At 35.4% G+C, this 57,671-nt stretch carries 56 protein-coding genes, 1 tRNA gene, 2 riboswitches and 1 other annotated feature (2 of these 60 running past the window's edge); of the genes, 11 read left to right on the top strand and 46 right to left on the bottom strand.

The genetic code is table 11. From position 1 onward, the window contains the following. Nucleotides 1-748, top strand: partial view of a metallophosphoesterase gene (locus tag BCR23_RS05225; protein WP_069634424.1) — the 3' portion only. The gene continues 62 nt to the left of window position 1, outside the view; 748 of the gene's 810 nt are visible here — the last part of the coding sequence; the start codon falls outside the window, past its left edge; it ends in the stop codon at nucleotides 746-748. A gap of 149 nt (nucleotides 749-897) precedes the next feature. Here BCR23_RS05225 and BCR23_RS14715 read toward each other — a convergent pair whose 3' ends face one another. The 5 genes from BCR23_RS14715 to BCR23_RS05205 form a co-directional block, all read right to left on the bottom strand. Further along, nucleotides 898-1,041 carry a hypothetical protein gene (locus tag BCR23_RS14715; protein ID WP_167352152.1) on the bottom strand — a complete coding sequence of 48 codons (144 nt, stop codon included), beginning with the start codon at nucleotides 1,039-1,041 and terminating at the stop codon, nucleotides 898-900. Between the two features lie 232 nt (nucleotides 1,042-1,273). Further along, nucleotides 1,274-1,678 carry a pyridoxamine 5'-phosphate oxidase family protein gene (locus BCR23_RS05220; protein WP_069634423.1) on the bottom strand — a complete coding sequence of 135 codons (405 nt, stop codon included), beginning with the start codon at nucleotides 1,676-1,678 and terminating at the stop codon, nucleotides 1,274-1,276. A gap of 156 nt (nucleotides 1,679-1,834) precedes the next feature. Further along, nucleotides 1,835-2,311, bottom strand: a complete 477-nt coding sequence (locus BCR23_RS05215; protein ID WP_069634422.1) for a DUF2798 domain-containing protein — start codon at nucleotides 2,309-2,311, stop codon at nucleotides 1,835-1,837. Between the two features lie 279 nt (nucleotides 2,312-2,590). Continuing rightward, nucleotides 2,591-3,355 carry a nucleotidyltransferase domain-containing protein gene (locus BCR23_RS05210; protein WP_069634421.1) on the bottom strand — a complete coding sequence of 255 codons (765 nt, stop codon included), beginning with the start codon at nucleotides 3,353-3,355 and terminating at the stop codon, nucleotides 2,591-2,593. 57 nt (nucleotides 3,356-3,412) lie between these two features. Next, complete coding sequence (locus tag BCR23_RS05205) at nucleotides 3,413-3,844, bottom strand: hypothetical protein (protein ID WP_069634420.1); 432 nt, start codon at nucleotides 3,842-3,844, stop codon at nucleotides 3,413-3,415. A 289-nt stretch (nucleotides 3,845-4,133) separates the two neighbouring features. On the opposite strand from BCR23_RS05205, the gene BCR23_RS05200 reads away from it, so the two are divergent. Beyond that, nucleotides 4,134-4,649: a hypothetical protein gene (locus tag BCR23_RS05200; RefSeq protein WP_069634419.1), complete on the top strand. Its 516-nt coding sequence runs from the start codon at nucleotides 4,134-4,136 to the stop codon at nucleotides 4,647-4,649. Between the two features lie 166 nt (nucleotides 4,650-4,815). On the opposite strand, the gene rpmA is transcribed toward BCR23_RS05200, so the two are convergent. Genes rpmA through rplU form a run of 3 tightly spaced genes read right to left on the bottom strand, consistent with a single transcriptional unit; the run spans nucleotide 4,816 to nucleotide 5,806 of the window. After that, nucleotides 4,816-5,106: a 50S ribosomal protein L27 gene (rpmA, locus tag BCR23_RS05195; RefSeq protein WP_069634418.1), complete on the bottom strand. Its 291-nt coding sequence runs from the start codon at nucleotides 5,104-5,106 to the stop codon at nucleotides 4,816-4,818. Nucleotides 5,107-5,118: 12 nt separating this feature from the next. Continuing rightward, nucleotides 5,119-5,463 carry a ribosomal-processing cysteine protease Prp gene (locus BCR23_RS05190; RefSeq protein ID WP_069634417.1) on the bottom strand — a complete coding sequence of 115 codons (345 nt, stop codon included), beginning with the start codon at nucleotides 5,461-5,463 and terminating at the stop codon, nucleotides 5,119-5,121. A gap of 34 nt (nucleotides 5,464-5,497) precedes the next feature. Further along, nucleotides 5,498-5,806, bottom strand: a complete 309-nt coding sequence (rplU, locus tag BCR23_RS05185; protein ID WP_069634416.1) for a 50S ribosomal protein L21 — start codon at nucleotides 5,804-5,806, stop codon at nucleotides 5,498-5,500. A gap of 19 nt (nucleotides 5,807-5,825) precedes the next feature. Continuing rightward, nucleotides 5,826-5,904: a sequence feature (ribosomal protein L21 leader region), on the bottom strand. A 172-nt stretch (nucleotides 5,905-6,076) separates the two neighbouring features. Here rplU and BCR23_RS05180 point away from each other — a divergent pair. Beyond that, nucleotides 6,077-6,150 (top strand) — tRNA-Arg (locus BCR23_RS05180). Between the two features lie 253 nt (nucleotides 6,151-6,403). Here the strand turns inward: BCR23_RS05180 and BCR23_RS05175 are convergent. The 11 genes from BCR23_RS05175 to BCR23_RS05125 all read right to left on the bottom strand — a co-directional run bounded on the left by BCR23_RS05175 (nucleotide 6,404) and on the right by BCR23_RS05125 (nucleotide 15,477). Then, complete coding sequence (locus BCR23_RS05175) at nucleotides 6,404-6,970, bottom strand: hypothetical protein (protein WP_069634415.1); 567 nt, start codon at nucleotides 6,968-6,970, stop codon at nucleotides 6,404-6,406. Then, on the bottom strand, nucleotides 6,970-7,263 hold the full coding sequence (locus BCR23_RS05170) for a collagen-like protein (RefSeq protein ID WP_069634414.1): 294 nt from the start codon (nucleotides 7,261-7,263) through the stop codon (nucleotides 6,970-6,972). The genes BCR23_RS05175 and BCR23_RS05170 overlap by 1 nt, the downstream gene beginning before the upstream one ends. Then, entirely contained in the window at nucleotides 7,260-7,490 is a 231-nt protein-coding gene (locus BCR23_RS05165) for a hypothetical protein (RefSeq protein WP_069634413.1), read from the bottom strand. Before BCR23_RS05165 ends, BCR23_RS05170 begins: the two co-directional genes overlap by 4 nt. Next, on the bottom strand, nucleotides 7,490-8,365 hold the full coding sequence (locus BCR23_RS05160) for a phage baseplate upper protein (RefSeq protein ID WP_069634412.1): 876 nt from the start codon (nucleotides 8,363-8,365) through the stop codon (nucleotides 7,490-7,492). The genes BCR23_RS05165 and BCR23_RS05160 overlap by 1 nt, the downstream gene beginning before the upstream one ends. A 25-nt stretch (nucleotides 8,366-8,390) precedes the next feature. After that, nucleotides 8,391-11,195: a phage tail spike protein gene (locus tag BCR23_RS05155; RefSeq protein ID WP_069634411.1), complete on the bottom strand. Its 2,805-nt coding sequence runs from the start codon at nucleotides 11,193-11,195 to the stop codon at nucleotides 8,391-8,393. Then, a complete protein-coding gene (locus BCR23_RS05150; RefSeq protein WP_069634410.1) occupies nucleotides 11,192-11,959 on the bottom strand; it encodes a distal tail protein Dit in 768 nt (255 codons plus the stop codon). Before BCR23_RS05150 ends, BCR23_RS05155 begins: the two co-directional genes overlap by 4 nt. A gap of 13 nt (nucleotides 11,960-11,972) precedes the next feature. After that, on the bottom strand, nucleotides 11,973-13,979 hold the full coding sequence (locus tag BCR23_RS05145; protein WP_069634409.1) for a phage tail protein: 2,007 nt from the start codon (nucleotides 13,977-13,979) through the stop codon (nucleotides 11,973-11,975). A gap of 15 nt (nucleotides 13,980-13,994) precedes the next feature. Next, nucleotides 13,995-14,297: a hypothetical protein gene (locus BCR23_RS05140; RefSeq protein ID WP_240482528.1), complete on the bottom strand. Its 303-nt coding sequence runs from the start codon at nucleotides 14,295-14,297 to the stop codon at nucleotides 13,995-13,997. A gap of 38 nt (nucleotides 14,298-14,335) precedes the next feature. Further along, the gene (locus BCR23_RS05135) at nucleotides 14,336-14,677 is read right to left on the bottom strand and encodes a tail assembly chaperone (protein ID WP_069634408.1); all 342 of its coding nucleotides are present in this window, start codon (nucleotides 14,675-14,677) and stop codon (nucleotides 14,336-14,338) included. 68 nt (nucleotides 14,678-14,745) lie between these two features. After that, the gene (locus tag BCR23_RS05130) at nucleotides 14,746-15,258 is read right to left on the bottom strand and encodes a phage major tail protein, TP901-1 family (protein WP_069634407.1); all 513 of its coding nucleotides are present in this window, start codon (nucleotides 15,256-15,258) and stop codon (nucleotides 14,746-14,748) included. A gap of 15 nt (nucleotides 15,259-15,273) precedes the next feature. Continuing rightward, nucleotides 15,274-15,477 (bottom strand): hypothetical protein, encoded by a 204-nt coding sequence (locus BCR23_RS05125; RefSeq protein WP_083241892.1) that lies wholly within the window; start codon nucleotides 15,475-15,477, stop codon nucleotides 15,274-15,276. Between the two features lie 270 nt (nucleotides 15,478-15,747). Between BCR23_RS05125 and BCR23_RS14900 the strand changes: the two genes are divergently transcribed. Both BCR23_RS14900 and BCR23_RS05110 read left to right on the top strand, forming a co-directional pair. Then, nucleotides 15,748-16,752 (top strand): GNAT family N-acetyltransferase, encoded by a 1,005-nt coding sequence (locus BCR23_RS14900; protein WP_240482527.1) that lies wholly within the window; start codon nucleotides 15,748-15,750, stop codon nucleotides 16,750-16,752. Between the two features lie 17 nt (nucleotides 16,753-16,769). Further along, nucleotides 16,770-17,516 (top strand): MurR/RpiR family transcriptional regulator, encoded by a 747-nt coding sequence (locus tag BCR23_RS05110; protein ID WP_069634405.1) that lies wholly within the window; start codon nucleotides 16,770-16,772, stop codon nucleotides 17,514-17,516. Between the two features lie 109 nt (nucleotides 17,517-17,625). On the opposite strand, the gene BCR23_RS14710 is transcribed toward BCR23_RS05110, so the two are convergent. The 10 genes from BCR23_RS14710 to BCR23_RS05060 all read right to left on the bottom strand — a co-directional run bounded on the left by BCR23_RS14710 (nucleotide 17,626) and on the right by BCR23_RS05060 (nucleotide 30,306). Continuing rightward, the gene (locus BCR23_RS14710; RefSeq protein WP_167352151.1) at nucleotides 17,626-17,796 is read right to left on the bottom strand and encodes a hypothetical protein; all 171 of its coding nucleotides are present in this window, start codon (nucleotides 17,794-17,796) and stop codon (nucleotides 17,626-17,628) included. A 91-nt stretch (nucleotides 17,797-17,887) separates the two neighbouring features. After that, nucleotides 17,888-19,687 carry an immunoglobulin-like domain-containing protein gene (locus BCR23_RS05105; RefSeq protein ID WP_069634404.1) on the bottom strand — a complete coding sequence of 600 codons (1,800 nt, stop codon included), beginning with the start codon at nucleotides 19,685-19,687 and terminating at the stop codon, nucleotides 17,888-17,890. Between the two features lie 187 nt (nucleotides 19,688-19,874). Further along, nucleotides 19,875-21,194, bottom strand: coding sequence for a 6-phospho-beta-glucosidase (locus BCR23_RS05100; protein ID WP_069634403.1), 1,320 nt, complete (start codon nucleotides 21,192-21,194; stop codon nucleotides 19,875-19,877). Between the two features lie 167 nt (nucleotides 21,195-21,361). After that, nucleotides 21,362-22,711, bottom strand: coding sequence for a MucBP domain-containing protein (locus tag BCR23_RS05095; protein WP_069634402.1), 1,350 nt, complete (start codon nucleotides 22,709-22,711; stop codon nucleotides 21,362-21,364). Between the two features lie 152 nt (nucleotides 22,712-22,863). Continuing rightward, nucleotides 22,864-24,477, bottom strand: a complete 1,614-nt coding sequence (locus BCR23_RS05090) for an Ig-like domain-containing protein (protein ID WP_069634401.1) — start codon at nucleotides 24,475-24,477, stop codon at nucleotides 22,864-22,866. A 24-nt stretch (nucleotides 24,478-24,501) separates the two neighbouring features. Then, entirely contained in the window at nucleotides 24,502-26,259 is a 1,758-nt protein-coding gene (locus BCR23_RS05085; RefSeq protein ID WP_069634400.1) for an Ig-like domain-containing protein, read from the bottom strand. Nucleotides 26,260-27,369: 1,110 nt separating this feature from the next. Beyond that, nucleotides 27,370-27,894, bottom strand: coding sequence for a GNAT family N-acetyltransferase (locus BCR23_RS05075; RefSeq protein ID WP_069634398.1), 525 nt, complete (start codon nucleotides 27,892-27,894; stop codon nucleotides 27,370-27,372). Then, a complete protein-coding gene (tsaE, locus tag BCR23_RS05070) occupies nucleotides 27,891-28,364 on the bottom strand; it encodes a tRNA (adenosine(37)-N6)-threonylcarbamoyltransferase complex ATPase subunit type 1 TsaE (protein ID WP_069634397.1) in 474 nt (157 codons plus the stop codon). Before tsaE ends, BCR23_RS05075 begins: the two co-directional genes overlap by 4 nt. A 125-nt stretch (nucleotides 28,365-28,489) precedes the next feature. Next, complete coding sequence (gene pta, locus BCR23_RS05065; RefSeq protein ID WP_069634396.1) at nucleotides 28,490-29,470, bottom strand: phosphate acetyltransferase; 981 nt, start codon at nucleotides 29,468-29,470, stop codon at nucleotides 28,490-28,492. Nucleotides 29,471-29,622: 152 nt separating this feature from the next. After that, nucleotides 29,623-30,306: a uracil-DNA glycosylase gene (locus tag BCR23_RS05060; protein WP_069634395.1), complete on the bottom strand. Its 684-nt coding sequence runs from the start codon at nucleotides 30,304-30,306 to the stop codon at nucleotides 29,623-29,625. 189 nt (nucleotides 30,307-30,495) lie between these two features. Here BCR23_RS05060 and BCR23_RS05055 point away from each other — a divergent pair, with 189 nt between their 5' ends. Both BCR23_RS05055 and BCR23_RS05050 read left to right on the top strand, forming a co-directional pair. Next, complete coding sequence (locus BCR23_RS05055) at nucleotides 30,496-31,365, top strand: Cof-type HAD-IIB family hydrolase (protein WP_069634394.1); 870 nt, start codon at nucleotides 30,496-30,498, stop codon at nucleotides 31,363-31,365. Nucleotides 31,366-31,407: 42 nt separating this feature from the next. Then, entirely contained in the window at nucleotides 31,408-31,914 is a 507-nt protein-coding gene (locus tag BCR23_RS05050) for an LURP-one-related/scramblase family protein (protein WP_069634638.1), read from the top strand. A 28-nt stretch (nucleotides 31,915-31,942) separates the two neighbouring features. On the opposite strand, the gene BCR23_RS05045 is transcribed toward BCR23_RS05050, so the two are convergent. The 3 genes from BCR23_RS05045 to BCR23_RS05035 form a co-directional block, all read right to left on the bottom strand. Next, nucleotides 31,943-32,512 (bottom strand): GNAT family N-acetyltransferase, encoded by a 570-nt coding sequence (locus BCR23_RS05045; RefSeq protein ID WP_069634393.1) that lies wholly within the window; start codon nucleotides 32,510-32,512, stop codon nucleotides 31,943-31,945. 200 nt (nucleotides 32,513-32,712) lie between these two features. After that, complete coding sequence (locus BCR23_RS05040) at nucleotides 32,713-33,873, bottom strand: 3D domain-containing protein (RefSeq protein WP_083241889.1); 1,161 nt, start codon at nucleotides 33,871-33,873, stop codon at nucleotides 32,713-32,715. Nucleotides 33,874-34,101: 228 nt separating this feature from the next. Further along, complete coding sequence (locus BCR23_RS05035) at nucleotides 34,102-34,947, bottom strand: putative ABC transporter permease (RefSeq protein WP_069634391.1); 846 nt, start codon at nucleotides 34,945-34,947, stop codon at nucleotides 34,102-34,104. A gap of 195 nt (nucleotides 34,948-35,142) precedes the next feature. Here BCR23_RS05035 and BCR23_RS05030 point away from each other — a divergent pair, with 195 nt between their 5' ends. Continuing rightward, nucleotides 35,143-36,861 carry an ABC transporter ATP-binding protein gene (locus BCR23_RS05030; RefSeq protein ID WP_069634390.1) on the top strand — a complete coding sequence of 573 codons (1,719 nt, stop codon included), beginning with the start codon at nucleotides 35,143-35,145 and terminating at the stop codon, nucleotides 36,859-36,861. A 2-nt stretch (nucleotides 36,862-36,863) separates the two neighbouring features. Beyond that, on the top strand, nucleotides 36,864-38,627 hold the full coding sequence (locus tag BCR23_RS05025) for an ABC transporter ATP-binding protein (RefSeq protein WP_069634389.1): 1,764 nt from the start codon (nucleotides 36,864-36,866) through the stop codon (nucleotides 38,625-38,627). 55 nt (nucleotides 38,628-38,682) lie between these two features. On the opposite strand, the gene BCR23_RS05020 is transcribed toward BCR23_RS05025, so the two are convergent. Both BCR23_RS05020 and mgsA read right to left on the bottom strand, forming a co-directional pair. Then, nucleotides 38,683-39,219, bottom strand: a complete 537-nt coding sequence (locus tag BCR23_RS05020) for a folate family ECF transporter S component (RefSeq protein ID WP_083241888.1) — start codon at nucleotides 39,217-39,219, stop codon at nucleotides 38,683-38,685. Between the two features lie 295 nt (nucleotides 39,220-39,514). Then, nucleotides 39,515-39,603: riboswitch (THF riboswitch) on the bottom strand. A gap of 73 nt (nucleotides 39,604-39,676) precedes the next feature. Further along, nucleotides 39,677-40,099 (bottom strand): methylglyoxal synthase, encoded by a 423-nt coding sequence (gene mgsA / locus BCR23_RS05015; RefSeq protein ID WP_069634387.1) that lies wholly within the window; start codon nucleotides 40,097-40,099, stop codon nucleotides 39,677-39,679. A 186-nt stretch (nucleotides 40,100-40,285) separates the two neighbouring features. On the opposite strand from mgsA, the gene BCR23_RS05010 reads away from it, so the two are divergent. Then, nucleotides 40,286-41,395, top strand: coding sequence for an ABC transporter ATP-binding protein (locus tag BCR23_RS05010; RefSeq protein WP_069634386.1), 1,110 nt, complete (start codon nucleotides 40,286-40,288; stop codon nucleotides 41,393-41,395). A gap of 44 nt (nucleotides 41,396-41,439) precedes the next feature. Here BCR23_RS05010 and BCR23_RS05005 read toward each other — a convergent pair whose 3' ends face one another. The 11 genes from BCR23_RS05005 to BCR23_RS04955 form a co-directional block, all read right to left on the bottom strand. Beyond that, nucleotides 41,440-42,072: a hypothetical protein gene (locus tag BCR23_RS05005; protein WP_069634385.1), complete on the bottom strand. Its 633-nt coding sequence runs from the start codon at nucleotides 42,070-42,072 to the stop codon at nucleotides 41,440-41,442. Between the two features lie 165 nt (nucleotides 42,073-42,237). Then, nucleotides 42,238-43,902, bottom strand: coding sequence for a formate--tetrahydrofolate ligase (locus BCR23_RS05000; RefSeq protein WP_069634384.1), 1,665 nt, complete (start codon nucleotides 43,900-43,902; stop codon nucleotides 42,238-42,240). A 44-nt stretch (nucleotides 43,903-43,946) separates the two neighbouring features. Next, entirely contained in the window at nucleotides 43,947-45,134 is a 1,188-nt protein-coding gene (locus BCR23_RS04995; RefSeq protein ID WP_069634383.1) for a M20 metallopeptidase family protein, read from the bottom strand. Nucleotides 45,135-45,283: 149 nt separating this feature from the next. Next, nucleotides 45,284-46,669 (bottom strand): dihydrolipoyl dehydrogenase, encoded by a 1,386-nt coding sequence (gene lpdA, locus BCR23_RS04990; protein ID WP_069634382.1) that lies wholly within the window; start codon nucleotides 46,667-46,669, stop codon nucleotides 45,284-45,286. A gap of 116 nt (nucleotides 46,670-46,785) precedes the next feature. Continuing rightward, nucleotides 46,786-48,231, bottom strand: coding sequence for an aminomethyl-transferring glycine dehydrogenase subunit GcvPB (gene gcvPB / locus BCR23_RS04985; protein ID WP_069634381.1), 1,446 nt, complete (start codon nucleotides 48,229-48,231; stop codon nucleotides 46,786-46,788). Then, nucleotides 48,228-49,544: an aminomethyl-transferring glycine dehydrogenase subunit GcvPA gene (gene gcvPA / locus BCR23_RS04980; RefSeq protein WP_069634380.1), complete on the bottom strand. Its 1,317-nt coding sequence runs from the start codon at nucleotides 49,542-49,544 to the stop codon at nucleotides 48,228-48,230. Before gcvPA ends, gcvPB begins: the two co-directional genes overlap by 4 nt. Before the next feature lie 3 nt (nucleotides 49,545-49,547). Beyond that, nucleotides 49,548-49,931, bottom strand: coding sequence for a glycine cleavage system protein GcvH (gene gcvH, locus BCR23_RS04975; protein ID WP_069634379.1), 384 nt, complete (start codon nucleotides 49,929-49,931; stop codon nucleotides 49,548-49,550). A gap of 23 nt (nucleotides 49,932-49,954) precedes the next feature. Continuing rightward, nucleotides 49,955-51,040 carry a glycine cleavage system aminomethyltransferase GcvT gene (gene gcvT, locus BCR23_RS04970; RefSeq protein WP_069634378.1) on the bottom strand — a complete coding sequence of 362 codons (1,086 nt, stop codon included), beginning with the start codon at nucleotides 51,038-51,040 and terminating at the stop codon, nucleotides 49,955-49,957. Nucleotides 51,041-51,236: 196 nt separating this feature from the next. Further along, nucleotides 51,237-51,341: riboswitch (glycine riboswitch) on the bottom strand. A gap of 357 nt (nucleotides 51,342-51,698) precedes the next feature. Then, nucleotides 51,699-52,580 (bottom strand): 16S rRNA (adenine(1518)-N(6)/adenine(1519)-N(6))-dimethyltransferase RsmA, encoded by an 882-nt coding sequence (rsmA, locus tag BCR23_RS04965; RefSeq protein ID WP_069634377.1) that lies wholly within the window; start codon nucleotides 52,578-52,580, stop codon nucleotides 51,699-51,701. Next, entirely contained in the window at nucleotides 52,577-53,173 is a 597-nt protein-coding gene (rnmV, locus tag BCR23_RS04960) for a ribonuclease M5 (protein ID WP_069634376.1), read from the bottom strand. Before rnmV ends, rsmA begins: the two co-directional genes overlap by 4 nt. Further along, entirely contained in the window at nucleotides 53,173-53,940 is a 768-nt protein-coding gene (locus BCR23_RS04955; protein ID WP_069634375.1) for a TatD family hydrolase, read from the bottom strand. The genes rnmV and BCR23_RS04955 overlap by 1 nt, the downstream gene beginning before the upstream one ends. Before the next feature lie 369 nt (nucleotides 53,941-54,309). Between BCR23_RS04955 and BCR23_RS04950 the strand changes: the two genes are divergently transcribed. Further along, entirely contained in the window at nucleotides 54,310-56,493 is a 2,184-nt protein-coding gene (locus BCR23_RS04950; RefSeq protein WP_069634374.1) for a HelD family protein, read from the top strand. Between the two features lie 159 nt (nucleotides 56,494-56,652). On the opposite strand, the gene BCR23_RS04945 is transcribed toward BCR23_RS04950, so the two are convergent. After that, a protein-coding gene (locus tag BCR23_RS04945; protein WP_083241887.1) for a DGQHR domain-containing protein crosses the window boundary here: on the bottom strand, nucleotides 56,653-57,671 show its 3' end. It continues 1,249 nt past the right edge of the window; 1,019 of the gene's 2,268 nt are visible here — the last part of the coding sequence; its start codon lies off the right edge, out of view; its stop codon occupies nucleotides 56,653-56,655.

Genomic DNA, 57,671 nt, shown 5'->3' with positions numbered 1-57,671 from the left:
CTTCTTTATAGAGCCAAAAAGAATTGTCACACATAACTACACTATTGGAAATAACGAGGGACAAAAACCAGTCAAAGTCGTTCAACTTTCAGACATTCATATCCAAGAAAAATACCCTGTAGCTCAATTAGAAAAAATCGTGACGAAAGTAAATAAGGAAAAACCAGATATTATCTTGTTTACAGGCGATTTATTTGATAATTATGCTGAATACGGGCCTGCAGAAGAAGTAACTGCTGCTTTAAGTCGTTTAACTGCACCATTAGGAAAATATGCGGTGTGGGGCAATCATGATTATGGTGGAGCTGCTATTCGTGTGTATCCAGAAATACTAGCTGCTGCAGATTTCCAATTACTGGAAAATTCTGGCAACAACGTTTCTTTACCTAATGGAAAATCAATTTATATAGCAGGTTTAGATGATTCTTTACTAGGAAATTCTTCTGTCACTGATACATTAGCCAATCGCCAAAGCGACTACACTATTTTACTAAGCCATGAACCTGACGAAGCTGATGCAGCACTGGATCAAAACGTTCAACTAATTTTATCCGGTCATAGTCATGGCGGACAAGTCAAAATACCATTTTTTACAATTAAAAATACTATGGCAGAAAAATACTTTGAAGGTTTTTATACGTTAGCTAATGATACAATTTTATACGTCAATACAGGTTTAGGTACAACAAAAATTCAGGCACGATTTAGAGTCCCACCTGAAATTGCGGTTTTTGATATTTATGTTTAGATTTCTATTACAAGAGGTTGAGAAAGAAGCGTCTAACTCCGAGATATAAAGGGAGTTGCTTCTGCTCCCACCGTTTATTCAGATTCCTTGAGGCTAAGGTATAACTCTACGAGTTATACCTTAGCCTTTCCTGTTAGTTTATTAATTTATCAAATTTTTTTGACTCGGCCGCCAATTTTATCAGCGAATTTTTCTGCATAATTTTTGCTTAGAAAGATTAAAACACGCCTTTTATCCCTTGTACGTTGTCCGTCTTTACCAATATACCCGTGTAATACTTTTACAGCGTACATCGTCATTCCTCCTTTGCGTTAAGATAACCCCATCGGCTTACCTATCATTATTATCAAATTAGTGATGAGTTAACTATAGTCTAAAAAACTTAATTCAAACATAAAAATGTTTGAATTAATCATGAACTCTTATTAAGAAAAAAATAAATGCGTTGAGGTAATAGATCATCACCTCAACGCATTTATTGTAGACTGTTTTTGAATTCCTTCTGCTATTCAGTGTTTACCTTTTTCAAACAATAATATCCTTCGTTTTTTTGTCCATATGTATCCTTGCTGTCCAAGTTTCAAAAGTAACGATTACAGGCTCTTGGTGATCCAGTTCTTTTTGGTAGTCTGATAATTTAGACTCGATCATATCTAAAGATTCAATCGGCTCAATTGTAAATTTTCCTTTCAGAAGTAGGCTTTCATGTTTGATTTCCTCATAACAACAGACAGATCCATTAGGGTTACATTGAATATTTTTAACAGTTTCACCGTTTCCATCCAAATAAAACTGCAATTTTAATAAACCCTCTCTCCATAACGGTTCAGAAACAGCAATAACGGTTGGAAAATCACGCTTATCAATTGTTGAAATCAAAAATACCTTACTGGAGTTTAATAACCTGAGAATCCGATCGTGTATTTCCATTATCGAAGGCCTCCTTAATCAAGTTTTCGTTAATTATAACAATATTCTATCATTTTTGAAAATTTGCACCCTTTTTATATAATTTTTATGATACACAAAAAAAAAAGCGAGATGAACAAAACGATTATCCGCTTTCTCCATCTCATCTTAACTTGTTTAATCTTTTATTGAATTATCTTCTCTTAACAAACTGCTTTGTCGAGCCTTACTTAAAATCAGTCTACAAATTGGACCAACTAATAACAATTGTAGCGGCAATGCCATAATAAGATTTTTAATAAATCCATCCATGTAATACTTCAAAAAATTTTCTGTAAAACCAAATTGAACCAATACCCCATACATCGACATAAAAGCAACCATCCCTAAAACCATACAGCTAGAGACAGCTAAGATCATATGGATTCTTTTCTCTTTATTTAGTGGCAAAGCAAAAGCAATCTTTTTCGCTGTTGTTGCAACAACTAATATATCAAGTAAAAAAGCAACAATAAACCCCGGTACAAGCCCTCCTAATAAATTATTTAGTGAAAACTGCCCATGTAATAAGAGATTATAAGCACTCATGAAAAGCACCATAGAAAAACAGACAATCGTTGTAAAAAATAGACCTTCTTTTTTATTTTGCGACATACATACACTCCTCTTTCTTTTTTTATAACAGAGTTTATGCTATCACAAAAAATTTTTTCTCGTAAGTTATTTTTTTAATGCGACCTATCAAAAATTAATATACGCAAAAGGTTTCTTCCTTCTAAATAGATATCATATGTGGTACAGCTACAATCTAGTTTTATATTGTATATATAAAATAAAAAAAGCTCTATTCTTCAATTTACAAAGAATAGAGTCACTTGTTGAACTATGGGATATGCTAACTCAGGATCACACATGAGTAGTGGAATACTATATTTACTGGTCTTTACTTTCTATAAAAGATAAAAATAATTTATTCAAAGGTTCCCACGTATTGTCATTTTTTTCTGATGTATTTTTAGCTATAGCTTCTAATTCAATTAGTTCTTTTTCAATATAATTGTTCAAAACCTCAATTTTATCTATTGAATCAAGTTCTTTCGTACTTTTTTTCTGCTCTAACAAATCACTTACTATTGGTTTTAGGTTGTCTTCAAGTACGCCATCTGCTAATACTTCAAACTCGATCGGAGGAACGCTACTATATTTTAAAATCCATTTACTAGCTAAAATTGGTCTTAACACGTAAAAATATTTTTTTGCTTTTACCTTATCCGTTTTTAGATACTCTCTATAGTTTGTATTCGCCATATGCCAGTAATGAAATAACGATTTTTTTATAGAGAAGTAGCTACTTAATAATTCTTTAAACTCATCTGCTTCAGTCGTTTTTTTATAAACAATTGGCGAAGAACACCATTCAAACAATGTTGGATTTGATTTGTACAGCAACCGTAAAGCTTTTTGAATATCCCAACCATTAATATCAAGAACATCATCCAGTTGCCATTCAATCACATCTCTTACACCTTCCAACTTTAAATAACTATCTTCATCCCTTACATATAAAAATCGTACGTCATAATCACTATCTTTTGATTCAAATCCCCAAGCTCTACTCCCAGATTCTACAGCAAGAATGATCTTCACATTTTCTTTATTTTCGATTTCTTCTAATTTAGTTTGAATTATTTTATTCATATTTACACCTCTTTTAATCAATCATAGCACAGCTAGTTATATAAACATGGTTATTTATCAAAAATTTAATTTAGGCTTAAACGCTCCAATCGCTAAAGCTTCAGCGTATAATAATTCTTTAGACCCATATTCTTTTAATGGGATAACCCCCACTTGAAACTCTTGTATAATATTTTCCCAATTTTTTTGATGCTCTCTTTTAAAAATGTCCCATTTTATATCAACACTATCCCCTTCAATTTCCAAGACTTTACATTTAAAAAATTTTGATCCTTCATTACAGGGAGTATAATACTGATTTACTCTGAATTGAATATCTTTCGTCTTCGTACCACCAACACCGATATAAAGAATTTCATCTGTATTCTTTTTTCTGAATAGATACAATCCTTTACTGCAAATATGTTTTATTTCATTTTTATCCTCAAGCCAACATATCATGTTTTGAATATCAGTTTCTAAATTTGTAAGATCTAATGATAAAACCAAATTATTCACTCCTTTATATACCTTTTTCAATCATATCAATAGTAAGAATAAATATCTACTAGACAAAAAAAATACTTAGTTTTCCTACTAAACTACTTCATCATACTGTTAATTAATTTTTCGTCCAATTATTATATATAGGGAGAGTATATTTAACAGGTACAAGGTTTTTACTGGTTGATTGTGTACTTTTATTCGACACTTTGCTACATCCGATATAAACTCTTTATTTATTTATTCCAACCTATATGTTATATTTAAATTACTAAAATTAAAGGAGTGGTTTATTTTGAAAAAGAAATTGTTAGTAGGAAGTTGTTTGGTCGCATTCGGCTTAGTTGTAGCCCCTAAAGCAGTCAGCGCAACCGAAAGGGAAACATTGCCACCCACTGGAATAAGACCTAGAGTAAGTGTATTAAAACAAGAAATTACACTTAAGAGTGGTGACATACAACGCATTTATTTTGACGGCATTGTTGATAAAGAAAATTTTGCATCAAAATTGCTCGTAAAAATTAAACCTCAAAATCCTGAAAATGACTATTTTGGCGTTTCTCATTATGTTTACACTAATGATATATTATTAAATGATTTCGTCTCAAATACTAATTCCATATTTGAATATAAGTGGTCGCCAATGACAGATGAGTCATACAAAGATAAAGTAAAATATGGCGCTAGACAATACATTTCTATAAATAATTATTCATTAGTTCCTATAAAATTTACCATTGGGTACACGACAGGTATTCACATGAAATCCAACCCATGCCTAGATTATAGTGATATTAATTTCAATTTATAAACAAACAAGGAGACAGGTTAATCACTGTCTCCGTTTTTTGTGTTAGAGTAAGTAACTGTCTCAATATCTTTGATTTAGCTATCTCAAGGTTGCAAATGTCGGTTTATCCAAAATAAAAAAGCCCTACCCTTTACTACACAAAGGATAGAGCAAATCAATTCAAAAATTATTGAGCTACTGCCGGGTAAACAGACACTTGTTTTTTGTCACGGCCTTTACGTTCGAAACGTACTACGCCGTCTACTTTAGCAAATAAAGTGTCGTCGCCACCAATACCTACGTTAGCTCCTGGGTAAATTTTAGTTCCGCGTTGACGGTATAAAATTGATCCACCAGTTACAGTTTGTCCGTCAGCGCTTTTAGCACCTAGGCGTTTAGATTCAGAGTCACGGCCGTTAGATGTAGAACCGCCTCCCTTTTTGTGGGCGAATAATTGTAAATTCATGTTTAATAACATAGTCTGCACCTCCTATTTTTCATTTATGGTTTTGACTTGAATAAATTCAAGATTTTCTTGCTCGACTGCTTGTAAACCTAGTAAAAGATTTTCCAAGAGAATTTGGGCAATGTTGGTTTGTTCCTGATTGGCTTTAGAAATCATCTCAACATAAAGGAAACCACCTTCATCTTCGTTGGTTTCTACAATCGGTTCAAAGCCAGCTAACGCATCAATCCCATTGACCGTGCTAATCGTCAAAGCAGACACTGCTGCACAAACGATATCACTGCCATATGGACCCGCTTCAGCATGCCCCGAGACTTCAAAAGAAACGATTTGACCTGCGCCATTTCGTTTAAAGGAACTTTTAATCATTGATAGGCCTTCTTTCCTATGCAACTTAAAAGAATTATGCGTTGATTGCGTTGATTACAACTTTTGTATATGGTTGACGGTGACCTTGTTTGCGGTGAGTGTGTTTTTTAGGTTTGTATTTAAAAGTCACGACTTTCTTTTGTTTGCCGTGTTTTTCTACAGTTCCTTCAACAGTTGCACCTTTAACAGTTGGAGCACCTACTTTCGTAGATTCGCCACCCACTAAGATAACTTCGTCAAAAACAACTTTTTCGCCAGCTTCTACGTCTAATTTTTCAACGTAAATTGCTTGACCTACCTCAACTTTTACTTGTTTACCACCAGTTTTGATAATTGCGTACATGCTATACAGCACCTCCTTCTTCTAGACTTAGACTCGCCATCCCAAGTGATAACATGACGTCATGCTTAAAAACTTGTTCTGTGCGGTTGTAGCTGTGGAGTCCACAATTACAACATTAGTATCATACCAAAATAAGGAATAATAGTCAATAAAAACTTAGATTTTCAGGTGCGGAAAACAGTTTTTAAAAAAACTTTGTTGTTATTTCTAATTTATGATTGACTTTGTTTTCTATGTTCATTATAATAAATTTTGTTGCGTTAATAGTTTGCGCCAATAGCTCAGCTGGATAGAGCACTCGCCTTCTAAGCGAGCGGTCGGGAGTTCGAATCTCTCTTGGCGTATTATAATTAAAAAAAGTGAAGATAGAATACTGATTCTATTCAGAAAAAACAAGTCCGAATTTTGATACAATATCAAAATAGGACTTGTTTTTTCTTTGAAAAATACTACTACTTCGCACTATTGAATTTTTTTATCTAATATCAGTTAACGTAGAACATTAAACAGAGAAAATGGTCATTAACTTATATAACATCCTTACAAAAATATACAACTCGCATTTCTAAAAAGTCTTATACAGGTTTCATTCAACAATCATATGAATTTATCATCAATTGGATATGGATCATTTGTAATCCAAGTCGCTTCGACATAAGAATTTCCGGTTTTTACATCTCCTGTAAAAAATCGTAATCCACTATCCCCATGATTCCATTCAACAAGTCCCCAAAGTTTAGCACGACTAACGGCATTCCACATTACGCAACTGCATGGTGTAATATAGAAGTTTTTTCCATGTTCATCTATCATTTTATAGCCTTCAGGAAGTTTGTAAATCATTTGTCCCTCATTGTTACTATTTGTCAAATTAATTCTCAATTGTAATTTAACTAAATTGCCTACTCTATAAATATAGCCATAAAAGTTACTAAACGAAGCTGCATTACCTGTTCTATCAGTATTTGTAATTTCTTTAAAGTAAGTCTTATTAACTACATCACGACCATTTACCTTCAAACCATCTTTAAAATTCTTAATCCCAGTAATGGTTTCATTACCGGTCTTTTTCACCACTGCTTCATCAAAATTATCAATAGCACTTGTATGTGTCTTTGGATAAAGTAAATTCCCTTTTTCTTCTAATTGTACAATATCTGCCATTATACTGATCCCACCTTACTGAAAGTTATTGTTGGTAATGTATCTAATTTTTTCTTATCTACTGCACTCATTAGTCCGTTGACTGTTTGTGTTGCTGTAGCGGTAGTTGTTGCATTTGTTCCTGCTGGTCCTTGTGGGCCGGTTGCACCTGTTGCTCCAATTGCCCCCTGTGGGCCGGCTGGACCTGTATCTCCTTTTTCACCTTTGATTGTTGTTAATCCTTCTACTGCATTTACATGTGTTTTTGGATAAACAACAATGCCATCACTTTTTAATTCAACGATATCTGTCATACTGTTCCCACCTTATCTATTGTTATTCCTGTTCCTTGTACACCAAAATCTTTCGCTGTTAATGTAATATCACCTGTTTTTCCATTGATTGATGTCACCCCAGTTCCTACTGCCCCAGTTTTATCTAAACCAAGGATGGCACTGACATGCGTTTCTGGAAAAACTTGACGTTGAACGCCAGATTTATCGGTCTCCATTACTTTTTTGATTTCTACTTCATGTGTCATTAAACTGAACCTACCTTTCTCAGGAAGAAAGTATTTTGTTTTTCACTATCGATTTCAGCTACGACTAAAGCCGAAGCTTCTTTTTTATGAGTAACTTGTCCTAATTTAGTTACGCGATGATTCAAACTGAATTTATCATCACGAATCGTTCTAAGAATACCGGTTTCCCCACTTTTTAAAGTAAAGTGCGCTTGTTTTAATTCTTCGATCAAGCTCAAAAGATTCCCAGCCGCATTTTCGTTTAAAATTTCTTTGATTGCAGCAAACCATTTATCAAACGCTGATCTTTGAACTGCAGTCCATTGATCATATTGTTCTTGATTTGTTGTAATCCATCCTTGAAACTCTTTAATAATCCTCTGTAATTCTTCCTGTGCTTCTATATACCAATCATCATAAATCTCCTGAGAGGTCTTCACCCATTCAGTGAAATAACGCAAGATTTCTTCAAAAGTCCAAATATAGTTACTATCTTTGATTCCGTCCTCATAAATACTTTCTTTCACTTGATAAACAAAATCTCTCGTTGAAAATTGTTGCCGCCAATTTAGATCCTCCTGAAGTTCTCTAAAACTGAAATAAGCAGTATTTTCTCCAATATTTTGCATATCGTAATTCGTTAACGTATATTGAAACTTCCCTTTTTTTGCATCAATGATTTTACTGACTTTTTGCTCAGACAAGCCAAGTCCAGCATGATGTCCTTGTTTAACACAGAAAAATGGGGTTACATTTGAAATGTCTTTTGGCTTTCCATTTTCTGTTACCGTCACATCCAAGACTTGTGTTCCTTCATCAAATTGACGAATCATGATTGAAGGAATATTGTCATTTGGTTGTGTGGTTGATAAAAAAATTGGATAAATAATTGACATTTACTCACTCCTTTCTATAAATTGATTATTTGGGTGGAATAATAATTGAGCTTATTTCGCTTGATCCTACCCAAGTACGTTCGTACTTCTCTATAATTTGACCTTTACCGATGTTTTGTTCATACGTTTGGAAACCACCGGTTATTAGTCCTCTTATAACTCCTGTATGTCCATAAGTGTAATCAACATTAAAACCGCCAATATTTCCACCGCGTTTCCAGTTGATAATTGCTCCTGGCAGTAAATCCTTATATTCAGGTTGATAAATGACTTTCCAACCAACTGCCACCCAATCATAAGAACTACCAATATCTGCAGCTGCTTCTGTATTTCCGATTACATGACTTAATGGATAGCTTGTTTGTGCACCTAAACCGCAACCACCTAAAAAACCAGAATACTCTGCCGGTACAGCGTAACATTGACCATTTCCCCAATAACGACCGACTAACGTTTCTAAATGATCTAGTCCAAGTTTCCCTGTCCCTGTTGATGGTTTTAGCTCTTTAAATTTGTTATACCATTCTTTAGCATACCCTTGTCTTTCGGGATGCGCATTTTTAGGTCTTTCAAAATTCATTTCAAATGCGTAAGCCGCTATTTCCGGTTCTGAAATAGATTTAAATCCATTAACACTAGTTGGATTAACTGCCCCAATCCATTGACCGTTATACATACACCAATCAATCAGTTTAGCTTGAGCCAATGTTGACTTGTAGTCATTGTTGATGCCAGCTGCCGCAATCAGGCGTTTAACATACTCACGACCATCCCATGTTGGACTGCCTACAAGTGGATAACTTGATCCATCCCATTGGACTAAACCATACGCCGGACCGTCTATCTGATCTGTATCAGGATTCATCGTGCCGCCTGTTTCTTGCTGTACATTCCCTAAAACCCCGGCGGCAGAAGCTTTGCTGTAGCCATTAGAGAGAAGAAAGCTCCATAAATCCCAAGCAAATTTGTCAGCTTGACTCGTCACTTCAGGAGGATAGCCACCGCCAGTCCCTCCATTTCCACCACTGCCATTACCATTCCCTGTGATTTCTTTCCCATTAAGAAACAGCTTGCCGTTTATATTCAATTCACCATTCAAAGCTACTTTTCCATGAATTTTTAACTTAGGGTTATCCGCAGTGCTATCGGATGGAATACTAATAACATTTACATGATTTTTAGCATCTGTTGACTGTGTCGCTAAATTGATTGAATAGCCCGTTTTTTGAATAATCGTATACCCATCCAGTACTCCATTAGTAAAAGCTGGTGCAATAGCCCCAATTTCTTTGCCTGTAGAAGAATTTAAAAAGCGAATTTTCCCATCTACAATGTGAACTTTAAATCCACTACTGTCTGATTCAAATTGAGAACCGTAAATATTTACACCTTTTATATCAATCGCTCTTAAAGTACCTGTATTGATATAGTCAGCATTAAATTTCCCGTCAATCGTCCAAGCCGTTTTCGGTTTATTTGTAAAATCACCTTTCACAAACCCAATGCCGTCAGCATTCATTACTAAAAAACGATTACTGTTATCTAATGAATTCCCATTCATAAAAACTTGTTGATACGGCTCACGACTGTCAGACTTTCCTGTTTCAATCCCATTCATCAGTTTTATAGAACCACCTTTGGCTCCACGAATAATATCATCTTGCCATTTAGAAATTTCCTCAGAATCATAAAAAGTCATCTTTTTATCTTCTAAAGAATCCACATTCCCTTTAAGATCCGATGCTGCTTTAGAGATACTTCTCGTAATATTATCTCCTAAACCAGCTTCGACTTTTCCAGTAAGGCGATCGATTTTCACTTTAAAAATTCGTGTTTTATAATGATAATTACGGTCATGTCTATGAATGGTCACTGTATTGCCAATCGTATCGCCACCTAAAATCTCCGTTTTGAATTGAGTCAGCGGTCGAGAATATTCGATAAGAGAATCGTATGTGTGTTTTAATAAAGTTTCTGGCTCTTCATCTTCATCAAATACGATCACTTTTTCTCGTTTTCTCATGCCGCCATTTTTCAATGGGATACCATATTGCTTCGTCATTTCAGGAAATTCCAGCCAGTTTTGTCCTTTGGGTTTATTTAAAGGTTTACCACTTGTTTTTTTCCATTCTACATTCGTAAACTCAATACGTTTTCCTTTTCCATCGCCAACATCTTCTCCACGGCCACGACCAATCAAGCTTGTATACACTTGGTTACGATCCTGTTCTTTTACAATACTTAATGCTTTCTCACCATAAGTGAAACGTTGATTGCTCTGTTCACCAATTTCATGGTAAACTTCCAACCATTTTTCTGTAATACCGATGCCGTCGATTTTATATTTAAATAGAATTTCGCATCCCTGTGCTTGGATATTTTTTAATGCATCCCTCACAGAAAGAAAACTGAAATCCTCTGTGATTAAAGGTAAATTAGTGTCGACTTTTCCTAAACGCCATTCTGTTTCTGCTAATAATTTTTGCAATGTACTTTTGATTGATTCATTCTTCACTTGTACATTTTTGACCACATAAGAATCTAGCTCATCTGGTGCAAAACTAATACCCGTAAAGGATAAAAGGTTCTCTGAGTCACTGTCTAAAATAATTCTATATAGACTATATGACATTGAATTTTCTTTTACAGCCATGTACGCTGCTACTTTCAACTCTTCGTCATAAACAGTTGATACATTTAAAGTATCATTCATCAACTCAGCTTTATTTGATGTGATTTCTTTTTCTTGAACCACTTCTACTAATTCATCTTCTTTAACAATCCGAATTAAATGCTGACGTTCATCAAAGAAATAAACACTTTTGCTCACAACTGCACCTCCCGATAAGAAATAATCATCTGTCCATTGGTACAACGGATTGTTTGTCCTTCTTTGATCGTAAAATTCTCAAAATCACTTTCTAAATCAAGTAAGAAAGTCTGATCAATATCGTTTACATAGACCTTCCCTTTTAAAAAATCAAAAATAATTCGATCGCCAGCACTTAAATTATAGCTAGTAATTTTAATTGTTTTTTCGCCATTTACTATCATTAAAGGGCCGAATTTTACAATAGTTACTTCAATTTTTTCAGGTATCGTCTTATAGGGTAGATACGTCGTGACCTCTCCATCTGTTTTTAGTAAAACCGAATATTTTTTTGGATCGGTACAAAGAATTTCAAAACTTGAAATGATGCTATTCGTATCTCCCCGAACTTCGTCAGTTGATTTATATTGTCCGTAATAATGATAATCTAACTCATCTTTAAAGCGTATTTCGACATCCGATTCTTTGTACAGCAAACGCATCAATTGATGGTATTTTTTCTGCACGTCTTTTGCGTCTTTTCCAATCAGTTGATAGGTTACTTTGATTGTTCGAGATGGTAATTTTTGATTTAGTTTGATACTTCCCACTTGAGTCTCTTGGGTTTCGATATCAAGCGATAGCATTTCTCTGCCTGTTATTGCTAATGTACGATAGCCGTCAATCATTTTTTCTAGATAAACTCCGTCATACATCATGGCTGAGGAAGGAAGGATCAAATCATCTTTGTGGACTTTTTTTGTCGTGTCTTCAAAATAATACATTTTTCCCCTCCTTCTAAAATGCTAAGTTAATAGCAGAATCTTGTCCCATTGCTTCTGAAATATCTGAAACAAAGGCTTTGAATTGTTGATTGCCCAGTTTGATATTGAATGTTGCAGGTTGTTTTTCAACTTGCAGTGTTTGTGTACTGCTAGATTGAGTCGAAAATTTTTGGACACTATCCACCTGCTGATCAAGGCTATCTAAACTTGGTAAGAAGACTTTAGAAGCTAAATCATCCATTGGTTTGTCGACTACGTGGGCATTTCTTTCAATACCAATAGCTAAACCAGCTGGAAGCATTGCTCCGATTTCATCTCGCATCCAGCGAGATGGTGAATGAATTTTGAAAAGACCTTTGAAGGCATCACCAATACTTTTACCAATGTTCAAAACTGCGTCTAATGCCGCTTTAGCCATTCCCCCGATACCATCTATTAGCCCTTGAATTAGATTCTTTCCAGCTTCTTTTAAATCCGGAACGGCTTTTATCAATGTTTCCAAAAGTTTCACCATGATTTTGGCTCCTGCAGCTACGACTTTTGGTATACTTTCACCGATTCCTTTTACTATAGCTAAAATCAATTCAACAGCTGCTGCTAAAATTTGTGGTAAATTCGCAAGTAATCCTTCACAAAGTTTTCCTACAATCTCTACTGCTGCATCTAATAGCTTTGGTAGATTTTCCGAGAGTGTACGAACCAATGTTGTAATTGCTTGTAACGCTACCGGTATCAATGTTGGTAACATAGAAGCAATTCCTTCAGCAAGTTTTACAAGTATTTCAATCCCTTTATCAATGATTTTAGGTAGTTCATTCGTAATATTCGTAGTAAACGCTTCAATTATATTCGTAACAGTACCAATGATCTGATCTTTATTAGCTAAGATTCCATCAACTAAAGCAAGTAATAAATCTAATCCTGTCAATAACAGCTGGGGTGCTGCAGATAATAGGCTCGTAACAAGTGATTCAATCAACATCAACGCCGCTGGGATCAAGGTTGGTAAACTTTCAATTACTCCTTGAACTAGCGCTTTAATCAGGTCAACTGCACTTTGCATAATCACAGGTAGATTTACAGCGATTGCTTCTGCAAACCCAGCAAGCAATTGTGCACCTGAAGTCATTAAATCTGGTAATTTTGAAATGATTCCATCTATAAAACCTCGGATTACTTCAGGACCTTTTTCAATGGCAGTATTAATCATACCTCCAAGTTGATCGCCGAATTGACTATTTACTAACCCCAAACCAACAAGAGCAACACCCAAAATTGCCGCGGGCCCCAATGCCTGTAAAGCAATGCCAAAAACAGAAGTTAAGCCTTGAATCATGGTCGTCATAGCGGTTGTACCTACTCCAGCAGATTTTTGTATCCCTTGACCAATCCCACCAAATGCCTTTGTAATTAATGGTACTTCTCCAGCCATTTTTTTCGTTCCTAATGAAATAGATTCAAAGAAACCAGATACATTCAACGCGCCTGAACCCATTTTATCCATAGCTTTCCCCACGCCTGTTTCTAAGGACAACATTCCATATGCCATCTGAGGAGCTAAGCTTGTCACTGTTTTGGATAAATTTTGTGTAAAACCAGTCACTTTAGAGTCTAAAGAAATAAACGGATCTAACATTTTTGTAGGTAAATCTTTAAACGGTGATTGCATTTTACTAAAACTGGCTGCAACGGTTCCACCTATTCCCTGAGATTTTTTCCCCAATACATTAAACGCCTCTGCTGCTTTTCCCAACTGGCTAGTTGCCACTGAGCTAAAATTTGTAAACATTGATTCAATAGAAGGCAAACCGAAATTACTTAGAGTAGTTTCTAACTCTTTGAATGAGTCTTTTACATCATTAAAAGCTGTTTTTACTGAACTAGGATCTGAAACAGATGAAAATAAATGATTAATTTGTGTTTCTAATTTAGAGGTACTATCAGTTATTTGGGTTATTGAGCCATTTAAACCAGCATCTACAGCTGATAAAATAGCCTTTACATTAATATTATGTTCCACTTTCACCCTCCTTTCCTATGAATTAAAATTCGCTATCCAATTTTGAAATTTCTCCTTCTCAGGAGAAGTTTTTTTCTGTTTACCTAATATTTTCTCTTCTGCTTTTCGATAATCGAAAAATTTATCAAATGTCCTAAACACTGGTTTACCTTTTCGCGTTTGACCTGCCATGACTGTCGCCCAGGCCTGCATGTGAATTTCATATTGCCTGTCTAATTGTTTTAATTGGTAAGCTTTCATTCGCAGTTCATAGTCTGGAATCGTCAAACGATCGATTTCATTAAAATCATCAATTTTCAAAAAACGTAAACAGTTCAAACGAACTTGTTCATATATTTCATCGAAATCTATAGTCGTTACACTTGTGCTTGTTCCAGCATCTTGTTGGTCATCATTCCGGTATATTCCGACTTTTTTAGCTCATTGATCACTTCTTCAAATAGATCTTTTGTCCCCTTTTCCTCGACATATTCTTCTAAGAACTTAACTGTCATTCGAGGTTTTTCAGTAGTATTTGCAATCAGTAACGTTTCAAACAGTGTATCCACATCAGATAAAAGAAGATTTGAAACAATTGCTCCTACACCTAATTTCAGCTGCATTCCACCACGTTCCACTGAATAACGCTTGTTGATTTCTTTTAAAAATCCGTAACCAAATCTGCAGTCAAATGTTTTTTCATTCATTGATAATTCCATGTCTATTCCTCCTGATTTTAAAAGAGGTCAGTTATACTAACCTCTTATATTGTCCGTTCAAATATAATTTATTGTGGCGCTGCTTCTACTTTCACAGTGTCCTTAAATTCATAATCTCCACCCTCAGAAGTATCAAGTTCTAACGCTGCAAAACCGTTTTTACCAGCACCTTCAATTGCCCACTCCAAAGAGTACTCAACTTTATTTTCTGCTGAATCTGTTTCTTCAAACGAAGTGAAAAAACCTTCAAAATATTTTGCTTTATATTTCCCTTCATCTTTACCAGTACCAATTTCTTTGGTATTGATACGCCAAATTTGAACGCGCTTATTTTCATCCATCGCTGTTTCTAATTTATCGATTTGAGTTGAACCAATTTTATATAAAGTTGTTGCTGTCACAGTGGTTTCTGTTGCTCCTGGTGTGACCACGCTACCATCTTTTGTAACCGTTGATTCACTTTCTTTTGATTTTGAATAACCATTTTCTGTGCTGTAGGCTAATCCCCATGCATGTTCATTTCCTTCGTCTTCGGCTAAACGAAAACGCCAAACTACATCTACTCCGCTTAATGCTGTCATATTTTGTTTCCTCCTTTAATGTTTTACTACTTTTTTCAGTTCCTCTACTTGTTGAAACGTTCGCTGTAATTGAGATGCCAATTGATTTTTTCTTCGTTGTTCTTCTCTCACTCTTTTTTGCAGCTTTTTGATAACTTTCAATTGTTTTCTGATTGTCTTATCTTGCTGCTCAAAGGTTAAAGCCATGGTTTCGTTCAAAAAAACATCGCTCTTTTCCATCCTGACATCTCCTCTCATTTAAAGTCACGGGCGACTGCGATTATCGAAGTTCTAAAGCACTTATTACTTGATAAACCTAGTATACAAAGGAATATCGATCACAAACTCCTAGTTTTCTTTTAACATTGTTTCAAATTCCTTTTGCTCTTCTTTCACGAATTGATTTCTAGAAGCTTATTATTTTCCTTTAATCGGCTGATACTATGGTAAAATAATAAAAGTGATTCCTAGTAATGCAGGAAATTTCTTGTGAAGGGCTGTGCTCGGTTCATGTACTTACAAAAATATACCCCTGATTTTTCAAACATGATTGAACAATACCAATTAGATGAGAAACAGTTGTTGCATACAGGTACTCCTGAAATCCCTATCACTATTTCTCAGAAGAATCATTTTATCCATCCGATTTTAGCGATAGAAGAAAATCGACTAACCAATTTTTTTGTTTTAGATGAAAAAAAAGATGTTGCGCTATACACAACAAATAAACAGGCTATTTTATTAAGAACTTTTTCTACTGATACCCGTTACCAAGGACAGGGGCATGCGAAAGAAGTCCTAAGATTGTTGCCAAATTTCGTTCGTTTGCATTTTCCAAACATTAATGAAGTGATTCTTGCAGTGAATGAAAACAATATAGCCGCTCAAACCCTTTACCAAAAAAATGGTTTCAAATTATCAGAAAAAGTTACCCACGGAGAATTTGGTCGGTTATATGTTATGAATATGATGCTAAATCCTGAGAATAACGAAGGTACAAAAATAATCGAAAATGAACAACTCTATTTAAGAGAATTCACGTCCGATGATTTTGATGATTTATGTCAGATTTTAGAAGATAAAGAAACAATGTATGCGTATGAGGCTCCTTTTACAAAGGAGAAAGTGAAGGATTGGCTAACTTGGAACATGACTAGTTACAAAGAAAATGGTTTTGGTCTATGGGCAATTATTGATCAAACCAGCCATGCTTTTGTTGGTCAATGCGGCATTGTTTATTCTGATGTTGAAAGTGAATCATTACTAGAGATAGGCTATTTAGTCAACAAACGTTATTGGAATCGAGGGTACGCTTCTAGTGCCAGCCAATTATGTCTCACCTATGCAAAACACGAGCTACATGCAAAGAGAATTCATTCAATCATCCGAGATAACAATAGCGCGTCTCAAAAAGTAGCTGAAAAAAATGGCATGACTATCATTCATGAATTTGATAAAGATTATTCTGGTCAAGCTATTAGACATTTTGTTTATAGTATTGATTTAAATAAATAAAGAAAGTAGTGAATATCTTGTTATTTTTAGATCACAGTCCCGATTTAAGTCCGATTGATTTAGAAATTTATAAATATATTGCGTCTCACATTGATGAAGTTGTCTATATGAGGGTTCGAGAATTGGCAAAAGAAACTCACAGCAGTACTGCCAGCATTTTACGTTTTTGTCGAAAGTTCGGGTGTGAGGGTTTTTCTGAATTTAAAATCAAATTGAACTTCTATCGAAAATCTCTAGCTGAACCTGTTACCACACATGCAGTTGATGAAACATCATTCACTAATTTTATTCAACGATCTACAGAATCTTTTTACCAAGAACGAATCAAAGCTGCGGCAAAATTATTATCTGAAAAAGATCTTGTCTTGTTTATAGGAACAGGGTCATCAAATATTATTGCCGAATACGGAGCACTCTATTTTTCTTCTATTTTTAGTATGGCTTTTCATATTGAAGATCCCATCAATCATCCAGTAAACTTTTTTAACAAAAGTATGGCAAAAAATGTATGTGTCATTGCTCTTTCTGTGAGTGGTGAAAATGAGGCGATCATTAACTATTTAAATCACTTTATTACAAATGATAGTTCAATTATTTCGATTACTAATAGCGAAAAATCTCCGATTGCTGCACTTTCGGATGTGAATATTCCTTATTATATTTCGACGGAAAGAATTGGAGATAGTGACATTACCTCTCAGGTTCCCGCACTTTACACAGTAGAATATTTAGCAAAAGAAGTCCAAAATTTGCAATCAAACTAAAAATGAAGCTAAGAAAATTATCGTTTAATCATTTATAGGGAAGGTAGTAGAACTAGTGATTCGTTCTACTACCCTCCCTATAGGTTTTAATTTGTAGTCATTTCAAAAACTATCTAAAAATAACTAGTTTCGTTTCTACCATGCTAGATTCTTTCATTTCAACAGTTTTAGAGACAAAGACATTGGCTACACCAAAAACTTTCATTGCAGGATCAACACCTGTGTATGTGTCATAACAAATACCGTCTTTCCCATTTGCCATATGAAATTCATCAGCCAAAATATTAAACTCTGAATTTGCCTAATCCGCATTGAAATCCCCAGCCAAGGTATCCTTTACTAACTTCATGCATTTCTAACTCCCAATATACTTACTTTACAGGAATCGTATAATAAACACTTGTTTGGTTAGGAAATGGTTTCCCAAGTTGACTATTCAGAGAGCCAATAGAAGAAACATTCATCTTGACTTCACTGATATCACTTGGTAAGTTTTCCCACACAACTTTATTGCCTGTTTGAGTATAACCAGGTGTTGTTTGACTTCCATGTAATTCATCTAGTACAGTGAATGGTTTATTATCAATATCTAATCCTGGAATGGCAACTTCTAGACGACCATTAACAATAGACTGTGGTTCTAAAGTAACTTCTTGTCCTTGAGGTCTCCAAACAGATTCATGGTTGTTTGTTTGCACACCTTGCCACTCAATCCCACCCCAAAAGGATGTTTTTCTTAAATTAGAAAAGTCATCGATATGATTGACTGCCAACCCTAAACTTATTATATGTCTGAATTCTCTAGGATTATTTCTTAAAATATCCATCGCCTTATTATCTAATTGATTTTTAGTTAACAATAAGTGAGTCATTACAGTTGGGCTGTATTTTCCAAGCTCAATTAAAGGAGAGATGTCTTTAATGTTATTGTATTGAAGTTGAAGATTATCTGTATAGCGATTTGTCTTCATTCTAGCAAATGGTGTCAAATCTTCAATTTCATTTAAATAAAGGAAAATGATCTTTGGCTGTAGATATTCAATACCTGTTATATCCTTAATCCCTTTTTCTTGTGCATTTAAGGCATAGTTCTTTACAGCTAATTCATCTTCAGTTACAAAAGATTCAACAGTTCGACCACCACCTAAATAGCCGGCAACTACTTGAGCTAAGTTAGGATCTGGGAAAAATTCTTTGATTCTTTTATACTGTTTAAGCGTTACTGGATAAGAAGAAATTTCTCTGTCATATTTATCAAATACAGAGACAAATACTTCTTGTTCAGGAGAAACAATAATTCCCTTCACATCAAGAGAGAAAGAAAATCCATTGTCATGGTCGACTAGCGCTTCTATTGTTTTTTGAATTTTTCCACCTATTTTCAATTTTACTTTTTCAGCTTTCGCTGTACCTTTTCCTGATAAAGTCCCATCAATATATGAGTCTTTACCAATCGTATAGATTAAATTGCTAGATTCCAATTCAAATGGAACAACCGGGAGTTTTTCTCCTTTCTCAATTTTATCTAGTCCCTCATACACAAATAAAATAACTTCTGTATCCTCTGTAGGAATGTCATCTGGATCAATTTCAAAATCAAAGTTACCGTTTGTTACAGCACCATCTCCGATTTCATAATATTCTTCATTTCCATCCTCATCGACTTCTCTAATCATAGCTTCTACTTTAGTGGCAAATTTTAAATCAACTTTTCCCGAAATACGGTCATTATTAATTGTAAAGGGATCTACCTGCCAATTGATCTCAAGTGTCTTTAAAGGTACTTGAACAGCAGCAACTTCTTTACCACCTCTATTAGTACCTTTGACAATAACAGAATCAGCGCTAGTAATCGCTTCACCTTCCACGTCAAAATAATTGTCTCCCTTTACTGCCTTTTGAGGCTTACCAATTAACCGATCATTGATATAAAGTTCAAGATTCTTTATTGCTGACGGAGCTCCAGAAACATCCACACACTCAACAATAATCTCTTTATCCTTTCCAATAATAAAGGGTTCATTCACTTTCAAATCAGCTAAAAGGAATGGTTGAATAATAGGTTTACTTCCCTCTTTCGCTTGTTCTTCAGCATGTGCTTGGCTAACCCCAACCAAAAGACTACCCAATAATAATGTACTTAACAATCTTAATTTGCTCCCATTCCCCATAAATTACCTCCGTAAATACATATTTTTAGCAATCAACGATTACTAAAAACATTGTACCCTTTTGATAATGTTTTTTCAACATTTTATCATAAAAATATTTTATTTATATATTTATAAAAATAAAAATACAGAGAAAAAATAGAATTTTATCTCTGCAAAATATAAATTATTAAAATTTAAAAATATTTTATTTGAAAAATTTTGATAAATATCGTTTATGAGCTTCTAACAACTCATCCATCACTTCTTTAGCAACATCTCCACTAGTAATCAAAGGATTCATCGTAAAAGCTTGTAACAACGTACCATAATCACCCGTTACTGCTGCTTCAATCGTCAACTCTTCCATTGATTTCATCACTTGCAACAGACCACGTTGTTGGGGTTTAAAGCCGCCAAAGTTATATGGAACTGGACCTTTTCCAGTGATCGTACATGTAACTTCTACTGCGCTATCAGCTGGTAAATCTGTAATTGTACCATTATTTCTTGTACTTACAGTCATGGTTGTACGCTTATCATTATGAATAGAATTAATGATTTCACAAGCTGCATCACTGTAACGAGCACCACCACGTTCTGCTAATTGTTTTGGTTTATAATCTAGGGTAGGATCTTTGTACAATTCAAATAGTTCATGCTCGATCTCTTTTACTTTTTCAGCACGTGTGCCGTTATTTTTAAAATCTTCTAATTCCTCTGCCAACATTTTATCAGTGTAGTAATAATAGTTGTGATAAGGACAAGGAACCATGTGTAAGTTTTCTACCTGTTCCCAGATCAAGTTATTGTCTTTAATATTCGCCACAATAGATTTCGCTTCGTCTTGACCATACATCACTTTGATTAGTTCATCCGTGCGGTCATTTCCGTTTTTGTCTGTAATCGTATGCCAATGTAAATGATTGATTCCAGCAAATTGGAAGAATAAATCACGATTATTTTCACCTAACAATTCAGCTTCTTCAAAGACTGCATTCACTGGTATGTTACATAACCCAACAACTTTATCCCAATTTCCATAGCGTAAAACAGCTTCTGTTACCATACCAGCCGGGTTTGTAAAGTTAATCAACCAAGCATTTGGACAAAGTTCCTTCATGTCTTCAACGATGTCCAAAATCACTGGAATCGTTCTCAAGGCTTTAAAAATACCGCCAGCTCCGTTGGTTTCTTGACCGATCATGCCATGACTTAATGGAATTCGTTCATCTAAAATCCGTGCGTCTAACAATCCTACACGTAATTGTGTCGTTACAAAATCAGCATCTTTTAGTGCTTCACGACGATCTAAGGTTAAGTGAACTTCACAATCCACACCTACGGCTTTGACCATACGTTTTGCCATTGCACCGACAGTTTCTAGTTTTTCTTTTCCTGCTTCAATATCCACTAACCATAGTTCGCGTACGGGTAATTCATCATAGCGTTTAATGAAACCTTCTACTAATTCAGGTGTGTAACTTGATCCTCCACCAATTGTAACGATTTTAATTCCCTTTGACATGTTGTTTTCCTCCTATGCACTTTTCTTTGACTTAAGTATAGCTATCAGCTTACTTAATGTACATGGACTATCAGAAGGTTGTTACATATTTGAGAAAGTGTTACTCGTTTCATGTTAGTTACACCTTGTTACAATTTTACATAGATGCATAAAAATGTTCTTACAAGTTACATTGATTTCTTACGTTTTTTTACAATATAAAAAGTCAGTAAAGCGGCTAAAATGATCGCACCGATTATCTGTAATATGCGTTTGCCACTTTCTCCAAGTAGTGGTATTTTTTCTGGACTTTGAATTATAGTTTGATTTGTTATAGAAACAGCGTCTTGTTTTATATACACACATATAACTACTTGATTATTTTCTACATACTCACCAGAATGGTCATCTTTTATTTCTTTTAAAGAATACCCTGGTATATCTTTGATATCAACGGTATAAGCTTGTCCTAATAAACCATTTTTAACGACTTGCTGAGCTAGTTCATTTCCATTTTCATCTTGATAATAAATTGTCACATTTGAACCGGCTGTCTCTTTTGAATCATCTGATGTATCTTTTTCTATGCGTCCATAAGTGTAAATAACGGATTGATTCTCTGGCTTAAATAGGCCATTCTGTTCTCCTTGGATATTTTTTAATGTATATCCGTCAAATTCTTTTTGTGAAATAGAGTAGGCTTCACCAACCATCCCTCGTTTAACCATTGGCTCCTCTAAATCATTACCAGCCTCATCCTGATAATAAGCAGTTACTGTACCTAGTTTTTCTGCACTTTTAGAATAGATAAACGCCACTTCTTGTGGTTCTTTTGTAAATAATCCAGAGACCTCGCCTTGTACTTCTTTCAATGTGTACCCATCAAGTTCTTTTTGCGCAATAGAGTAGGCTTCACCAACTTTTCCTGTAACGGTCTCATCTTCTAAGAGTTTTTCTCCATCATCTAAAAGATACCGAGCCGTTACGGAGGAATCCATAGATTCAGGTTTTTCTTCAATTCCCTCGTTTTCCAATGAGTAACCTAACTTCAAATAACCATTTTCAAGTCTCTTTACTTTAAAATGAATTGTAATGGTATATGTAAAATCTTCTTCTGGGATAATCGTTTTTTTGTATTCTTTATCTGACGGATAAGGCTCTATCTCTGAGTAAACTGTCTCGCCATTGAAATCGATCCATCCTCTTTGAACTTCTTTAAATTGCATAGCATAAATTAAATTTATATTGTATTCGTAGCCTTTTTTCATCGGAATTGATTTGGTTGCCGTCAGCTCTGCTTCCCCTATGTTGGCAAAATTATTAATAATCATTTTTTGATTTAATGCTTGACTTATATGATTTTGGATAAATATATCGTCTTTGTTAATGTTAGGAAAGCTTGTGTTAAAATCAATTGTCCAACCAGTTGCAACATCTAAGTCGTTATTTCTTTCTTCCTGAGCGTAGGTTACTGACCCGAAAATTAAAAAAAATGAAATGATTATCAGCGAAAGAAATAAGTAGCTTTTTTTCTTCATGTATCCCATCTCCTATCTATAATGATCTCAGTTTTATCGAATTGTTCCATATCCGTTACTTGACTTTTAGGCCTGGAATAAAACGATGGTTTCGTTTTATTCCAGACCCTAAAAATCAAATTCTCATATATTTAATACTAATTTACGTTGACTTAAAAAGAGAAAATACCTTGATAAATTGTTTCTGATTCCATACCTAATTCTTCAAATACAGATTTAATTTCTACTGAGTCACCAATTTTCAACTTGAATGGTTTGTCCTCATCGTCTTTTAGTTCAATAGTATAATTACCTTCTTTGTCGGTCATCACTTCAAAGGCATAATCTTCTTCGCCATGATGAACAATTGCTTCGATTTTAGCATTTGGATCAGCTTCTCCTGTGATCAACTGATCGCCTTCTCTAAGACTTACAAGTGAAGGTGGTCTAGGCGTTACAAGTGTCTCTGCTGTTTTGCTTTGATCGTACTCATCAACTACCTTAGCAGTTATTTTTGTTCCTACAGGATACGAACGTGTTAGATCTACAATAAACTGCCCATTTTCATCTGACGTAACTTTGAAAATTCTAGAATTGATTTTAATTTCAACTTCTACATTTCCTCTAGTAGTTTCACCAGTTACTTGCGTGTCAACACTTGAAATAGTATCCGTAAATTTTACGTTTAGTTCTGTAGCATAAATAACAATCATATCTGTTGACTCACTTACATTTCCTGCTAAATCTGTAGCAGTTGCAGATACCTTTGTACCAAAATCATAATTTTTATCTAAATAAATAGTGAAATTCCCTTTACTGTCAGCATGCTCCTGATAAGTGTCAGAACCCATCGTTAAGTTTATTAACGTGTTTGCTTCAGCTTTTCCTTTGACTTCTTTACTTTCATTCGTTACTTGCTCTAAAGTAGGAGCCTCTGGAGCAATCGTATCAATCACTTTTACTGCTGTTTCTTTACTACGAATACCTTCTTTTGTAATTTGAACTCCTTTGACGGTTTCATCGTAGACGAATGGACGTTTTGCCGTTACAGAAAAACTACCATCGGTGTTTACTTTGCTTGTGCCTAAAACTGTTGCAGATTCATCTTGGATTTCAATCGTGTTCCCTGATTGTCCTGTTCCAGTGATGATTTTTTGATTTGCTTCGGGAGCTTCTAAAATAGGAGCTTTTAAATCTCCTTTTTCTACAATTCCACCTTCACCCTTTGTATCAAAAGCTAATTTTAAATACACATTAGAAACTTTGGGAATTTTGTAATCAATAGTAATGACATAATCCATATCTTTTTCTGGAGTGATGGTTTTTGTGTACATATGATCTTTTGCATCATTCCCGTCCGGATCAGTACTAGATACTTTATCACCATTAAAATCGATTGATCCAACTCCTGTTTTATTGAACTGCATTGCGTAGATTAAATTAATTTTATATTCATGTCCCTTTTTCATTGGGATTGTTTTTGTTGCATGTAACGTTGCTTCACCTATATTTGCAGCATTATTGATAACCATTTTTTGATGAAGTGACTCATTTTCTCTTCCTTCAAGAAACACGTCTTCCACATGAATATTTGGCAAGCTGCTTTCAAATTTGATATCCCAACCAACTGTTACATCTAATGGATCAGTCGCTTTATTCAACTGATTATTAATAATTAATCCATTATTTAATGGAGATTCTACTGCTGAAACTTCAGCTGTACTTAGAAGGAATGCTCCTAAAAGTACCGCAATTGGTATTGTTGTTTGTAATGCTTTTTTCTTCATAAAACACCTCTTATTTTATAGTTATTACTGTACAGTAATCGTAATTACATCGCTATCTATTCCATTGCTGGTTTGGTAAACGGATAAAATATCCCCTTGCTTCAGTCCGCTAACCGGGATTCTAAAATTCCCCGCCGTATCTGCTTCTCCTCCAAAAAATAAACCACTACTTGAAGAGACTTTGATCGAAGCATTAGAATCAGCTGTTCCAGTTAATTCTCTAGAGACTTCATTGATTGTATTTACAGATGGAATTTTAGGATAGACAATGACTTTCTTACTTTTTTTGGTTCCGTCTGGGAAAAAGACTGTTACTTCGACTTGTGTTGCCGCAGGATATGTTTTTCCCTTCATGTCTATAATGAAATTACCTTTAGAATCTGACGTACCTTCATAGATACGCGCTCGCATATTTTCAATACTAACTTCTATTTTAGCGTTAGGAATTGTTTTGCCTGTTATAATTGAGTCTGATGTATAAATTGGATTGACTCCTATTTCATCATTTGCTGATTTTACAATTGTTTTGGTGCTTTCACTTTTGTGCCCTTGTTCATCAGTAATGAACGCTTCCACACCAGTTCCAGCTGGGTATGTTTGGTCTAAAGTAATAGAAAATGTTCCATCACTTCCGACTTTTTCACGATATTTATCAACACCCATAATCAAATCAATCTGAGTATTCGGTTTGGCACTGCCTGTAACAACCGTATCTTTATCGGTAATTTCGTTCAGTACAGGTTTTTCTAACGCAGTATGAGCTGGTTGAACTGTGCTAAAAGTAGACTCACTTCGGTCTCCTTGCTCATTTTCAACATAAGCTTCAATTTGAGTTCCTTTTGGATAAGCTTGCTCCAAGTTGATAGAAAATTCTCCTGATTGAGAAACTGCACTTCGGTATTTATCTTGATCGACAATTATATTAATCGATGTATTCGGAACAGCTGTACCTGTAACAAGCATATCCTCTTCCGTCACAGTATTCACTACAGGTTTCTCTAAGTGTTCAGGTTCTGGTTTAAAAACAGTCACATTAATTGTTTTAGTAGTTGTTAAATTATTTTTATCTGTGACTGAATATGTAACCAAATAATTTCCTTCTTGTGACGTATTAACCATTCCAGAATAACTGATCAAACTAGAGATATCTTCCCCGTTTTCATCATAGGCAGAAACACCTTCCATATAATCAAATGACGTATTTGAAGGAATTTTGCGATCGGAAGCCTCAATTGTGGGTGGTGTGTGTGTTTGTCCTGAAGAAACCTTAAAATACCCCAATGGATAACTATCGGCAATGATCCCTGTGAGCAACCAACGTTCATTTACACCAAGTAAATAAGTTGTATTGGGTTTTAAGACGCCCGATTTTAATGAAATATACGTTTCTTTTCCATGAACATTGATTCGTCCGCTGGCATAATTTGTTTTTCCACTTTCATCTAGAATAATCACATCTACATAACGATCCCAATAACTATTCTGCTTTGTCACACGAATCATTGACGTTCTAGTTGATATGTGGCCTTCATTTAAAAGATCTCCTTCAAATGAATTGTACTTATATTTATCCCAATTGGCTGTTTTTTGAATTTGTGCTTCAGAAATAATTGATCTTTCAGGTATTTCTACTTTTGCTTCTAACCCAATCTGATTAGTAAAAGCATCTTGTTCATTTATTGCTTCTGCACTTACTTCATTTGCAAAACCAGCACTTACAAAAAAACAAATAAACAACAAATAATATAAATTTATTTTTGATTTATTAAACTGAAAAAACATTTTACGATTCTCCTCCGACTATTTATTTCCTAAACTGAATCCCCTTAGCACTTTCCACTCTCCTCTTCCAAAAAATTCAACAAACTGCTATTTATAAGGTAAAAAAACAACAGTATTATTGATATAAGTTATATTAATACAAATAAAAACCATAAATATGTTCCCTAGTTACATTATGCTACTTTTTTAATCACATTTAAATGTTCTGTTAATTTTCTGTTCTTTTTTGTAAAAAATAACAATTAAATAAATAAAAATGTGTTATATTATTTTGTAAGATTGAATTACTAAATTAGTTATCTAGGGAGACATGTATGTTTATAGACGATTTATTTACTTACCACGCGTACCTTAAAGAAATAAACTCTAAACTGTTCTTGCAATTATTTGAAAGAGAGACAAATACAACCATAGTAATCAATGAACAAACAAACTTTACCAACAAAATTTTACCCAATCACTTATATTATATTAAATCCGGCTATGTAAAATCTTCGGTTATAGACAAACAGGGAAACCTTAAATCCTTTGATATATTGGGGCCATCTGAATTTTTGGGCTTAAACACCTTATTTCACAGCTCTAAATCAGACAATCCATGGTTATTTATATCACTGGAAAACGTAACTTTAGTAGGAATTCCTTTTTACAGAATAGACCCTACAAACAAAGAAATTTTTGATATGTTTTATAAAAATTTTTATCACCAGACCCAGAAAGTTCACCTTTTTTGGTACTTATCTTCATTATCTGGCTACGAACGTGTCTTCACTTCCCTTATCGTGCTTGTTCAATACTTGGGAAAAAAGTCAAAAAATTATTTTATATTACCTAAATTCGTGACTCATTCGCTTTTAGCTGAATTTTCTAACGTTTCTCGGCCCTACGTCACAAAAGTACTTTTAAACCTCGAGAACAAACAATTGGTTCGTTATCGCCATCATATAATTAAATTTTGTAACAACAATGATCTACTCTCTAAATACTTGGATGATTTTCTTTTTTAGTTATAGATAGTTGAATAGCTTCTTTCAAAAATGCTAAAACAAAAAATAATCTCCAAAAGTTGTACACTGCGTCAACAACTTTTGGAGATTATAGCTATTCTCATCATTTATCTATCATCATACTCATTAAATGGACATCTAAAAATTCACCATCATCGGTTTTTGCTCCACGAGCCATGATCGCTTCAGTCTCAAACCCAATTTTTTCATATACGTGGACAGCACGCTGGTTGCGATGTTGAACCGTCAACTCTAAGCGACGAATAACATTACTTTCTTTTGCCCAATCAATCAAGTCTTCCATCATTAAACTGCCTAATCCAAAGCCCCAATAATCTTTCAAAATACTGATACCAATTTCTCCAATATGCTCCATACGTTTTTTTGATGAGGCTTTCACAGATGCCGTACCAACCACTGTTTCATCCGCTAAAGCAACCATCAAAACATTATTTGAAGACTCATAAAGGTTTGCCAGATTCTCACTCATCTCTGCTGGTGTCATTTCCATCCCTTTTTCATCCATTACCAAGTACGGTGTCTCACTTCCGATGATCTTTAAAGCACGTAAAATCTCAGCAGCATCCGTTGGAATAGCTTCCCGAATCGTAAATTCAACTTCTGTCATACATTTTCCTCCATTTTTTGCTGGATGCGTTTCAAAAAGCTCTCTGATTTCACTCCAAAAGCTTGAATCGAAACTGTTCTTTTTTCTATATCATTAGGATCTTTTATGATAGTAATATCTAGATAGTCTGTTGGCAAAAATTCGCCTAACAATTTCCCCCATTCAACAACAGATAGCCCTTCTCCTTCAAAGTACTCATCCAACCCTAAATCATCTGCGTCGGATTCAATACGGTATACGTCCATATGATACAACGGTATACGTCCATGCTGATACTCACGAATAATTGTATAGGTAGGACTTTTGATCATCTGGTCGATACCTAGACCTAAAGCGATACCTTTAGTCATCGTAGTTTTCCCTGCACCTAGGTCTCCTGAAAGAATAATCGTATCTCCTGCATCAGCGACTAAGCCAATCGTTTCTGCTAAAACTTGGGTTTCTTCTGGTGTGTTGATTGTAATATCCATTTTTTCACCTACTCACTCAAACTTTCAATGTTTCTATGTAGTGTAGTATACCGAATTATTCAAAAAAAAACTAGCGTATCAAAGAAAACGGTGAACGTTAGACTTTGATATACTAGTAATTGTAATTAGCTCATTAATGTTTGTGCAGCAGTGATAATTGATAATTTGTAGATATCTTCTTCATTTGCTCCACGAGATAAATCAGAAACTGGTTTGTTCAACCCTTGTAAGATTGGACCGATTGCTTCAAAGTTACCTAAACGTTGAGCGATCTTGTAGCCGATATTTCCTGATTGTAGTTCTGGGAAAACAAAGACTGTTGCTTGACCTGCGACAGGTGAATTTGGTGCTTTCAATTGAGCTACAGACGCAACATATGAAGCGTCAAATTGTAATTCGCCATCGATTTCAAGTTCAGGTGCTAAGCTTTTAGCAATTTTTGTTGCTTCAACGACTTTGTCAACTTCAGGTGCTTTTGCAGAACCTTTTGTTGAAAAACTCATCATTGCTACTTTTGGTTCGATATCGAATAATTCAGCTGTTTTTGCACTATCAACAGCAATCTCAGCTAATTCTTGAGCTGTTGGATTTACATTGATTGCGCAATCTGCAAAGATGTATTTTTCTTGGTCACGGCCACGAACCATGATCATCGCACCACTTGTACGGCTAACACCTGGTTTTGTTTTGATGATTTGCAACGCTGGACGAACAGTGTCTCCAGTTGAGTGGATTGCTCCACTGACCATACCATCAGCAATGCCCATATAAGTAAGCATTGTACCAAAGTAGTTTACATCTTTTAAAATTTTACGTGCGTCTTCATCTGTAACTTTTCCATTGCGGCGCTCAACAAATGCTGCAACCATTTCTTCCCATCCATCGTAATTGTCTGGATCGATGATTGTAAAGTTAGATGCTTTGATTCCACGAGCGTGAGCTGCCTCCACAATAGCTTCTTGTTTACCAATCAAGATGGGTTCCATTAATTCTTCTGCTTTCAAACGAGCGGCAGCTCCTAAAATCCGGGGATCTGTTGCTTCTGGGAAAACAATTTTGATGTTACGGCGAATGACTTTAAATTTTAAGCTATCGAATAATTCCACGATATACCCTCCAATGATTATTTATACAATTTAATCATACACCATTATTCAAGAAAATAACAGTTATTTATAGCTGTATTAGTGTAAAAAATCCTGATTCTGATATCACTTTCACAAACATCTGCCACTGCACTATAACAGATCCTCCTGTTTTAAGACACTGTATCAGGCAACTGCCAGTTGATTGGTGCTTCACCCAATTGTTCTAATGCTTGGTTCGTTTTTGAAAAAGGTTTTGAACCAAAGAAACCACGGTGAGCTGCTAATGGACTCGGATGTGGAGACTTGATAATAATATGCTTATTTGTATCAATCATTTTTATTTTTTCTTGTGCTGGTTTCCCCCATAAAATAAATACAATTGGTTGAGAACGTTCATTTAATTTTTTTATGATTGCATCTGTCAAATTCTCCCAGCCTTGACCTCTATGTGAATAAGCTTGACCATTTCGAACAGTTAAAACTGTATTCAACAACAGAACACCTTGCTTTGCCCAGCTTTCTAAAAAACCATGCGAAACCGGTGGATAGCCTAGATCGTCTTGAAGCTCTTTATAAATGTTCATTAGAGAAGGTGGCGTTCGAACACCAGGCTGTACAGAAAAACTTAACCCATGCGCTTGATTTGGTCCATGATAAGGATCTTGACCTAATATCACTACTTTTACATCCTCATACGGCGTCAATTCTAATGCCGAATAAATATGATACATATCTGGATAAATTGTTTGTTCACTATACTCCTGCTTTAAAAATTCTCGTAGATGTAAATAATAATCCTTTGTAAACTCTTCCTCTAAAACATTCTGCCAACTATTATGAATAATTGCTTTCATTATTTGTCCTCCTTTGTTCTAACTCGTCCATATTTTATACTTTCATTATTCCACTACTCTAACAGCTTTCTTTTACACTTTTAGCATATCGGATTTTTTCAAAAGTGACAAGAGAATTTTTTCTGCACTGAAATGGAAAAAACATGGTAAACTATAGATAAGTTAAATACACGAGGGGTAGAAAATTTTATGATTAAATTGATCGCTTCAGATATGGATGGTACATTATTAGATTCAAAAATGAGTATCTCAAAGGACAATGCGTCTGCTATTAGAGAAGCTGAACGTCTTGGTGTTGAGTTTATGGTAGCTACAGGACGAGCATATACAGAGGCAAAACCAGCTTTAGAAGAAGCTGGGATTGAATGTGCGATGATTACTTTAAACGGCGCCAAAGTTTTTGACAAAGAAGGTAATTCACTCTTTACCGCTGGAATCGAAAAGACAATAGCAACAGAAATCTTGGACATTTTAGAAACTCACAACATTTATTTTGAAGTTTCCACTAACAAAGGAATTTATTCCGAAAAACAAGAAAAAAGAATTGAGAATTTTGCTTCTCATATTGCAACAACCATGCCTCATTTAACCTATAAAGTAGCTATTGCCATGGCTTCTGCTCATTTAGCCTTATTGGATATTACTTATATAGAAGACATGCGTGCCCTTATTAAACAAGAAGATATTGAAGTCTTAAAAATTATTGGATTTAGCATGGATGGACCAAAAGTGTTAGCTCCTGCAAGTACTCATATTAGACAATTAGCAGACTTAGCCATCACTTCATCTGCTCAAAATAATATTGAAATTAATCATAAGAATGCTCAAAAAGGGATCGCAGTAGCACATGTTGCAAAAAATCGTGGGATCTCAAAAGAAGAAGTTATGACGATCGGTGATAATTTTAATGATGTCAGTATGTTGCAATGGGCGGAAGTTAGTTTCGCTATGGGAAATGCTGAATTAGAAGTCAAAGATCATGCAAAATATGTCACATCTACCAATTTGGAAAATGGTGTAGGTGAAGCTATTTTACGAGCAATCAGAGAAGATTTATAATCCCATGAACGGTTAAACAATACTGAAAAGAGGTGAGATATGGTGTCTGAGTTTTTTATTCAAGAACGTCAATTAAGTAATGTCACCAGAACATTGGTCAATGACGAAGACGGCAAGTCTCTTTTCTTACTTGTTGGTCGTTGGGGTACACGTGGAGATGCGCTTACGCTTTATACAATGAAAGGTGAACTGGTCGCCAGTATCAAACAAACATCTTTTGCATTTGGCTCTCGCTTTGAATTATACAAAGGTTTTGAAAAAGTTGGTGTATTAAGAAAAATTTTAAATTTGAATGCCGATTTTTATTACATTCAACATATGCATTGGACAGTGTTAGGTGATATTAGAAATCATCAGTATTCCATTTATCAAGTCAATCAAAAAATTATGGAAATGAACAAAGTCACTCTTTTTTCAGGCAACTATTTCAGTTTAGATGTAGCAGACGATGAAGATGCGCCTCTATGCATTTGTATCGCTGCAGTGTTAGATTATTGGTTATATAATAAGAAAAAAAATCATAATCATAAGCCTATTATTGGTTGGTAAATTTGTTAAAATAAAAAAATCAGCGAGTCTATTCGCTGATTTTTTTCTGCATGTGATCATATAGATGACCACTGATCATCATTTCGCATACATCTTTAAAGCCTTTTCTGCTATACAATTTTTTCGCATTAGGATTTCCTTTATCTACACTCAATCCAATAACATCTTTACCATCTCTTTTAGCCATTTGTGGCAAAGCATCTAACAATTTAGAACCAATGCCTGATCCACGATACTTTTCAGCAACTGAAATGGAATCTAAGTACCACTCACCTGGTAATGTTTCTGGATCGATAAATATTCTGATTTCTTCATCCAGATTGTATTTACGCAATACCTTTTTTAACGGTTCATCAATTAACTGTTCGTCTTCATCTGGATAGCCAAAAGCAATTCCAGCTACTTCTCCATTCTGTTCATAAACCAACCCTCTTTGATAACCATAACGATAAGCTGGATCTGACACAGCTTCGGCTAAAACCGCCAAAATTGTTTCTTCTGGAATAATTTCTAATAAAGGTAATTCCATGTCTTTTAATATAACTAAAATTAACGGAGCAATAGCCTCTCCGTCTTCTTTTGTTGCAAAACGAATCATTGTTATTCCCCACTTTCTTTATTGAGTGTATCATTTATTGTAACATAACGCATTACATTCACACTTTTTTTATTCTGTTTTAATAATTGAATATTAACTGCCTTATGAACTTAGCAAAATGAAACGTTCAATTTTTGAAAATCATCTCACTTAGAATATTTTACAATAAAAAAAGACACTCAAATGAGTGTCTTCGTTTTTTATTGAATTGTAACTTTAACATTGTTTTTGCGTCCCCAGACCAAACATTGATCAACAGTTGGGAAATGCACGTCAATAATATTACCTTTGATTGCGCCACCAGTATCTCCAGCAACCGCAAATCCATAACCTTCTACTTCAACAAATGATCCTAAAGGAATCACACTTGGGTCAACTGCAATCACATTGCTTTGTGAACGAAGATCAATCCCTGTTGCTGTAATGAATCCAGATCCTGCTTCTCTCCATGAGTAAGCTGTAGATTGCATGTAAAGTACTCGACCATTCGCACCCCCATTGCCTCCACCAGTACCTGGTACTTCTTCTGGTTGTGACGGTGGTGTAACGACTGGCTGATCTTCGCTGCTTGAACTTGAACTGCTACTTGAATCACTACTTGATGATGAACTGCTGCTTGAGTTAGACTCAATAGAAGCATCGGCTTTTCTTCGTGCCTCTTCTGCCGCTTGTTGTTTTCTAGCTTCAGCTACTTTCTTCTCATCTGTGATACGCTTTTCTTCTGTTTGTTTTTTGCTAGCGATTTGTTGTAATGCAGCTTGATTATCAGATAATTGCTGTTTTAAGGTTACAACTTGTTCATCCATTGCTGATGCTTCGTCCTGTAGTTTTGCTTCGTTGGTTTGTAATTCTTCTTGTTTGCTTTTTACAGTTTCTTGAAGTTCAGACAATTTTTCTTTATCTTTAGATAGTCTATCAATTTTTTCTTTTTCCGCATTTTGTAGAATAGTCATCGCATACGCTTTATTAAAGAAATCTGATACACTTTGAGCATCTAATAATACTTGCCATGTACGCTGTTCCCCACTTAGCTGGATATCTTTCATACGATTTCCAACGACTTCTTTACGGCGCGCAATACTTTGCTCTGTCACTGTGATTTCCGCTTCAGAGTTCTTGATTGTTTCTTCAGCTTTTGAAATATCTACTTTGAGTTTTTCAATTTCAGCGTATTTTTCATTAACATCATTCAAAGCTGTATTGATATCTTTGCTAAGTGATTCTTCTGTTTGTGCGGCTTGTGTTTCTTTTTCCTTCAGCTCATCTAATGACTCTGCTGCGGCACCGACTGGAAGAGCAACATTTAGTAGCATGATAGCAGCTAAAAATGGTATCAATTTTTTTACTTTCACTGAATCCAACACCTTTCCTAACTAAATCCAACTCTACCTATTATACTAATCTATAGGGGTTATATTATTTCAATATCGTTACATTTTATTACATTTTAGAGAAAACACCCCTTTTTTTGTAACATTACTAGGTTAAAACACTCTCCTTTTATTTCTATACATGTCAATAATTCCCCTATATATAAGTATTTATCTACATTCTAGGATACAAAAATAGGCGACTATAATTCTTAAACATTATTTAACATTTTTTTGATTTTTATTGATGATTTCTTGTACTTCCGAAGAATTTTTCACATTTTTCAGCTTCAAATTAGGATAATTTCGTACCCAACGCTTTTGATTGAAGCTCATATGAGTTAATAATTTTTTGATCGTTGGGGTGTCTTTAAGTTCTTCTAACCAAGAAAGTTCTTCAGCTATTCCTACTTGTTTTCGTTCATTGATTCCTTCAGACACAGACTCTTTTAACTCCGAAAGATTTGCTGATAGTTCATCACGTTTTTCATTTAATAAAGTAGATACCTTTTGTTTACGTTCTTCCACTGCTACGCCAATTTGTGCTGTTACTTTATTGAATGACTGCATGTTGACTAACGTATAGATTAAATCACTAACAATGATCACTAATAAAATGATTGGTAGCACCATTCCAAACTTCTCTGATAAAAAATTTTCAAAGAGCAGCATTTTGGGATGAATCACACGTACAATCAATACACAGCCGATCCCCCAAAATAAAGACACTGGTAAAGCGACACGACCATTAATATTCCAGGGAACATCCTTGTAATCCCACCAAGAAGCATGAAAGAATTTTTCCAACCCATAGCTAGTAATGTACTCCAAAATAGTGACCAGAATTGTAGCTAACAGATATAAGACAATAATATTTTGTCTAAGTGGTTCTAAAAAATATAAAACACCTAGAATCCCAAATCCATAAATCGGACAATACGGTCCAATCAAGAAACCTCTGTATACAAATTTACTAGCTTTCACTGAACAATAAACAGTCTCCCAAAGCCAACCGATAAATGAGTACATGAAAAATAATAAAACAACTTTGATGAATTCATCCATCTTTTTTTCTCCTTTAAAATTGCATTTACTAAGTATTGTAGCAATAACCATGCTTTTGTGCGAGCAACTTTATTCTCAAGATAGATTGATATACAATAGAAGAGAAAACTTAGCCAGTACAATATACTATTTATCTCCACCCGCTAGTCATAGCTGAACAATCTCGTTCAGTTTTTATAATCCAAGGAGGACACTATGATCGATTTACTTAAATATGCGAAAAATTATCGCAAACAAATTATTCTGGGACCTTTTTTTAAATTTTTGGAAGCTTGTTTTGAATTGGTTTTGCCATTGTTTATGGCTCGATTAGTCGATCAGGGAATTCGAAATAATGATCCCGCTTATGTTTTACAGATGGCTGGTTGGATGTTCTTGATGTCTGTCATCGGATTGATATGCGTCTTGATTTGTCAGTACTATTCATCAATTGCGTCGCAAGGCTTTGGAACAGAGTTAAGAAATCAATTGATGAAAAAAATTAATCAACTGTCTCACGCCGAATTAAACAGTTTTGGAACGGATACATTGATTACACGTATGACTAATGATATCAATCAATTACAGCTAGCTTTGGCAATGTTGATCCGTCTTGTAATTCGTGCGCCATTTTTAAGTATTGGTTCAGTTATTATGGCTTTCTATATCAATGTACAAATGGGACTAATTTTTCTGCTTATGCTGCCAATTTTTTGTCTTATTCTTTACTTCATTATAAAAACTACCGTACCATTGTATAAAAAAGTTCAAGAAAAATTAGATTTATTAAACCGGCAAATCGCTCAAAATCTAAGCGGTGTTCGAGTTATTCGAGCGTTTGCTAGAAAACAAACAGAAGAAAAACATGTCAATGAAGTGACAGACGATCTTTCTACCATCTATATCAGAGTCTCAAATATTTCAGCTTTATTGACTCCCGCCACAACATTAGTAATGAATCTTGGGATTTTAGCACTCCTTTATCTTGGTGGAATTAAAGTAGAAATTGGTGGATTACAGCAAGGTGAAGTTTTAGCTTTAATCAATTATATGAATCAAATGCTGCTAGCTCTGATTGTTGTTTCAAATTTAGTGATTATTTTTACTCGCGCTTCTGCCTCAGCTTCTAGAGTCAGTGAAGTATTATCGGTTGTTCCTAATATTCAATCAGATGGGATAGAAACGTCTTATGATGGTCACACAAAAGAAATCGTGTTCGACCATGTCTCATTTCGTTATCAGCCAACAGCTGGACTAGCGTTAACTGATATTTCTTTAAAGATACCGAAAAACTCTGTACTTGGTATTACTGGTCCCACTGGCGGTGGAAAAAGCACGCTAACTCAATTGATTCCTCGATTCTATGATACAAGCGAAGGGAATGTCTTCGTTGATGGGATCAACGTTCGAGACTGGTCTATAGATAAGCTACGCAAAAAAATTGCAATAGCACCTCAAACGGCTGTTTTATTTACCGGAACGATTCGAGAAAACCTCCAATGGGGAAAAGAAAACGCAACGGATGAAGAATGTTGGAAAGCACTGGAAACTGCTCAATGTAAAGAGTTCGTTGAAAATCTAAGCGATGGTCTAGATACACAAGTTTACGAAGGTGGAAAAAATTTTTCCGGCGGTCAAAAACAACGATTAACTATTGCTCGTGCTTTAATTCATAGACCAGATGTGTTGATTTTAGACGACTCATTAAGTGCACTAGATTATCAAACAGATTTAAACTTACGAACAGCGTTACACCGTGACTTAAAAGAAACTACATTAATTTTGATTTCTCAACGAATCAGCTCGATTCAACAAGCGGACCAAATTTTAGTTTTGTCTAGCGGAAAACAAGTTGGTTTAGGCACTCACGAAGAATTATTACGACACTCAATTGCTTATCAAGAAATCGTTGCTTCACAAGAGGAGGAAAATTGATTATGGAGACGAAAAAAACAGTAAGTAACTCACTTAATCGCTTCATGCCTTATCTACTCCGCTATCCAAAAGAAATGATTGCAGCAATTATTCTTGGTATTGTTAGTGGTCTAACAACGGTTTTGATGACTTACTATATGGGTAAATCGGTGGACACAATGATCGCTAAAGGCAATGTTGATTTTACGATTCTTTTACAATTACTTAGCACCTTAGCTAGTATTTTAGTCATCACCGTTATGAGTCAATGGCTCATTCAGCGTTTAGGAAATCGTGTTTCTTACCTTTCTGTTGCCCAATTGCGAAAAGATGCTTTTGCTCATTTAAATCAGTTGCCATTAAATTATTACGACCAAAACTCTCATGGCAATATCGTCAGCCGCTTCACAAACGATATGGACAATATTTCAGTTGCGTGTTCGGCCGTTTTTAATCAGTTATTTTCAGGACTATCAGTTGTGATTATTGCTTTCTTCTTTATGTTAAAACTGAGTCCTTTACTAACAGCCGTTGTTTTGATTGCTACACCAATCATTTTTCTGGTCAATTGGTTAGTGGCAAAATCCTCCCAGAAAAATTTTGCCGCACAACAAAAAATTGTAGGAGAAATTTCCGGCTTTGTTTCTGAAATGGTAGGAAATCAAAAAATCGTCAAAGCATTCCAACAAGAACATGTTTCTCAACAACGTTTTGAAACATTGAATCAACACTTGTATGTTAAAGGACAAAAAGCTCAGTTTTCATCTTCTTTAACCAATCCTCTTTCTCGTTTTATTGATCATTTGAGCTATTTATCTATTGGTCTTGCTGGTGGATTGTTATTGTTAAATGGGAATCAAGCAATCACGATTGGTGTAATTTCAAGTTTCACCATATACTCCAGCCAGTTTTCTAAACCATTTATTGAATTATCTGGAATCACAACCCAAATTCAAACAGCTTTAGCAGGGTTGGATCGTACTTTTGAAATCATCAATCAGCCCGAAGAAAAACCAGACGGTAAGCATGCGTTTGTTTTAGGTGATGTAACTGGGGAAGTTATTTTCGATCATGTTGATTTTTCGTATACACCTTCAAAACCATTGATCCAAGATTTTAATTTGACGGCATCACCTGGCGAAACCATCGCAATTGTTGGAAAAACAGGCGCTGGTAAGTCAACTTTAGTTAATTTGTTAATGCGTTTTTATGAAGTGGATAGTGGACAAATCTCAATTGATGGTCATAAAATCACTCAAGTTACAAGAGACAGCTTACGAAAAAGTTTTGGGATGGTTTTACAAGATACTTGGTTGTTTGATAGCACGATTCGTGATAATTTGACTTATGGAAATTCAGAAGCGACAGAAGAAGAAATCGAAAAAGCAATGAAAAAAGCGTATATTTTTGATTTTGTCACACGTTTACCTAAAGGCTTAGATACTTTGATTGGTGCCAGTGGAATCAAGATTTCTGAAGGGCAAAGACAACTAATGACCATTGCTAGAACAATGATTAGTGATCCGCCTATGCTAATCCTAGATGAAGCCACTAGTTCAGTTGATACGTTGACTGAAAAAAACATTCAGGATGCCTTCTTGCAAATGATGAATGGGCGGACAAGTTTTGTGATTGCTCATCGCCTTTCCACAATTAAAAATGCAGATAAAATTTTAGTGATGGAACAAGGGGCTATTGTAGAAATCGGTAGTCATGATGAGTTAATCGATAAAAAAGATGGTTACTATCACGCATTGTATGAAGCACAATTTAAAAATCAATTGTGATCTGAATAAAAAACCTCAAACTTCCTTGGGATGTAGGATAGTTTGAGGTTCTTTTTTATTTAAAATTTTCTAGTGATTTATTTAAAAATTGCTTATAAGGAACTTTATTTCCTAAGTAATAAGTTGCTATTACTTGGATTGGGAAAAAGATAATGTTCTTGATGATTCTAGGTGCCCACCAGGCAAGATTTGATATATTTACTCCATACATCAATCCAAGCCATAATGGCGTTAAGAACATATGAATAATTAAAGTGACCGATAAAGTAGCCAAAATTACTCGCTTCCAAGTTAAGTCCTTTTTATAATAGAAAAATCCATATATTGCTCCTGAAATAAAAGCATTTAAGGTAAAACCAGGAAAATATGGTCCCTTAGGAAATAGCAACATGCCGACTGTATCAGCTACCGCACTGCCAATCCCCGTCCAGAATGGGCCAAAAAGAATCGCCATTAATGATTCTGGAATAAAGGTAAAACTAATTCGTAAAAATTGGGTTTCAAACGAAATAAATCGCGTAAAAACCACCATCAACGCAATCAATAAACTCATCAGCGTAATGGTTCGTGTATCAAGTCTCTTTTTCTTCATTTCTAGCATCTCCTCTAAGAGTTGCTACACAAAATATGCAGCGAATGCGAAAACAAAACCGCGGATACAAGAAAAGCGGAATGAAGCGATTAGCCTTTTAGAAAATTAGGAATCTGAATGTGGAACGTTTTTTGTTCCATGTGAAGATTGTCTATTTTCCTCAAAGACTGCTTCATGCAGCTAGATCACAGAAAAGCGGAATGAAGTGATTAGCCTTTTAGAAAATTAGGAATCTGAATGTGGAACGTTTTTCGTTCCATGTGAAGATTATCTATTTTCCTCAAAGGCTGCTTCATGCAGCTGAATCAATGTTCTTATATATCCTTCGTCCGAAAGGCAACATCCCATCCCTTCGGCACTTAACGCTTTATTTCCTACTCTGTTTTATTTAGGCCTAAGCCTATGTGCAATATAGCATATTCCCTTCATTGCTGCAACAAAGTTTGTCGAAAAATGTTTAGAAAGACAAGGGTTTATTATCTAATTCATGAACTACATTTCTAAAATCAGCAAACCCTGCTTGCAAACCTCTTAATAAAATTTCGGCTGTACCAATATTAGTTGCTAAAGGAATTTCATAAACATCACTCAAACGAATCAGCGCTGTAACATCAGGTTCATGAGGTTGTGCAGCTAATGGATCTCGTAAAAAAATCACCATATCAAGTTTATCTTCAGAGATCATTGCGCCTATTTGCTGATCACCGCCTAGAGGTCCAGATTTAAATCGATGAACTGATAGTCCTGTGGCTTCTGAAATTTTTAAACCAGTTGTTCCTGTAGCAAATAGTTCATGTTCCTTTAAAATAGGTTGATACGCTGAAGCTAGTTTGACCATCAATTCTTTTTTTCGGTCATGGGCAATCATTGCAATTTTCATCATCTATCCCTCAATTCCATTCTTTTTCTCATTATAACAAAGTCCTTCACTAAAAAGTAACATGCAAGATTCAATGTTTGTCACTTTGACGAAAAAATGATTTCTTTCTTGTGCAACCTTCCGTTGAAGTTGTAGAGCGCTTTCATTTATACTTAGGATACAATAAAAAAGAAAAGAGTGACGACGATGGTAGAAATGGCGTTAAAAAATATCTATAAAAAATATGATAATGCAGAAAACTATTCTGTGACAGATTTCAACTTAGAAATTGCAGATCGCGAGTTTATTGTCTTTGTAGGACCATCTGGCTGTGGTAAGTCAACAACATTGCGGATGATCGCAGGTTTAGAAGATATCACAGATGGAGAATTATCTATTGGTGATAAAATAATGAATGACGTTGCGCCAAAAGATCGTGACATCGCAATGGTTTTCCAAAACTATGCTCTTTATCCTCACATGACTGTTTTTGATAATATGGCTTTTGGCTTAAAGCTTCGTAAATATGACAAAGCGGAAATCAAACAACGAGTAGAGAATGCTGCTGAAATTTTAGGCCTAACTGAATACTTAAAACGCAAACCTGCTGCTTTGTCTGGTGGTCAACGCCAGCGTGTTGCCTTGGGACGAGCGATTGTTCGTGATGCAAAAGTATTCTTGATGGATGAACCTCTATCCAATTTAGATGCAAAATTACGGGTAGCCATGCGTGCTGAAATTGCTAAGTTACATCGTCGTTTAGAAACTACTACTATTTATGTCACTCATGATCAAACAGAAGCAATGACGATGGCGGATCGAATCGTCATCATGAAAGACGGTTTTATTCAACAGATTGGTTCTCCAAAAGAAGTCTACAATACGCCGAATAATGTCTTTGTTGCAGGATTTATCGGCTCACCTGCTATGAACTTCTTCAATGTAACATTAAACAACGGTATGATCCGTGACGGTCACGGCTTAGAATTAATGATTCCAGAAGGAAAAAACAAGTTATTGGTTGAAAAAGGTTATGAAGGAAAGTCAGTTATTTTTGGGATTAGACCTGAGGACATTCACAGTGAACAAGTTGCTCTAGATACCATGAATGATGCTGTTGTTCGTTCTGAAGTTGTTGTTTCTGAACTTTTAGGTGCTGAAACAATGCTTTATACAAAATTAGGCGACACTGAATTCATTTCAAAAGTGGATGCCCGTGATTTCCATAAGCCCGAAGAAATGGTTGATTTAGCTTTTAATATCAGTAAAGCTCATTTCTTTGATCCTGAAACAGAACAAGTTATTAAATTACCTTGATCAGTAAAAAGCTGAGCAGCGCGATTTACACGCTGCTCAGCTTTTTAAATAATCGGTTCGCTTTCTTTTGGAAGAATGTCTACTTTTACTTTCTCCATTTTCTTAGCCTGACTAAATACTGGAATATCGAACTGTTTACTTAATGCATGAGCAACAAAATAAGCAATATTATAATCAACTAAACTATGAATGAGTCCTCCAATTCCCATCAACAAAAAGATCGAGTACATATATCCCTGTGAATAATAGGTTTCCGGCATATTTCCCATCGTATAAAAAACACTTACCACAGCTAATTCTGCTACAGAATGTATAAGACCAATCACTAAATTAAATAATTGAAAACGACCATTAAACAAAATAAACTTATTTTTAGATAAAACAATCGTCGGATGTTTCTGTAAATAAAAGGCACCTATTACTGCAAACAATAAATGAGAAAGTGCTCTTAAGGCAATGATCGGTGTTGCTGAAAGAAAAAAACCAAACCCTGTACCTAAACTAACGGCCACAGCTACTCCTGGTGAAAAAAACATTGCTAGAAAAAGTGGTACGTGACTGGCTAGAGTAAACGAAGCTGGTCCTATCGTAACTCTCGGCATAACCATAGGAATAATGATACCCATTGCTACCAATAAGGCCGCAATTGTTAAATGTCTAACTGAATTCTTTTTCATATTCTCCTCCGATGTGTCTTGACATATCTGACGTTGTTTATTTTACGAGAAAAGAACCAATGTGTCAAGACACATAGAAGTTATTCTTTATTTAAGTTTTTCCATAGTAAAACCCTTCAAATGATTTGCTTCATGCAATCGTTTGAAAGGTTTAGTTATTTTGATTTAGAATAGCCCGACAATTTTCCCATCAGAATCTACATCAATTTTTTCATATGCTGCTTTTTTCGGTAAACCTGGCATTGTCATTACTGTCCCTGTGTACACAACAATAAATCCTGCCCCAGCCGATATTTTGACATTACTAATAGCTATCGTAAAGTCTGTTGGTCTACCTAATTTTGTCTGGTCATCTGAAAATGAATATTGTGTTTTCGCCACACATATAGGTAATTTGCCAAAGCCTAGTTTTTCCAACTTAGCGATTTCTCTATCTGCAATCGGCTCATAACGAACGTCATTTCCTCCGTAGACTTTCTCTACAACCGCGCTGATTTTTTCTTTAATGGAGTATTCGTCTGGATAAGCAAATGAGAAATGGTTTTCCTCTTCTGCTAAACGAACAACTTCTTTTGCTAATTCTTCACCACCAGCACCACCATGTTCCCAAACATCAGAAAGAACGACATTAACATTACGTTTTTGGCATTCGGCTTTCACTAGTTCAAGTTCAGCATCTGTATCCGTTGGGAATTTATTAATGGCAACAACTGTGGGCAACCCAAAAACAGTCGTTGTATTTTCAATATGTTTTAATAAGTTAGGCAAGCCTTTGGTTAACGCTGATATATTTTCAATACCAAGTTGATCTTTCGCCACACCGCCATGCATCTTCAATGCTCGGACAGTTGCCACAACCACCACAGCAGAAGGACGAATACCTGATTTCCGACACTTAATATCGATGAATTTCTCCGCACCTAGATCCGCACCAAAACCGCCTTCCGTCACTACATAGTCTGCTAATTTTCTAGCTGTATTTGTTGCGATAACGCTGTTACACCCATGAGCAATATTTGCGAATGGTCCCCCATGAATCAGCGCTGGATTATTTTCTAAGGTTTGAACTAAATTAGGTTTGATTGCTTCTTTTAATAAAGCCGTCATCGCACCTTGCGCATTCAATTCTCTCGCTGTTACAGGCTCGTTTTCATAGGTATAGCCAATAATGATATTTCCTAAATTCTTTTTTAAGTCCTCAATATTATTAGATAAACATAAAACCGCCATGATTTCTGATGCAACAGTAATTTCAAATCCATCTTCTCTAGGCACACCGTTGACACGCGCACCTAAGCCATCAACAATATGTCTTAACTGACGATCATTCATATCCACTGCTCGCTTCCAAGTAATCCGACGATTATCAATACCTAATTCATTTCCTTGGAAAATATGATTGTCAATAATCGCAGCCAACAAGTTATTCGCTGCACCAATTGCATGGAAATCACCTGTAAAATGTAGATTAATATCTTCCATAGGAACTACTTGCGCATATCCACCACCAGCGGCGCCGCCTTTTATACCAAAAACTGGCCCTAAAGAAGGTTCTCTTAAAGCAATAATGGCATCTTTACCCATTCGATTTAGTGCATCCCCTAAACCAACGACTGTTGTTGTTTTTCCTTCTCCAGCAGGTGTTGGTGTAATTGCAGTAACTAGAATAACTTTGCCTTCTTTATTGTCTTTGATTTTGTCGACTTCGATTTTCCCTTTATATTTTCCATATAATTCAAATTGCTCCTCAGTCAAACCAAGTTTTTCTGCTATTTTTATGATGGGCAACATCGTTGCTTCTTGGGCGATTTCAATATCTGTTTTAACCATTTTTTCCCCTCCATTTCGTGTAAAATTTTATTTAAACATGGATTTTAGTCCTTTTTCAACCACGACATTGCTGTATCTGCGTAAACTTTTGCTCCTTCAACTAAGACTGACTCATCGAAAACAATTGCTGGATTATGAAGATTGATATTTTCTTCGGAAGCAACTAAAAGAACAGTTGTTGTTGGAATCAGCTGACTGATTTCTCCAAAATCTTCACTGCCCATCAATGGTGTTGAGGTAGGGATACTCACAATACGATCAGCTCCAAATGTTTCTGTCAACGACTCTTTGGCAAATGTCGTTAGCTCAGGATCATTTAAGTTAGTGGTACAGCCATTTGTAAAGACGACTTGAGCTTCTGCTCTGAAAGCTTTTGCGATGTTTTCAGCCATTTCTATCATCCGTTTTTTCACTTGCACACGCACTTCTTCTTTCAAAGTACGCAAGGTACCCTTCATCACGGTCGTTTCAGGAATAATATTTGAGGCACCAGGTGTCCCTCCTGTAAATTCTCCAATCGTTAGTACAAAACGTTCTTCTGAACCAATTTCTCTTGCGGAAAGCTCTTGTAAAGCGGTATAGATATGAACAGCAACATTTATTGGATCAATCGCTGTTTCTGGTTGAGAACCATGTCCGCCTCGACCTTTAATGTTGATTTCAAACCAATCGGCGCTAGCCATAAAAGTGCCTTCTGGTGTCGGCATAATTTGTCCTGACTTGAAACCTTTGAATGGGAAAACATGGATCATCATTCCTGCATCTACTTTGGGATTTTCCAATACATGATCGTTGATGCAGTCTTTTGATCCCGAAAGAATTTCTTCACCTGGTTGAAAGAGTAATTTTACTTGTCCTTCTAACTCATCTTCATATTCTTTTAGAATTTTAGCAGCACCTAATAACATGGTTGTATGCATATCATGACCGCATGCATGCATATAACCATTTTCAGATTTAAATGATAAGTCGGTTAATTCTTGAATCGGCAAAGCATCCATATCTCCTCTTAATAAAAAGGTTTTTCCGCTTTTCTTTCCAGCAAGTACGGTGATTCCTGATTCACCGCATGACTGAGGCTCATAGCCGTATTCTGTTAATTTCTCTTTTACAAAAGAAACAGTATTTGGTAAGTTCATCCCAATTTCTGGATTTTGATGTAGGTGTCTTCTAATTTGAATCAGTTCTTCTTCCAAACGTTCAGCAAATATTTTTTGTTTTTCTGTTAGCATTTATTTTTTCTCCTTCTCTTTTATCTTTGACTCATTTGTCTCAATCAATTGTGAGCTGTTCTCCCCACAAACCAACAACACAACGAAAGCTAACGAATCAGAAGTTTCACTATTATAGTACCAAACATCTCACACTACTTTCCATCTTTCTATCGTTTTTTAGGCATTGTATGGATGCCATGACCTAAAAGATTTTCATAGGCTTCCCCCACACCTTCATTGTACGTTGGGTGAGGATGAACAATTGCTGCTACTTCACTTATGGATAAACCGTTAACGATTGCCGTTGTAAATTCACTGATCATATCTGTTGCTCGCTCACACATTAATTGGGCACCGATGATTTTTTCGCTTTCAGCGTCCGCAACTACTTTAATGAATCCTAACGAATTACCAGAAATCATTGTTTTTCCATTACCAGACATCATATATTTACCGACTTTTGTTTGAATACCTTTTTCTTTTGCTTCTACTTCCGTCAAACCAACAGAAGCAATTTCTGGTGTCGTATAAACACACGATGGAATTATAGCTAAATTATATTCTGGTGGTTGTTGGTTCATTGCCAAAACAGCATTTACTCCTTGAGCCGAAGCTAAATGAGCTAATTGAACACCCAGACTAGCTACATCCCCTATAGCATAAATGCCTTTAATTGATGTTTCGAAGGTTTCATTCACCCAGATGCTTTGTTTCTCCATTTTTATCTCTAGATCTGCAGCAAACAATCCTTCAATACTTGGTTTTCGTCCGGTTGCAATCAAAACTGCTTCACTTGTCACAGTATCTTCTTTTCCTTTAGCCGTAAAACTACATGTCAACTGCTGATCATTGGAGATACTGGTAACAACTGCCTTTGTAAACACCTTAATTCCTTGTTTTTTTAAGACCATCGCTATCTTTTTTGAAATCTCACTATCAAAATTTGGCAACAAGTTATCTGCTGTTTCAATAATCGTAACCTCACAACCAAAATCATTAAAAATCGTCGCAAACTCTACACCGATTACACCACCACCGATAATCGTCAGTTTTTTATAGTTATTGGGATGCGCCAATAATTCGTTGCTTGTCACCACACCTGATAATTCACTACCAGGAATTGGTGGAATCATCGGCTTTGAACCTGTCGCAATTAATATTTTTTCTGTTTCATACGTTGTATCAGCTATTTTGACTAAACCAGCGTTGATAATTTTAGCTTCACCAAAAATCAGCTGAATGTTGTTTGCCTTAACTAAGTTTTCGATTCCTTGAACTAGTTTATCAACTACTTCGTTTTTCTTTGCATATGTTTCTTCTATATTTATTTGAAGATTACTGATATGGATACCGTGTTCTCCAGCATCCTTTATGTTACGGATACTTTCAGCTGAGTGCAATAAAGTCTTCGTTGGGATACACCCTCGATTTAAACACGTTCCACCAACACGGTCACTTTCAACTAGCGCTACTTTCATCCCTAATTGAGCAGCTTTGATTGCTGCCACATATCCACCGGGACCCGCACCGATTACGATTAAATCATAGCTCACATTTTCATCTCCTTTATATAAAGTCAAATGACCTCACTAAAAATAAAAGAACATGACTGAGGTGTTCTTTGCCTCAGTCATATGTCACTTTTTTTCAGAGAGACTGGATCATCAAGTTAGATGATCTCCTCTTTAAACTCGTAGCGAACAATTGGATGCCGCGCAGCTCTGACTTCATCCACTCGATGAATTTGAGCATGTAAGGGATACTCATGGAAAGCTTCTGGATTTTTATGTGCATCCTCATAAAGCTTACGATAAACTGCAATCGCATCATCCATTCGTTCTTTTGATTCTGTCTCAGGCGGTTCTACCATTAATGCTTCTGGTACAGTCAATGGAAAATACATCGTTGGCGGATACATTTTATGATCTAAAATCCCTTTGGCAATGTCCAACGCTGTAACGCCTGTTTCTTTTTTTAATTTGTCTAAACTCATGACAAACTCATGCATACATGTATCGCCATATGGTACTTCAAAGATATCTTTTAATTCATGCAACATGTAATTGGCATTTAACACGGCACCTTTAGAGGACGAAGAAATACCTTCTGATCCTAAAAATAAAATATAGGTCAGTGCTCTTAAAAAGACTGAAAATTGTCCGTAGAATCCCTTCACCATGCCAATCGAATGCTCTGGTGTAGTAAACGTAATGTTCTCACCATCTTTGACTGGATAATAATTAGGTAAAAATGGTTTTAATATGGTTTTACAGCCGACAGCTCCTGAACCTGGTCCGCCGCCACCATGAGGAGTTGAAAAAGTTTTGTGTAAATTTAGATGAATAATATCAAAGCCCATATCTCCTGGTCGAGCAACGCCCATAATGGCATTTAAATTGGCTCCGTCATAATAATTCAAACCGCCAGCATCATGAACAATCTTCGTAATTTCTAAAATGTTTTTATCAAAAATACCTGCTGTATTAGGATTAGTCAGCATTAAGCCTGCCGTATCTTCACCAACGGCTTCTTTTAGTGCCTCAATATCAACACAACCATATTTATCAGAAGGAATATTCACCGTAATCATTCCTGTCATTGCAACACTGGCTGGATTTGTGCCATGAGCTGAATCTGGAACAATTATTTTATTTCTCTGCGGTTGACCATTTCTTTCATGATAGGCTTTAATCATTAACAAACTAGTAAACTCGCCGTGAGCTCCAGCTGCGGGTTGGAAAGTAATAGCATTCATTCCAGTAATTTCTTTTAACAGCATTTCTGTCGTAGTAAATACTTCCAATGAACCTTGTACGGTATGTTCCGGCTGTAATGGATGAATCGCAGCAAAAGCTGGATAAGCAGCCATTTCGTCATTGATCTTGGGATTGTATTTCATAGTGCAAGAACCTAATGGATAAAAACCGTCATTGATTCCAAAGGTTGCATTTGCTAATTCGGTATAGTGACGACTAATCTCTGGTTGAGGTAATGATGGTAAGTGCAGTTCTTTTTTACGTTTTATTTCTTCTGGAAGTGCCACATTCGGTACATCACAAGGGGAAATCATTTCATTATAATAGCCTTCTACACTTCGTTCAAAAATCAATTTCATTGATTACACGCCTCCTTTACCAATAACACGACTTCATCCATTTGTTCCTTCGTATTCATTTCAGTTACACACCACAGTATTCCTTTGTCTGTAGGATAACCGCCAAGAATATCATGTTCTTCAAGTTTTGTTAATATAACTTCATTTGTTACAGGAAATGTCAGCAAGAACTCATGGAAAAACGGACTGTCTGAATTTCGCTGAACTCCTTCAATTTGAGTCAACTGATCCGCTAAATAATGGGCTTTACTATAACATTGCTCCGCTACTTCTTGAATTCCTCTGGCGCCCATTGTACTCATATACACTGCATTTGTTAGCGCACATAGCGCTTGGTTAGAACAAATATTAGATGCGGCTTTTTCTCGACGAATATGCTGTTCCCTAGCTTGTAAAGTTAATACGAACGCTCGATCGTCGGCCTCATCTACTGTTTCTCCAGCGATACGACCAGGCAATTTACGAATCATTTTTTCTTTCGTTGCAATAAAACCAATATATGGCCCACCAAAAGCTAGCGGTATGCCAAAGGGTTGAGAGTCGCCAACAGCAATATCAGCATTTACTTCCCCTGCTGTTTTAAGGACAGTACTAGCCACAGGATTCACACTCATAATAAATTTAGCTTTTGCCTCATGAACCATTCCTTCAATCGCTTCTACGTTTTCGATGCCCCCATAATAATTAGGTTGTTGAACAATAAAACAAGCGGTTGTCTCATCTAGTTCTTCTTGTAAAATAGTTAAGTCTGTTAAGCCATTTTTTTCTGGAATCATCACAAATTCAATATCTCTAGAGCTAAAATAAGTTACTGCTGTCTGAATGGTCATTGGATTCGTTGTCTTTGAAATCAACACTTTTAAACGTTTTTTCTCCAAACACATATTGATTGCCTCCGCTGCCGCAGTCGCCCCATCATAAACAGACGCATTGGTCGCATCCATCCCAGTGATTTCACAAATCATGGTTTGATATTCAAAAATAGACTGTAACAAACCTTGGCTTATTTCAGGTTGGTAAGGTGTGTAGGAGGTCATAAACTCTTCTTTAGCTGCAATTTGTTTAACAATGGCGGGAATGTAATGATTGTATGCACCTGCACCACGAAAAATAGTTGAGAAAACTTTGTTTTTCTTTCCCATATTTTCTAAAATACGTCGAACCTCAAACTCAGACTTTCCAGCTGGGATATCTAGTTTTTCCACCAACATTTCTTTGGGAATATCTTGGTAGAGATCACTCATATTTTTTAAGCCTATCGTGTTCAGCATGTCTTGTTGTTGTTGTTCTGTAGACCCAAGATAATTACCCATTCATTACGCCTCCTCAGATTCTTCGCAGAATTTCTTATATTCCTCAGCAGTTAATAACTCCTCAATATCTTCGACTTTTTCCACTTCAATCAACCATGAGTCTAACGGCGCTGAATTGATCAATTCTGGACTATCAATCAACTCTTCATTGATTGCTGTGACTGTCCCAGTAATTGGCGAGTAGGCTTCTGAAACGGCTTTAACAGATTCAATATCAGCAAAGGATTCTCCTTTTATTACCTCGCTCCCTTCATCTGGAAGGTCAATAAAAACGATATCTCCTAACTGATCTTGCGCGTAATCAGAAAGACCAATCTTTACTTTCTCCCCATCAAAAAGTACCCACTCATGAGATTTTGAAAACTTCATTTCTCCTGCTTTTGTCATAATAAACGTCTCCTTTTTTTAAGTTATTTTTTTATAAATGGTAATTCTACAACTTCAGCTTTAATTTTTTTACCTCTGACTTCCACTTCAATAGGTGAACCGATTTCCACAAATCCTTTTTCTACAATGGCCATGGCACAAGCTTTATTGATATATGGACACATCGTGCCAGATGTTGTTTGACCAATTTTCTTTTCGTTAAAATACACATCTGCACCTTCACGAACGATGCCTCTTTCGGTTAGTTCAAGGCCAATTCGAGTGATTGTTGGTTCCCCTTTATCAATCAATGCTTTTTTCCCGATAAAATCTTCTTTTTTCATTTTGACTGCAAAAGCTAAATCTGTTTCAAGAGGTGTGATTTCTTCATTCATTTCATGACCGTATAACGGCATTCCAGCTTCTAAACGTAAGGTGTCACGAGCCCCTAAACCGCAAGGAATAAGTCCATAGTCTTTACCAGTATCCAGTAATATGTTCCATAATTTGACGCCATCTTCAGCAGAACAGTACAACTCGTAGCCAAATTCTCCTGTATAACCTGTTCGAGATATAATACAGCTTACACCACCAACATCAGCATTTTCAGTGAAACTATAATATTTTTTAGGAATGTCTTGTTCAGGTGTTAATTTTTCAATTATTTCTTTAGCTTTTGGACCTTGTAATGTTAGTTGAACAAACTGGTCTGACTGATCTGAAAATTCAACTTCGCCGAATAGATACCGTTTCATCCAAGCGACGTCTTTAGCTCTGTTTGCTGCGTTGATGACCAATAAATACTTTTCCTCAGCACATTTATATACTAATAAATCATCTATCACACCGCCATTTTCATTACACATCAAGGTGTATCTAACACGTCCTATTTCTAAATTGCTAAAATCATTTGTTAACAAATACTGCAAATTGGCTAAGGCATCTTTCCCTTCATAAACGACTTCACCCATATGGGAAACATCGAATAATCCTACTTGATTTCGAACAGCTAAATGTTCTTTGATCACGCCACTATCTTTATATTGAACAGGCAGCGTATATCCGGCAAAAGAAACCATTTTTCCACCTGCTGTAAGATGTGCATCATATAAGGGGGTCTTTAAATCCATTTTTTCTACTCCTTTGCTTTTTCGTATTTTTGAATCAACTGTTTCGTTGTTAACTAAATGACACCTCCAAGCTGTAAAACTATATAAAAACAGAGGAACGGGCACCTGAAAAAAAGTGCCTGTTCCTCTGTACAAAACCTGAGAGATTCGTCTTCTTAAAGAGTTGCTCCGTCGGTGCTTTCGCTTTCCAGAGTGATGTCCAATTACGGTCCTTTTACCTGAGATCTTCACAATAAATGAATTGCATCATTTATTATTTATTCCTTCGGTGCTATGAGCTAGTCTCTCCCGCAATTCTCTTCCATCTACTTTATTTAATGAGCTATCAAAATAAACTTGTGCTTACAATCGATACTTCTGGTATCTGAAAAAAGAAATCCTTTTCATAAAAAACAACACATTATTGCTTAGAATAGTTTCCTCAAACATATTATCTATAACCATCTTCTCATATTCTTATATTTTTTTCAAAACTTGGATTTGTGAAAATCAAATACAATAATGAAATATATAAGAAAGCGTTTTCTAACTATAATTATCCTTTATATTTCATAAAAGTCAATAACACAATTCAATTATTTCACAAAAAATAAAGCAGACGAAAGGATTTCTCTCATCTGCTTTTTAGTTTAATTTTTTGCGCTGCTCTCTCAGAGCTTTAACGATTTTTTTCTAGTACATTACTTAAGCGTCCAAACTCTTCAAGTGATAACGTTTCTCCACGACGTGAAGGATCAATTTCAGACTCAGTTAAACTTTCTGTTAACCAAGCTTTTGTTTGATCATCTTTTCCATAAAAATGAGTCAAGTTGTTCCACAATGTTTTACGGCGTAACTGAAACGAAGCTTTTGTTAATTTGAAAAATTCTTTTTCGTTTGTCACTTCAACTGCTGGCTTATCTCGTTTCGTTAGTTTGATGATTGCTGAATCAACGTTTGGCTGCGGGATAAAGACTGTTTTTGGTACGATAAATGCAATGCTAGCTTCCATAAAATACTGAACAGCAATTGACAGTGATCCGTATGCTTTTGTGCCTGGTTTTGCAGAAATTCGATCAGCTACTTCTTTTTGCATCATAACGATCATTTCTTCTACCTCTAAATCAGATTCTAGAAAATGCATCATGATTGGCGTTGTGATGTAATATGGTAAATTAGCTACCACTTTAATTGGAAGATCTTCTTCAAAAACTTCCTTTGTGGTTCCAACTAAATCCGCTTTTAACACGTCGTTGTGAACAACCGTTACATTTTTATATGGGCTCATCGTGTCTTCTAAAACAGGAATCAAACGATCATCGATTTCAAATGCTAAAACCTGCGCCGCATTTTTTGCTAACTGTTCAGTTAATGCACCAATACCTGGACCGACTTCAACTACATTTGTTTTGGTGTCGATCCCTGCTGTTTCAACGATTTTCCGTAAGATATTGGGTTCTGTTAAAAAGTTTTGTCCTAAGCTCTTTTTAAATGAAAAGCCATGTTTCTTCAAAATTTCTTTGGTTCTTGAAGGGGTGGCTATTTCTTTATATTCTGTCAAATTGATTCCTCCGATTTTTCACTAGGTAACACATTTATTTGCTTCATTGTTTCTGTCAGTTCCTTTTCAGTGATACGGAACATTTTCAATCGTTTCGTTAATTGTTTACTGTTCGTATAACCAATGCGCAGTTCATCACCTAATTTTTCACGACGTTCCTTTGCATGAGCTCCCGCTATTAAACCATATTCTATTAAGGTTTGTCTAGGGATTTCTTGATAATTATCTTCATTATTAACTGGTGTCACAATTTTTTCCAACGCTTCTAAAATCGCCTCATCACTAGCATGTTCAACCCCTAAACTGCTGCCACGTTTTTTAGGCGTTGCCAAACGGCGTGAAAGAAAAGCATGTTTAGCATCTGGAACCACATCCATGATTGTTTTTCGGATTTTTTCACCTGAATAATCTGGATCTGTAAAAATAATTACACCACGGGTTTCTTGTGCGTGTTCAATTTGTTCTAATATGTCTTCGTTGATAGCTGAACCAATTGTTTCAATGGTATCTGCATCTACGACTTCTTGAATACGCCTGGTATCGTCTTTTCCTTCAACGACTATAATTTCTTCAATTCTCAACTTATCAGTCATTAAACTAACCTAAATAAGCGATGGGCATTGGCTGTTGTTTGTTTCGCTATTTCTTCAAATGGCAGTTCACGTAATTCAGCGATTTTTTCAACCACATAGCGAGTATAACCAGGCTCATTACGTTTCCCTCGATAAGGAACAGGTGCTAAATATGGCGCATCTGTTTCCACTAATAAATGATCTAACGGAACAGCTTTAGCAACTTCTTGAACTTCCAGGGCTTTTTTAAACGTAACTACTCCGCTTAATGAAATATGCATTCCCATATCTAAAAATTTCTTCATCCACTCAGGATCGCCACTAAAACTATGCATAATTCCACCAATATCACGGATATCTTCTTCTTTTAAAATCTTATACGTATCTTCCATCGCATCTCGTGTATGAATGCTGATAGGCAGATTCATCTCTTTAGCAATGGCAATTTGCCGTCTGAAGACACGATCTTGAACCTCTTTAGGATCTTCCATCCAATAATAATCTAAGCCGATCTCACCTAGAGCAACCACTTTAGGTGTTGTTAATAATTGTTGCAATTTCTTTTCGATCTCAGGCGTGTAGCTCCCTGCCTCTGTTGGATGCCATCCAATAATACTTTGGATTTCTTTATATTGTTGGCTAAGCGCTAGAGATTTTTCGATCGTTGGTGTATCAAATCCCACCACTGCCATTTCTGTTACACCTAATTCTTTTGCACGTTCGATTGTTTCTGGAATATCTTCATTAAATTGTTCTGCGTTTAAATGAGTATGAGAATCAAAAATCAAGAATACTGCCTCCTTAAATTAAAAGCGTAGCGGGCTTATCTAGCTCTGACCGAAAAATAGGAAAAATTGATTGAGATGCTTTTTGTCTCACTCTATCTATTTTTGTCTTGTTTCCGAAGACCTTCAATCCTTCTTAGGAATTGATGGAATCGAAGCAGAGCGTAGTGCTAGCCCATGTAGTTAGATAGTACAATGAGCTAACCAACTATGATTAACTATTTTGTAGTCCATCGTCTTCTATACTTTATCATATTTTGGCGAAAAGCTGAATGGACAGCACCGATAAATTATCAACTACTTATGATTGCTTTATTAAAAAAAATAGCTTATACTATTCGGTCACAGCATTTCATGTCAGGAGGAACCACCATGTCCAATGATCGCAAACAAGAAACCAACCATCTACACCAAATTTACGAAGAATTAATCCAAGCAAAAGACAAGTTTCAAACAGCTATCAACGAAGTCAACACTACAGGAAAATCAGTGTTGGAGCAATTTAGTGGCGATACTAAACTGAATTTTGATAGTTACTCCGATAACTTAGAGACTTTTGCTATGATGGAAATGAAAAATAGAGAAATCGATCAATTGAACATCCAAAATGCAACGGCTGCTAAACAACTAGAAAAAGTTGAGCGCCTACTTAAAGTTCCTTATTTCGGAAAAATTGATGTAACATTTTTAGATGCTGATTCTGATCGTGACGTTTTTTATATCGGCATGAATGATTTTACGAATCTAGATGGTGAGTCACGAATCTACGATTGGCGCTCCCCGATTGCGTCACTTTTTTACAATAATGTTTTAGGTGATAGCAGTTATCTTGTCAACAAAACAGAAATCCCTGTAACTTTGAATCTGAAAAGGCAGTTAATTATTGAAGAAGATCGTTTGATCAACTTTTTTGATACTAGCCTTGCCATTCAAGATGATATTCTACTTCATTCGCTAGAAGCTGATTCTTCTCAGTATATGAAAGACATCACTACGACCATTCAACAAGAACAAAACGAGATTATTCGTGATGAAAGTCATCCGTTACTTTTAGTCAATGGAATTGCTGGTAGTGGAAAAACATCCGCGATCATGCAGCGAATTGCTTATTTACTTTATAATCATCGGACACAAATCACAGCTGACGATATTTTATTGCTATCTCCAAACTCGACATTTATTGATTATATTTCTCAAGTGTTGCCAAATTTAGGTGAGCGTAACCCGTTGAATTTAACTTTACTGCAATTTCTTAAGTTTACGTTTCGAGAAAAAGCACCAATCGAAAGTGAATCAGCCTATTTTAAACGAATCACTGCAGAACAGGTGAACGGGCAACAAAAAGTGATCCAATCACAAGATTTTGCCGATTTCATTCAAACGTTCCAAGATCCTTCTCTGATTCAACAAGCACTTTTTCAACCGATCTTGTTCAAACGCAAACCTTTATTTACTGCTGAAGTGATTTTTAATCTATATCAAGAAACACCTGCTAATTTATCAATCAGAGAGCGACTTTCAGCCACCAAAGAAAAGTTATCTAGCCTTTGGAATCGTTATTTGATCAAACAAGCAAAGTCTAAAAAAATGATGGATCAGATGCAAGATCTAACGGAAGCAGAACAATTACGTTATTTTGACACAACATTTACTGAAGATGATGAAGAACAACTAGCAGAATTTGCTCTGCAACGGCTTCAAAAAAAATACCGCAAAGTGGTAGATGATATCGCTAATGTTGCATGGTTTGACCAATGGCTGCTTTTTGAATCCTTGTATCAAAACTATCACCAAGTATCGTATGAAAAAACAACACCCGCTTATACGGCAGATGAAGTAGTGATTTTATTATTAATCAAAGATAGGTTTATTGAAGATTTATCTAATCGGCAAATGGCCTTTATTTTGGTGGATGAGGTACAAGATTATACAGAAGCTCAAATTCTTTTACTGCTGAAATTATTTCCGCAAGCGAACTTTACGTTGGCAGGTGATGAAAATCAGGCAATTTTTAATACGTCGATTAGCTTCAATGGCTTGAAAGAATTATTGTCTGCTTCCAGCCGTTCTGTTACTTCTTATCAATTATTAAATAGTTACCGCTCAAGTAAAGAGATTACTCAACTCTTCCAAACGCTTGTTACAAATCATGAAAAGCTTAAGATCGTACCGATCCGAAAAGACGGCGAGAAACCAGCGTTTATTTTTTGTGAAAATGAAGAAGCATATTTAGATACACTTACTTCACTTTTAGATACTTTAGCTGTTGAAGAAGATACTGCGATCATTACAAAAACAGCTTATGAAGCAGAATTATTAGAACAACAGCTTTCACAAAAGAATAGCTCGATTAATGCTCAAATTCTTTCAATTGATATGGCAAAAGGTCTTGAATTTGATCATGTAATTATTCATGATCCTTCAACATTACGTTATGGAACGACTGAAAGAGAGAAGAAGATTCTTTATACAGCGATTTCTCGCGGGATGAAGCAGGTATTTCTACCTTATGTTGGGAGCCTTTGTGAATTGTTTACGGCTAATGAATATTATTAATTATTTAATTAACTGCAGGATAATAACTCTTTAAAAATCAATTCTATCCTAAAACTAAATAAATACCGAATATAGTAAAAACGTCATTTATCAGTAAACAATTGATAAATGACGTTTTTACTCTACTTTTTATTACACAAAATGAATCTAAAAATATGTTCATTCTTCTATTAGCCAATCTTTTAACTCATTAATTAGTATATTATCTTGGCTCGTAATACTATAATCATCTAAATTCTTTTGAATTAACAAATCCATCTGTTTTAACCATTCAATTTTTTTGATTTTACCTCCTTTAATTCCTTCATCCTGAGGTCTAGTGAAGTACTTTTCAAAGATATCTCTCCAATTACTTTTATCTACAGAAACATTCGCATAATCGTTTAAAGTTAATACATCTTCAATCAAATATTCTTCATCATTTGAACTATCATAGTTTCTTTCAATAACTATGCCTGCAGCCGATTTATACACTTTTTTAGGCAAGTCTTTTACCCAATTCTCACCAAAATGTTCAATCATTAATCTCTCAAATCTCACTTTAATGTTTTTTTCCAACTCAGGTAAAAGTATTCTGGCCTCTTCATTATATGTTTTTTCATATTCAATCACAGACTCAGAAATTCCGTCCGGATTAAAATCTCTATGCTCAGAATGCACTTTTACTTGTAGTCTCTTCCAATACTTAGGTTTTCCTTGTGATCCATAAGATTTTTTCAACTCTATCTTATCCTCATGACTCATATCATTAATATATCTTATACTTGTATCAAGATAAGGTTTAATACTCTCTAGTAAATCTTCTGGTTTTCCATTTAAAGTATCTAAGCCTTCATTATTCCTCTTATAATTTATTAAATCACAAATAAGCATAATAAAACCATGGATACCAACATTTATAGTAAGAACACCATCGTCATCTTCTCCTTTTTCCCATTCATCTTTAGCACCTCTTTTTATATAAGAAAAAGATTCAAGAATAAAAGAATATAGTTGAATAAAAGTTGAATCATTGTTACCTTTATCGAAAAGACCATTGCTAGTAGTCTCATTATCTTTATTGAATTTTGATACAAAATTTGTTTTATTTAATGCTCCAATAATCGTTTCAATTTTGATACAGGTTTTTGAATTGCTTTGATTTTCTCCAATTACTACCCTATCGTATAGAGGTGAAT

This window comes from Enterococcus quebecensis (assembly GCF_001730365.1).
Classification (GTDB): Bacteria; Bacillota; Bacilli; order Lactobacillales; family Enterococcaceae; genus Enterococcus_L; species Enterococcus_L quebecensis.
Note: the sequence above shows the minus strand (reverse complement) of the source record. Positions and strands in the feature narration are given on the sequence as shown.

What these genes read in the sequence shown, in the direction of transcription:
- BCR23_RS14715 (WP_167352152.1), bottom strand. Translation starts at nt 1,041, where the DNA reads ATGTACGCTGTAAAAGTATTACACGGGTATATTGGTAAAGACGGACAA.
- BCR23_RS05220 (WP_069634423.1), bottom strand. Translation starts at nt 1,678, where the DNA reads ATGGAAATACACGATCGGATTCTCAGGTTATTAAACTCCAGTAAGGTA.
- BCR23_RS05215 (WP_069634422.1), bottom strand. Translation starts at nt 2,311, where the DNA reads ATGTCGCAAAATAAAAAAGAAGGTCTATTTTTTACAACGATTGTCTGT.
- BCR23_RS05210 (WP_069634421.1), bottom strand. Translation starts at nt 3,355, where the DNA reads ATGAATAAAATAATTCAAACTAAATTAGAAGAAATCGAAAATAAAGAA.
- rpmA (WP_069634418.1), bottom strand. Translation starts at nt 5,106, where the DNA reads ATGTTATTAAACATGAATTTACAATTATTCGCCCACAAAAAGGGAGGC.
- BCR23_RS05190 (WP_069634417.1), bottom strand. Translation starts at nt 5,463, where the DNA reads ATGATTAAAAGTTCCTTTAAACGAAATGGCGCAGGTCAAATCGTTTCT.
- rplU (WP_069634416.1), bottom strand. Translation starts at nt 5,806, where the DNA reads ATGTACGCAATTATCAAAACTGGTGGTAAACAAGTAAAAGTTGAGGTA.
- BCR23_RS05175 (WP_069634415.1), bottom strand. Translation starts at nt 6,970, where the DNA reads ATGGCAGATATTGTACAATTAGAAGAAAAAGGGAATTTACTTTATCCA.
- BCR23_RS05170 (WP_069634414.1), bottom strand. Translation starts at nt 7,263, where the DNA reads ATGACAGATATCGTTGAATTAAAAAGTGATGGCATTGTTGTTTATCCA.
- BCR23_RS05165 (WP_069634413.1), bottom strand. Translation starts at nt 7,490, where the DNA reads ATGACACATGAAGTAGAAATCAAAAAAGTAATGGAGACCGATAAATCT.
- BCR23_RS05160 (WP_069634412.1), bottom strand. Translation starts at nt 8,365, where the DNA reads ATGTCAATTATTTATCCAATTTTTTTATCAACCACACAACCAAATGAC.
- BCR23_RS05150 (WP_069634410.1), bottom strand. Translation starts at nt 11,959, where the DNA reads ATGTATTATTTTGAAGACACGACAAAAAAAGTCCACAAAGATGATTTG.
- BCR23_RS05135 (WP_069634408.1), bottom strand. Translation starts at nt 14,677, where the DNA reads ATGGAATTATCAATGAATGAAAAAACATTTGACTGCAGATTTGGTTAC.
- BCR23_RS05130 (WP_069634407.1), bottom strand. Translation starts at nt 15,258, where the DNA reads ATGACAGCATTAAGCGGAGTAGATGTAGTTTGGCGTTTTCGTTTAGCC.
- BCR23_RS05125 (WP_083241892.1), bottom strand. Translation starts at nt 15,477, where the DNA reads ATGGAAAAGAGCGATGTTTTTTTGAACGAAACCATGGCTTTAACCTTT.
- BCR23_RS14900 (WP_240482527.1), top strand. Translation starts at nt 15,748, where the DNA reads ATGTACTTACAAAAATATACCCCTGATTTTTCAAACATGATTGAACAA.
- BCR23_RS05105 (WP_069634404.1), bottom strand. Translation starts at nt 19,687, where the DNA reads ATGGGGAATGGGAGCAAATTAAGATTGTTAAGTACATTATTATTGGGT.
- BCR23_RS05100 (WP_069634403.1), bottom strand. Translation starts at nt 21,194, where the DNA reads ATGTCAAAGGGAATTAAAATCGTTACAATTGGTGGAGGATCAAGTTAC.
- BCR23_RS05095 (WP_069634402.1), bottom strand. Translation starts at nt 22,711, where the DNA reads ATGAAGAAAAAAAGCTACTTATTTCTTTCGCTGATAATCATTTCATTT.
- BCR23_RS05090 (WP_069634401.1), bottom strand. Translation starts at nt 24,477, where the DNA reads ATGAAGAAAAAAGCATTACAAACAACAATACCAATTGCGGTACTTTTA.
- BCR23_RS05085 (WP_069634400.1), bottom strand. Translation starts at nt 26,259, where the DNA reads ATGTTTTTTCAGTTTAATAAATCAAAAATAAATTTATATTATTTGTTG.
- BCR23_RS05075 (WP_069634398.1), bottom strand. Translation starts at nt 27,894, where the DNA reads ATGACAGAAGTTGAATTTACGATTCGGGAAGCTATTCCAACGGATGCT.
- tsaE (WP_069634397.1), bottom strand. Translation starts at nt 28,364, where the DNA reads ATGGATATTACAATCAACACACCAGAAGAAACCCAAGTTTTAGCAGAA.
- BCR23_RS05060 (WP_069634395.1), bottom strand. Translation starts at nt 30,306, where the DNA reads ATGAAAGCAATTATTCATAATAGTTGGCAGAATGTTTTAGAGGAAGAG.
- BCR23_RS05055 (WP_069634394.1), top strand. Translation starts at nt 30,496, where the DNA reads ATGATTAAATTGATCGCTTCAGATATGGATGGTACATTATTAGATTCA.
- BCR23_RS05045 (WP_069634393.1), bottom strand. Translation starts at nt 32,512, where the DNA reads ATGATTCGTTTTGCAACAAAAGAAGACGGAGAGGCTATTGCTCCGTTA.
- BCR23_RS05035 (WP_069634391.1), bottom strand. Translation starts at nt 34,947, where the DNA reads ATGGATGAATTCATCAAAGTTGTTTTATTATTTTTCATGTACTCATTT.
- BCR23_RS05030 (WP_069634390.1), top strand. Translation starts at nt 35,143, where the DNA reads ATGATCGATTTACTTAAATATGCGAAAAATTATCGCAAACAAATTATT.
- BCR23_RS05025 (WP_069634389.1), top strand. Translation starts at nt 36,864, where the DNA reads ATGGAGACGAAAAAAACAGTAAGTAACTCACTTAATCGCTTCATGCCT.
- BCR23_RS05020 (WP_083241888.1), bottom strand. Translation starts at nt 39,219, where the DNA reads ATGAAGAAAAAGAGACTTGATACACGAACCATTACGCTGATGAGTTTA.
- mgsA (WP_069634387.1), bottom strand. Translation starts at nt 40,099, where the DNA reads ATGAAAATTGCAATGATTGCCCATGACCGAAAAAAAGAATTGATGGTC.
- BCR23_RS05010 (WP_069634386.1), top strand. Translation starts at nt 40,286, where the DNA reads ATGGTAGAAATGGCGTTAAAAAATATCTATAAAAAATATGATAATGCA.
- BCR23_RS05005 (WP_069634385.1), bottom strand. Translation starts at nt 42,072, where the DNA reads ATGAAAAAGAATTCAGTTAGACATTTAACAATTGCGGCCTTATTGGTA.
- BCR23_RS05000 (WP_069634384.1), bottom strand. Translation starts at nt 43,902, where the DNA reads ATGGTTAAAACAGATATTGAAATCGCCCAAGAAGCAACGATGTTGCCC.
- BCR23_RS04995 (WP_069634383.1), bottom strand. Translation starts at nt 45,134, where the DNA reads ATGCTAACAGAAAAACAAAAAATATTTGCTGAACGTTTGGAAGAAGAA.
- gcvPB (WP_069634381.1), bottom strand. Translation starts at nt 48,231, where the DNA reads ATGAAATTGATTTTTGAACGAAGTGTAGAAGGCTATTATAATGAAATG.
- gcvPA (WP_069634380.1), bottom strand. Translation starts at nt 49,544, where the DNA reads ATGGGTAATTATCTTGGGTCTACAGAACAACAACAACAAGACATGCTG.
- gcvH (WP_069634379.1), bottom strand. Translation starts at nt 49,931, where the DNA reads ATGACAAAAGCAGGAGAAATGAAGTTTTCAAAATCTCATGAGTGGGTA.
- gcvT (WP_069634378.1), bottom strand. Translation starts at nt 51,040, where the DNA reads ATGGATTTAAAGACCCCCTTATATGATGCACATCTTACAGCAGGTGGA.
- rnmV (WP_069634376.1), bottom strand. Translation starts at nt 53,173, where the DNA reads ATGACTGATAAGTTGAGAATTGAAGAAATTATAGTCGTTGAAGGAAAA.
- BCR23_RS04950 (WP_069634374.1), top strand. Translation starts at nt 54,310, where the DNA reads ATGTCCAATGATCGCAAACAAGAAACCAACCATCTACACCAAATTTAC.